Origin of the sequence: Paenibacillus sp. OK060 (assembly GCF_900101205.1) — a bacterium.
Lineage (GTDB): Bacteria > Bacillota > Bacilli > Paenibacillales > Paenibacillaceae > Paenibacillus > Paenibacillus marchantiae.
In genome coordinates this window covers 1-57,671 of the sequence record NZ_FNFR01000013.1, presented here as the reverse complement: position 1 = coordinate 57,671, position 57,671 = coordinate 1, and the positions used below count along the sequence as shown (strand labels likewise).

The window sequence follows — 57,671 nt, the reverse complement described above, 5'->3', positions numbered from 1 at the left end:
GGTGAAATCACTACAGAGTATACTCTACAGCAGATAGAAGCTATTGATAGCGGCTATGCGTCTGACTCAGTTGAGTTTATGTCCATCCGTCAGGGAATGAGCCAGAAAATTATAGGACTCTACCAAGAACAGCTTAACTTTATCGCTCAGACTAACGAGGACTTAACTAAAGACTTGGAGAGTGCTAGAGGGAAAAGGGCTTCTGACGAGGAAATTCAGAAACTACAGGATAACTTAAATAGATCGAAATCTAACCAAGACAAAGCTGGTGGAGAACTCAAGATTGCCAAGAGGAAGCCAAGAGACAGCAACAAGAAGCAGACTACAACGCCGCGATGTCTAGGATAAACAGGTCTTCGTAGAATGCTGAAACTAGACTTACTATCAAAGATGCCGTTAATCAGGTCTCTATGGATAGAAACTCTAGAGAGTACGTCAATGCGTCTGTGGCTAACTCTCAAGAGAGAATTAATAACCTGACTACTCAAATAGAGCAACTAAAAGGCATAGACGCTACTTCTGATCAACAGCAACAATTTAATCCTATGGTTCAGCAACTACAATCCAGTATTGCTCAGGAGAAAGTCAGAATCAGGGATATGAAGCTATCCACTATCGGTCTGTACAAGCAAGACCTTTCGGATTCCTTTGAGGAACTGAGCAAGAAGTACCTGCAAGCCAGAGTAGAGTAGATTAGGGCAGAGCAGACGAAAGTAACCCATACCTCCGTAATCTCCGCATTAACCAGCACGAAAAGCAGGTAGATATCTTCGCTCATAATATAACAGACCTACAGAAACAATTAGCCTCGACCAATGACCTCGAAGCGCAAGAGACTATCCAACGAGAGATTAGGGACTTGCAACGTCAGTCCTTACATGCTCAGTTGGGAATCTTAGATGAAATGAAAAGTGAAGGGGCAACGTTCAACTTACCAGACAATGTAAAAGCTATGTCTTATTACGAGTACATTACTAAGGAATGACACTCACCAAAATTATACTGTTCAAGAGGGAGACACTAACGTCACCGTTACCCCTTCCGAACATTACGGAAGGCTCGTCTGCTGGAAGGATCAAGCAGATAGGTAAAGCTTTTGGGGAAGGTATCCATAAAGGAAACAACTTGCGTCTTCAAAAGCAAGCGAATCCGTTCGGATACCGGGGCAGTTCTCAGTAACAAGCCCAACTCTTACAGGTGGGGTTTATTTTCAAGTAGAGATAGTATGACTCGACAAGGGCTAGCTATCGTTTTATAGGGTCTAAAAATAGAAAAATCATATTAATAATATACAATATTTGTGTTAATAGTATAATTAACGGAAACATCCTGCGGGGTGTATGGCGATGAATCACTGATAATCTTGAGGTTAGTTGATTCGGCAGTAATACTGATAAAGAGTATCATAATGAACCAGAAAACGCTAAAATTACTCAAAAGACAGCGATCATGTGGAAAAGGGGAGTTTTGTGGTCGAAATAAAGGAACAATTAGATAGAATTGAAGGTAAACTTGATGAGTTGCTGAATAGGATAGGGAAATCTCCTTTAGAGAAAAAACATAGTGACAGAACAAGCAAAGAATCGGAAATATCATTAAAGGGACTAAATGAAAGATTAAATAAGTTAATTTGATGAATCGAAACGCCATTCTATATTTCATAGATGACGTTTTTTTATGCTTAGATTTAGTTCTCATAATTGTGTATTATGAGAACTGAAAACGGTACCTTTCCTTGATCACAAGATTGGAGCTGTTATATACGCTTTTATAGACCCCGCCCAGTGCCGATTGAAAAGGTTTCGACCCATAGCGGACGGTTAAGGCTCATTCTACCCGTACCAAATTTTCGTGAGTTTAGTATGTGTACACGGTTGGGCAGAAAGGGGCATAACGTGTATCTTCTACTATATAGGGCAAAAAGAGAGGGTTCCTGAATGGGGCTGAAAGGCATCTCCAAAAGTTTCTAGAAAATTTTTCTTGAAATCCGAAACTATAAATTTGAAGTAGAGAATAATGCAAGACTAGTAATACTTTTACCCTGTTTATTCTAAATGGTTTCAGTGATAATTATATTGAAAACACATTCTGTCATATAAACTTAATTTTAAAACTTATTTTTAAAGGTGGGGAAGTTAAATGAATTTTGAAGAAGCTTAACTATATTCCAAGGAACAGGGACATATTCGACCTATGAAACTACATAATAAAAAGAAGTATTATACAGCTCTTTCTAACCTTGAGGATAGCTGGACAGACAGAATGGATGCTAGTCTTGTAAATACATTTATTCATGAGTCAGTTTGTTTAGTCATAAATTCAATTGTATTGTTCGAGAAAGGTTATATAGATTGTGCTTATTATTCATTGAGACAGTCTTTAGAGACTTCTACTACAATTGTCTATCTGACCGAACTCGATGCTGAGAAGAAAAGAGAAAAGCTGAATAATTGGCGGAATCAAAGTAAGTTCCCTATGTATAGTAAAATGTTAGATTTATTAGACAAAAACATACAATAATTCTCTGATTTGAAAAAAATAGCTAAAAATTTTTGAAAAGATAAAAGAGATTAACCAATATATTAACAAATATGTTCATAAGCAAGGATTCAATACATTCTATATTGCAAGGAATCATACTTCTTTGGTTGAAAGCGATAGTTCTTGTGTTATCAAGGATTTCGAAGGTTGTTTAGTAAGTTGTATCGGAGCAATTGCTGTGCTAAGACTTTCCATTGATCCCTTTCCAGTTCTTTTAATGAATGAAGATATTTATTCCAGAACTATTGACTTAACGACAGAACCTTATACCAATGAATTTGTGAAAGAGTATATTGGAGAAGAAGCATTAGAAGCGTATAAGACTACGGATATATATCAAAACTACTATCAATATATAATGAATGAAGAAAAACGACATATTTCAGTCCTAAATGTGACTAAGAATCTGTATATAGATAAAGAGAAACTTGATGAAATTCTAAATCAAGCGCATTTGTTAACAAAAACAGATTTTATAGCTGTTGCGGTTGCTAATTTTTCGAAGAAGGTAACCAATATCTATTTTCTAAATGGTTGGCCTTATTATACAACTAGCAATCGTTCTATTAGGAGTGACTTGGGTTTTCATAGTGAGACATTTAAGAGTATTAAAAACTCCAACAATCATTTGAATGTCCAATATGAAGAAGCATCCTTAACTTATGTATCTGTTCACTCAAATGGTTTTTTCTTGGAACATAACGAGAAATTTGAACTTAATGAGTATAATTCTTTATCATCTCAGGTAAGTAAACTACTTGAAATTATTCAAAATAGTACAACCAGTTGATGAAACAAATAAAGTTTTATAAAAGAAAAATGGAAAAAGTTGTGAAGGAAGGAGCTCATAACGATATTATTATTGTATAAAAATTAGAAAAGGGGTCTGATGGAATTAAATAGGGAGGGAACGTTTGTTTTTAGTCTGAGAAGCTCCAAATTCGTTTCTAAGGCAATGTAATAAGAGAAGGATGAAACTTTGTTAATATTGTTGTTCAAGGCGTGATATAGCCAATTTTGTGAGTTTCAGAGGATGTATATGAACTAATATTTGACAAACTTAAATAGACCATGATATATTGATATCAAGGTCGATAGAAAATATTTGCAAATCGGGCAATTCAATAGAATGGTGCTGTAACACCAGTGATTCTTATAGTGATTCCTGTAATCCACATTACAGATAATATCAGATATTTTTTTCTTAATCAAGACTTTTTGTTGGATTAGGGCTAAAAGTAGTTGATTAGTTACATAAGACCTATAGATTTGTCCCTTTCAATGAAGGATGAAAATATGTAATTTATTCGAAAGCTGTGAATGAATAACTATTGATACTTAAAAATAAAGGGATTGGTGCAATTAATGAAAAGGAAAGAATTGGTAGAAAACCTGATGTACTTTCAACAGTACATTGGTAAAGAAAGAATCAAGAAGCATCTAAAGTCGGCTGGATATTCAGTTGAAGGGAAATTTGAAGATTTTGAAGAAGTGTATAACACGATTCGTTCAAAAGCCCCTGAATCACAAAAAAGTGATTCCAAACTTATGACTTGTGAAGCTTTAGCCTTTGGAGTCGAAAAAAATAAAATTACTGAGTCTGAGCTTGATGAATTACTTTTCAGAGTGCTTGAGGACAGTTTGCTTAATGCTTATCTCTATGAAATAGAATCTCATGATATCGTTTTATCAGACTTAGGCTCTATTGATGAGGTGTTAAAAAGTTGGTTGGTGCCTCAAAATAAATCAATTGTAGGGAATATTTCTAAAGATGCAAGAGGGCTCGATTTTGTTATCTGCTCCTATCGTCTATATGAAACGGATGGTAAGTTAGAAACTATAAGATTACTTCTTTTGGACAAGGAATTGGTGCCTTTTGGGGGTAAAAATAAAGAAGAGGTCATGGTTGCTTACCCGACATTGATTGACTTTGATTTTCGACGTAACTTAGTTCATATCCGCTTGAAAGATGTAAATAACCTCGAAACAGATGTTGAAGAGGTTGGGACAATGAGTAAAAGGGTGGAGAGGACACAAGATTTTATTTCGTCCTTCACTCCGCAAATTGAGATGAGCTACATTTCGGGATTTGGAAGATACCTGTACAAAATTGAAGAAGACATTCTCTCGGAGAAAAGAAGATTGGCTGAGGAAAAGCTCCAAAGTTTTGATGGACTTATTGAAGACTTTGTTCAAGAGATTGCGGCAGGGTTAGATGGGCCTGTTAAAGGTTCAATTAATGCTAAACAATATATCTCCTATGGGGTTCTAACGACTATAGCATCTACGTTGCCGAATAACGAGCAGGGTGATGTTGTGGGAATTAGATTCAGAAGTACCAGAAAAGAAGGTACAAAAGAATTTACAGAAGTTCGTATTTCAGATAATGGATACAAATGTATTTCTACTCATGATCCCTATTGGCTAAACTTACCGATTCTTCAAGATGAAAAGAAAGTTGAGAGTATGAAGCTAGCTAAGAAACTCTCAAGTGGATATCGCATAGCAAAATTTGAATTTTCATTGGACACTGCTAATGTCCGATTACTTCAAAGAAATGAGCATCCTGACAAAGAGTATCATAAACAACCAACGGATGAGGATTATTCCGAAATGATAGAATATTTAGTTAGTTTCATGGATTAATTAATATTATTTTGAAAGCGTAGCTAATGTAGCTATGCTTTTTATCAATTTCATTTGAAATTCCTCAATTTACCAGCTACAATTGATTTACAAAACAACTGGATAATTGACTAGTAATTACATTCAAAAGTTTATCACTATTCCTACACCGTAGGTATCGTGCTGTAACTTCCATCGACGGTATGACAGCTGACTGGGCACGTATCCCTTGGGATGTATTGGAGAAAATCTCCGTGCGGATCGTTAACGAAGTGGATAACGTGAACCGTATTGTCTATGACGTAACTTCCAAACCACCTGCAACGATTGAGTGGGAATAATGCAACTACTCAATGTCATGTTAGTTTAGTTCGATTGACTGCAAATAATATAATTTTGCATTAATAGTAGGTTCTACACAATGAACAATGGTGATGGAATCAATGGGACAACTCAAACTAACAGTAATACGAGGCACTATTACAAAAGGCTTGGCAGTGTCAAATATGGATTTCGTACTAGAATAACTGGTGGAACAGTAACCAAGCTTGAACATTATCCTCATTGGTCTAACCAGTCTAATCCAACACAAGTGAGTGAGGTAATAGTAAAAACTGGACTTAGTTATAGTATTCATGGTGGTCAAGTTTTGTTAGAAGATAAAAATTGTGAATTCAGTCGCGCTTTATGCCTTACTCAGCTCTGTAACTGCTCCTAATGCTGAATAGTATGACCCATACGCTAATCAGGAGCATTTAGGTATCAATAGGTGTTGTCTATCCTTAAGAAAATTGAAAGCAGGGACTTGGTCATAGCCCCGTCAAGTAGACAATAAAAAAAGAGAAATTTCATTAAGCGGCGACTTTTTCCCGGAATTCAATCGGAATATAGGTCGCCGAGTTTGTTTTGGAAACGTTCCTTGTTGTAAAACAAAATATACTCCGTAATTTGGTTCCTTGCTTGCTCCAGATTCTGAGGTTTCTCCAAATACAACTTCTCCGTCTTCAAATGAGAGAAGAACGACTCAATACAGGCATTGTCATAGCAGTTCCCACGCCGAGAATGGCTTCCTGTTAGCTTCTTCTCTTCAAGCAATTTGGCATAACTCTGTGTTGTATACTGAAACCCTTGGTCCGAATGGAGCAAGGGTTTCAGTTTCTTCGCTGTGTGAATAACTAGTTTTAATTCATTTCTCCCGGAGAATTCCCAGGCTACAATTTCGTTGTTGTACAGATCCATCACAACCGATAGATAAACAAAATTATGTCCAATCCGGACATACGCAATAACCGTCACGAGCCTCTGCACAGGAGCTGTCGCCGAGAATTTCGGAATAGAACTGACGGTTTCCGGCCAGCAAATGGACGTTTCATGAGAATCACGGAACGAATCTGAAGTTCTCTCATTAAGCGGCGTACCTTTTTGTGATTCACCACGAGGCTTTCTTTCCTAACGCGGTTCACATACGTTTATAGCCGAAATAAGGACGAAGCCGGTGAATGCCTAAAATATGTGCTTTTAGATCCGCATCCCGATCTGCTCGTTTCTCTCTGAGGATGATATTCTTCTTCCATTTGTAGTACCCTGCACGAGAAGTTTCAGCGATTTTACACAACCACACCACAGGTGCCCACTTGCTTATTTCTTGAATAGACTGACACCGGGCTTCGAAATCAGCTTCCCTCTCCGTGCAGATTCGAATTGAGCTTTTTTAGATATTCTACCTGCGCTTTCAGATAAGTATTTTCTTCTTCTGCACTGCTAAAATGCTTCTTCGTCCAACGTCCAGGGTAGTCCTCAAAACTCTTTCCATTTTGGATTTTCCGTACCAAAGTAATTATCTGGCTCTCACTCTTAATACCAAACTTCTCCATGATCCGACTGTATGTCCAACATTCTTTCAATCGCAGACGAATAGCCTCTTTTCGTTTCTTCACTATATTGATTAAAGGTTTGCCTTTTTATCGCTGGCATAGCAAAAATCCCCTCCAGTTTTTCAGTGTTGAGTTCGTTTTAACATGACCTCTTTTTTCACTGTCTACCTTGAGGGGATAATACCAACTACAGAAGAGCTAACGACTTGTTTTTGAAATATTCATGTGAAATCTAAATAGAGTTATGATATCTGTGTTATTTTGAATCAATTATTTGAATTTCTTGTGCAGTAATTGTAGGAGGTGTAGTATCCAATTGTTCATTTTCGACCTTGAAGCGAATTTTGGAGCCTACCTTTAAATCTTGGATATTAACATCAGCTTCACTGACATTTTTTAGGTCTAGCCAAAATAGGTCATATTTTTGCGATCTAATGATGTCTTGGGAAGGTTGCTCAGCTATCTTGTTTAAATTAGACGCTATTTCAGGACTATCTAAATCTTCAGTGATTAATAATTGTGTGACAGCATTACCTAATACTATGGCTTCCATTGTAAGTGTAGAATCTGTAGGTTGCTTTACGTTATTCTTACTTAGAGATTCTACATTATTACAGGAACCAGCTAATAAAAAAGAAATGATTAGTACAATAGGTGCCCAGCGCATAATTTCACCTCCTTATTAATATAAGTACAGAAGATAGAAACATAACAAAAGTTTTGATATTTTCAATTTTTCACTAAGTGGAGTACGCAAACTTATATATTCCATATCCAATTTAGAACAAAACCAAAAGTTGAATATGCCTTCTGACTTGTCATAACCAGTAGTGGGATAGACAAGAACATAGGGCTAATTTTTAATAACATTCTGTTCTAAATGGAAGTTAATTTGAAAGCGGATATAGAAGGAGAACGTGGTATATACAGAAAAAAGGCTGAAAAAGAAAAAGCGAAAAGTAACAATTATTAAATTATGTATTTGTGATACAATACTCTCCCCACACAAAAAAACAAGGAGGCTCATGAAAAGGAAGTTCCCTTGTGTAAGCTTTTAACTTCTAATAAATTCAATTCATATTATCCTAACTACAATCTAAGTTTCTTTGTTTGCTTAACTGTTAATTATATTCAGTAAGATATTACATAATATATTACTGAATATAAATTTGTTCCATTTGTTCGTTCCACGAACCTTATATACAGGACGAAGGGTTAGCCCTATAGGATAGTGAAGAATACCTCGCTGCTGTCGCCCGGAACTATGCATTCGAAAGCGATGGGGCTTGCACATACACCCGTCTTACTATCGCATGAAAACCACGTGGAACCCTGACGTGAACGCGATCCTGTTCCTTTGGATCAAGAAATAGAAGGAAGGACCGGAACGATGGCAACATCACGTCCTATTTGTTTGGTGTGGAGTGAATTCTTCCATAATAATAAAAGCTAAACCTATAGCAAATATTATAGTCCCAACAAACATAAGCCATTTTTGTATAGAAGATCTGCCCATAATTCCATCGTCTCCTTATTTGAATATATTGTAATTTTTTTAACAATAAATTGATTTTGTTTAAATTATAACCTACGATTGACACACAGAAGTAAAATGAGGCAATCATATATCCAGAGATGAATTTTCACTTGTTTTTTGATAATAAAATACCTTTATTAAACTTAAGTAAAATGATATGAAAAGTTGTAAATGGAGGTTATCCTTTTGAAAAAAAGTATCATTGTTACAATGCTAGGAACCATGTTGTTGTATGGATGTGGGGTTAATAATCTGTCTTCCAGTCCAGCAGCTAAGGTTGATGAGAAAACATCCGAGAGTGTATCAACATCAGTTAAATTTATTCCCAATACACTATTGTCCGAGACTTCAGATAAGAAAATCGCTGTTTATGGTATTCAGGAGAAAGGAGATTTGTTCTCGTCTCTAGATGTAGCTATAAAAGGAGAAACGAAAACATTTGATTGGAGTAATGTAACGAACCCCTCGTTTTATCCTCAAATTTCTGTCATTGATTTAAATGAAGATGGAGAAGATGAGATTATTATAATTCTGACTAAAGGTACAGGGACTGGAATACATAATTCAGAAGTGCATGTCCTTAAAAGAGACTTCACAGAAATCCTTGTTATGGATCCGAAAGAATTCATTCAAACCAATTTTAAAGTGAGTCTAAAAACTGATAAAGATGTCCGGCAGTACACTATTTCGGTTGATGGACAGAAGTATTCATTTGAATTTAGTGAAATGGACTCAAGCGAATGGTTTAAACAACCGACAGTTCAAAATATAATACGATATGGAATTAAGGATAATGAGCTTATTGCAGAGCTGCCTATTCAGATTTCTGCAGGAAACTATTTAGGAGATGCGATCGTTAGATATTCATTGGTTAATGGAAAGTTAGAAACATCCAAAATACAGATCTCAAAAGAAGGAAGCTCATTATGACCTTCCTTTTTGTTGTAATGGATCATTAAAATCGTTCTTCCTGAATCTGAACTTATGTGATAGCTTTAATGGGAGATGCCTTTTCTAAAGAGAAGTATGAAACTGAAAAACGAAAGGACTTTAACAAACAAGCGACTGAGTTAATCCAGATAGACTATATTCTTAATCAATCAGCTTTGGCTGTTGAAAGGGCACAGGCTAAATTGATGGTAGCATGTAATAAATATTAAAATGAATAGTTAAAAAAGTGAGGTTGAAGTATTTGAACAAGATAAGATTTTATTGCGAAAAACATATTCCTGGAGTCTATACTATTTTCGATGTACAAAATACTGGAAATTTAATAACTATATTTGAAGAAAATAATCTGACATGGGAACAGTCAGATCCAAGATCGATGTTGATAGTTTATGGATTGGAAACAACACCAAGAAGTGGACCAATTGATGGTGAATGGTATATAATTCCCAACGAATTTTGGAGTGATTTTGAATTCACTCTATTAACATTCTCAGAAGATCCAGCTACGCTAGAATCCCTTACTATCAGGTTAAAGGCAAAGGTTAAGTCAACTGTGCAACCAGTAAACTTTTCATCCTCTCGGACGGAGGGGCCGGATAATATCGAACTAAAAAATTTATTATTTAATCAGTATACTCCACCTAAAAATTATAAATTAACAGATGAATTATTCCCTACGGAAATGGCTGAACTTGAATTGCTCGTAAGAGATGTAGAATGTGGAAATTGGAACGAAATTAGACACATGCCTTCAGGTTTTAGACTTATATATGATATGGGCAGTGATCTAACTTGGACAGGAGCTCAGATTATTAATATTGTTCAAAAGGCTAAACTAGAGAATGATTTTCATTTAGTAATTAGCCATTGGGATCTTGATCATGTCCAATCAATACTTGGAATGTTTGATGATGAAATAAAAAATATAGTTTCTTTTACTGCACCTTCTAGAATTCCAAATACAAATACAGTTGATCGTATTTTCGAACGGCTACTGTCAAACGGAGTGACACCATGGATTGTCATGCCACCACTACGTCAGAGTAATTCTAAAAAAATTCATTTAGTTCCACTCTTTAAAGTTGGTTTTTTAACATTATATCGATCTACAGATGGTTATAGAATCAATCAATCTGGAATAGTATTATTAATCCATGGTCCCAATGCTCCCGCACTTCTTACAGGGGATCATTACTATCCTGAAATACTTAGAGATGTAATTATCCCCAACAAGCTTGTTGATTTTGAGATTGTGGTACCTCATCATTGTGGAAGTGCAGGGACATTTGATATAAGTAGTTGGAGTAAATTAGCTATTCGTGGAGCTATTATTTCTACGTTAAGAGGCAGATATAGAAATCTTCCTATAAGTGCTACTCATAATTTCTTTTCTGCTATTTCTAACTTTCACTGTACAGACTGCATGAACACTAGCATAGTACATATTATTTGATTTGATACTAGTTCTTTTATTTATATAGTGTATTGCGAACTTATTAGTCAGGTTTGCTCCTTAAATGGGAATTGATTTAAATATTTGTGTGTCTGTTTAGGTCATGTAAGAAAGTTAGTTTTGACCGGCAATTCAAGAGCAAAGTTACAGAAGAACTTCGTTACTCTTCCCGAAACCGATAATTTAATAGAACCAACAAAAGCAGTCGACATTAAATGAACTGCACCCCAATTGTTAGACACCATCTATCAATTGGAGGTGCAGTTTTTTTGTCAAAATTTAATTTAGACTTGAAAATAGAAGCTATTCATCAATACTTATCAGGAAATGGAGGGATTAAAAGCATTGCGAAATCCTTAGGAATTAATCATGAAGTTCTGCGTATGTGGATCAAGCAATACGAATACCACGGTTTAAAAGCTTTTGAAAAAACCTATACAGCCTACTCCCTAACCTATAAACTAGACGTACTCAACTATATGAACGAAAATGGGACGTCTCCAAATGAAGCAGCTGTCATTTTCAATATCTTTTCTCCAGGGGTTATTCGAAGGTGGCGCAGTCAGTTCAATGAAAATGGGATCGGCGCCCTAAAACCAAAGATAAAGGGGCGTCATCGTATGACTAATAAGAATAAAAAAGGACTTAAAAACCAAGAACATGCTGAGGGATCCGTTGGAGCTCTACAAGCTGAATTAGAACGTTTACGTATGGAAAACGCCTACTTAAAAAAGTTGAATGCCTTAGTTCAAAACAAGGAAAAATCACCAAACAAGACAAAGCACAAGTAGTCTATGAATTAAGGCTTGAATTCCCGGTGGTTGCATTGCTAGCGTTCGCTGAAGTCCCACGTAGTACCTTCTATTACTGGGTGAAACAGTTTGCAAGGCTGATCTAGACTCAGACCTGAAACTCCTCGTTCAATCCATTTATGAGGAACATCAGGGGCGTTATGGATATCGTCGTATCCGTGATGAACTAGTTAATCGTGGACACCGAGTTAACCATAAAAAAGTACTGCGTATCATGAAAGAATTAGGTTTGAAATCAGTGGTGCGTATGAAGAAATATCGTTCCTATAAAGGAACTGTAGGTAAGATTGCACCCAACGTACTGGATCGTAATTTTCTAGCAGAAAAACCAAATGAGAAATGGGTTACTGATATTACAGAATTCAAGTTGTTTGGTGAAAAGATGTATTTATCACCTGTTCTGGACTTGTATAACGGTGAAATTATTACTTACACAGTAGGGTCTCGCCCTACGTATTCATTAGTCTCCGAGATGCTAAATCAAGCTTTTAAACGCTTATCCAACGAGGATGAGCTCCTCCTGCATTCGGATCAAGGCTGGCACTACCAAATGAAGCAGTATCGACAGGCTTTAAAGGAACAAGCGATTACCCAGAGCATGTCACGCAAAGGGAATTGTTATGATACGCAGTAATGGAGAATTTCTTTGGCATTATGAAGTCAGAGTTTTTTTATCTTCATGAATTTGAAAGTGTAGATCACTTCAAGCAAGAACTAGCACGATACATGAATTACTACAATCACAAACGCATCAAGTCAAAATTAAAAGGCATGAGCCCGGTGCAATACCGAGCTCATGCCCAACAAGTTGCTTAAAAATATTTGTCTAACTTTAAGGGGTCACTTCAAAATTGATCGGCTGCTTTTTTAATGGTAGAGAAGGGGTCATCACACTTGATGATAATGTTGACGAATACCCTCCAATGAAAGTTTTTAGACTTATATCTTTGTGTTAAACAAACTTGATGTGTAAATTCTTTGATTTCACAATACCTCACATTCCTTACCTCTTTTTATTATATATCTTCCCAAAAAACCTAAAAACTATTCATGTTATTTAGTATTAATATATTAATTAAATTACTAAGTAATATGAATACTCATATATTGCATTTAGTATTAAATAAATTAAATATAAAAGTATTCAGTTTATTTAATAAAGGTTTCCTAACAAACAGTTTGAACAAAATAATTAGTGTAATATAAAGGCGCTAGTTCATATTGGTTAACCGTAGTAAATATTATGTAAACTAATTAAAGGTAGTTCCTTGTATATTTCTAAAGGAGGTGTCTTTACCTCCAAATTTTAAGTTCTTTTGACTTAATGCAGCTACATATCGTTAGAGAAAACCTCACAAAATGAGCTAAAAGAGAAAAGAAATGATCTTCAAGAGGAACATATGTGCTATAATAAAGAGCGCCAAATCCATATTTTGCGCTCTTTTGATTTCAAAGCAATTTGATTGAAAAACTTGATAGGTTGTATGCAAAATACCCTCTTCATAAGTTTTATATTTATGTAATTATTACTTATAAACAGGTATTTTTATATCATTAAAAATATACTAACTTATATAGATAAATTTTGAATGTAATTAGGATGTTTTTGATTGGAGGGAAAGATAAGGATGAACCGTTATGAGCTCGAGCATTTGTATAGTGAGCAGATTCGAGCTTTTCGAATATATCTAAAGCAAGCTGGCTACACCGCATCTACTCAGAAAGAATATATGAGAGAGTGTCTAACGTATCTAGACTCGTTAGACGGTTCTCCACCCCAAGAGGCAGGGAAATTGCATATTATGGAGTTTCTTAATGATAAACAAGCCACATCTGATATAACTCGGAACAGAACCCTTTCTGCTATTCGGACTTTCTATACGGCATTAATGGATTTTGAGCTCGCTTCTAAAAATCCAGCTGCAGAAGTGAAGAAGTCTAAAACGGAGAAAAATAAGAAGCCCGTTTATCTTGAGGAAGAGGATCTCACAGAGAGTCTTAAATACATTGATGGACGTTATCGAAATAGAAACATAGCTATATTCTTGCTTATGGCTTACTGTGGATTGCGAGTAGGAGAAGTTCACCGGTTGAATTTAAAAGATCTGAAAAAGACTAAAGGAGTAATAGAGGTGTTTGGAAAAGGGAGAAAATGGAATGAAATACCCATTCCAGATGTATTACTGACCTACCTTCTAGAGGTTGAAAAAGAAAGGATTTCGCCTTATAGCGTTAGGGAAGATGCTTTCTTTGTGTCTCAGAAAGGAAGACGATTATCGATCAGACAGATTCAAAAGCTAGTTAATCAAACATTTGAAGCGTTCAAGAAGAATAATCCTAACGTAAGTGATATGAAACTGTCCTGTCACAAGTTAAGACACTCATTTGCTACGATGCTTCTCAAAAACGGAATTGATATACGAGTTGTAAAGGAACTTATGGGCCATTCATCAATAGAGACTACAATGATTTATACTCACGTTAACGATGAACAAAAGAAAATGGCAATGGCAACCATGAATGTTCCTTTAGATTCTATCGGCCAATCAAGTGTTTATTTGCAAGAGACCCCTCATCCTTAGATGATTAGCAACTCAACTCATCAGTAAAATGATGATATGGGCTGAAAGCATCTAAATAAAAACTATTATGCGTTGAAATATCATTTATGAATCAGAAGGCGTGGAGAATGGTTTCTGATTATAGTTTCATGAGAGAGTTTAAAGGGAGAGGCATGATAACGCCTCCCTATAATTCTTTTTTCCTAGTTATCAGCCATATTAGACTGTATCCTCTAGCTCTGTAATTGGGTCAGTATTTGGAGTATAAAGACTTATTTCAATGATAGACTCCACCAATCGTATAATAATAAAGATGGCTAGGATCAAGACAGAAGTGTTTGTATAAAAGTGATTCCCTGTAAAATAGCCAATGATTATTCCTGAAAACAGAAAAACAAATTTAATAATATTATTGCTATCCGTTAATCTATATACATAGACTACTATCCCTATAAAAAATGCTTCTACTGCTGTAAAGTATGCTAAGGCACAGAAGGCCAAACATACTGTGATAAGGGCAGTGTCTATAAAGTACATCTGAAGTTCTACTTTTTTTAGAATTACCAGAGAAATCAAGCTTAACGTAATTAGCAAACATAAAATTATGGCTATAGGCCAATTGGCATCCATAATGAACAACACTCCTTGTTTTGAATTCCTACAATTAGTTTGAACCGTCGTTGTCCGAATTAATCCATTGTTTTATCATCTTCTCCTCTCCATAGACAAAAAAAGCACCACTATAAACCTTAAAGGTTATAGTGGTGCTTCCACATTTCAACGTATTTATTTCATTCAATTTTATCATAATAAACTCGGATGCTCAAAGAGTATTTCCGCTTGTCTGACTGATAGTTGTACTTTATACTAGGAATAATTAAATATCTTGAATCTGGAAGCACCAGACTGCTCTTAAAAGCAGCTTGGTGCTTTTTTTATTTTAATGAAGGAGTGAATTTATGTATTACCGCAGGACAAAAAAATGGCTAATAGCGTTGGTAATTTCAGTTCCTATCTTATCAGGATCATCCTTAGTGTATATTCTTCAGACAGAAAAGCAACAGAATATCGGAGGTTTGCAACTACCCAAGTATCGTGTTGTGGTGATGTCAGATAATCACAATACTACAGTCGATACGCATGCTGAAACAGTTGGAGAAGTATTGACACAGCTAAACATTAGATTAGGTGATCAAGACATTGTAGAACCTGTTGCTACGGAAAAGTTGACCTCTAATACACAAATTAGAGTTACACGGCTTGCGCAAACAGAAAAAGAATCTGAAGAAGAGATTCCCTACACAATAGTTAAATATGATGATCCTGATCTGTTTATTGGTGTGGAAAAAGTAATACAAGAAGGGATATCAGGAAAAGAGTTGGTTAGTCGATCTACAGTGTTAGAAAATGGGCAAGTATCGTCAGAACATGAACTTTCACGAAGAGTAATCACCCCCTACACGCCAGAAGTCATAGCTGTAGGAACTCGAGTTCCGGAACCTAAAGTAGAATATAACCATAATGAAGTATTTGAACATCCAGCTGCATCTGAAGATGATATTATCAATCAATCACAAGAGAGTTCAATAGTTCTCCCAGAAAATAAGAAAAAAATCACCACGATTGAAGAAAGGCCGGTAGAATATAAATTTAGTCTAGAGAATGTTGAATTAACTGCTTTTACAGCAGGAGTTGAATCTACTGGCAAGGATACAGAAGATCCGCAGTATGGTATTACAGCTTCAGGAGCTACAGTGGAAGAAGGACGAACAATTGCAGTTGATCCAAGTGTAATACCAATGGGGTGGTGGGTGTACATTGAAGGTATTGGGTATCGAAAAGCAGAGGATACAGGTAGTGCAGTGAAAGGCAAAATCATTGACATATTTATTGAAGATCTCGACAGTGCGATAGTTTTTGGTCGACAGAAGAACAAAACGGTATACGTAATTGGTCCAGATAAACCATTATAACTTTATTTATTAGGAGGTTGCCGAAAAGGAAAAGCACATTGTGTAATCTCGAAATAGGCAGTTATCTAAATAGTATCATGATGGAACTCCTGTCGCGAGATAAGTGCAGATTAATATAAGTTTTCGCTTGAATAACGATTTTTTTGTATCAGGAACTAGTTTTTCCGACCTAAGACAACAACTTCGTGCCATTGCTGAAAAGGTTAAGAAGATGGTACCAATGTCGATTAGTATATTTATCTGTTTCATTAAGCTAACGGGCAGGATAGTTTAATGATTGGGGCTATGAGCCTGTACTAGATAGAACAATGTATAGTGTACTGTTGAGCTAAGGGAGACCATAACAAAACCACCTTTTTGCAGGTGGCTTTGTTACAAATACTAGTATCAAAATTTAACATAGCCTTGATTTTAAATATTGCACCCACATCCCGTGCAGCTCTGCTTCCGATACTTGAAATGCGCCTTGAAAATCAGTGGCATCGCGTATGAATTTGTTGAGCGCATCTAAACTGTATGAATGGATGAGATATTCTACGAGCAAGTGCGAGAATCCATATCCCCCTATCTTCTCGAAATCCCAGGTATCATTAGTTAATGCTTGAAAGCTAGGGACAGCGTTATTTTGAATCGCTTCGGAGGTGCTATACTGGATATATTCTTGTGACATTTGTTTGGCTTCATGCCCGCCGAGCCCGTGTGTAAGCCATTTCGGTGCCAACGGATTAATATCCTTCACTAACCACATCGTAAACAAGCTTAAAGTGTGCCGTAGTACCGATTGATACGTATGTTCAGGGCCTGGATTGAGTGGGGATACGATTTTAATTTTAGTGTCTTCATAGGTTCCCATAAACCAATTGGGCGCATCCGGCTCGTTTATTGCTTGATGAAAAGTGGACAGATCCGGATAGATCTCAATAGCGATTTTCTGAGAAGGTCGATGACGATAGGTTGTAATAATTCGATCTACATTGCTTTTCAACTCTTCAAATAAGTCATGGTATACCTTGTTCATACCATCATTCTTGGAGGGAGCCTCGCTTTTATCCACAATGGATATCAATTCTTTAATAGACATGATTGTAATGTCACCCCATTCTTTTAATTCTTTTTTTAGTTTGTTTAAAGCACGATAGAGTCTGTTCTTGACTGCGCTTTGAGGCATCCCGATGATTTTGGATATTTCCAATAAAGTGCAATCGACGAAAAAACGCAATGATATGATTTGCTGATCTAATTCATTCAATCGGGCTAATGCAGCACTAATATCAAGACGGATATCGACATCTCTAGCAATATCGAGGGATATCGATTGGGACTGAAAATCGATTACTTCGTGCACCATTTCTTTATTTCGTGATCTCGTACGATACTCGTTTTTCACAATATTTTGCGCGATTTTGAATAGCCAAGTAAATATACTGGAGTTACACTTAAACAAGTGAAAGTTTTCCATTGCTTTTAAAAAAGCTTGTTGGGTTAAGTCATCGGCAGTTGCCGAATTTGTCTTTACTGCAATATAATTTCGAATTCTATCTCGATATTGATTATAAATGGCTTCGAAATGTTGGATGTGCTCCTGCTCCTCCGGAAGAACAGGGATTTTCTTTTTGTCTTGAGCTCGTGACACGAGTAGTACCTCCTCCTGAACTTACAATTCATTAGACACCGAAGGGAGGTAAAAAGCCACATCATTTTAAAATAATTTTACACGACGCCACTCCACTTTTTTTTAATTCCAAAAAACAAAGCGTAAAGGCAATTCAGCTATGTGGTATTAAGTGAGGATCACCAATGGAGAATGAGATTCAGGAGCTTAAAAAACGTATTGGCTTTCTCGAAAAGCAAGTTCAGAGCAAACAACTTCAGTCATCTAGGTTGAGCTTAACTTTTATAACAGTACTCGTGACTTTGCTCATCTTGATTGGAATCATTCTGCGTCCCAGACTGCACTAGTTGTGTACCATGAGCAATTGCCATGATATCTATACCACTTTGTGAAGGATTCTTGATGTTACTTTCACTGCAAAGCATGATGCAATAATAAACGGAAAATCATACCCTGAATTCCCATTTGCTAGCGACTCCATAGTTGTAAATTCGGGTGGGACAGCAGCAACATTCAAGCTCCCTACTCAATCTCTTAATTATTTAGTAAATAATATTAGAGGCTACTTGAGTTATGGTGCAGAAAAAGGGAATGCTACTGATTCAGCAGTCGGGATTTATGGATATTATAAACATAAAGTGCGTTCACTTAATGTAGCTCCTACAGTATCAATTCCTGGTGGACCTTCGTTATTGATATCTTCTGAAAGTACTTATGAAACAGAAAAACCAACACCGTATTTATCATTTAAATCTTTAATATGTTATTATGAGGCCATGAATTATTCTATGGCCTCTTCTTTATTTTGATGATGTAAGGAGCAATATTATGGATAAAAAAGAAAAGAAGTATATTATTTCTATTGTTATACTTGTTGCAGTTGTATTGGGTGTTATATGGTATTTTAGAGTGGGTTATTTATTAAAAAAACCAGAGATGCCCGAAGCAAATATTGAAATTCAAACAAAAATGGTTGATAGGGGCACTATTAATCTACGAAATGCTGAATACACGGAAGGACAAATAAAGGTCGGGTATGAATTGAATGGATTCAGTTTGAAAGAGTATAATGTTTCTTGTAAGCTATATAATGACGGAAATTTAATTTCATCTTCTGGCTCGACAGATGGAGGTTTAATAGAATTAGACGAACAGCATTATTACTTTGTCGGTTTTGAGAATATAGATCAAGTTAATCTGCCTGACTCTATAAATCTAACTCTGGAAATTACTGTGATACCAAATGATTCTGGACAAAAACCTTTAACAGCATCATTCAATGTGGGCCTTGATAAAGAAATGTAAATAGAATCAAATATCATAATAGTTTTTCGTTTAATAAGGGGCGAGATTGTTGAGCAGAACGACTATTGAGTTGCCACAAAATTGGCGACTCAATAGTCGCTCTGCTCTATTTTCATCATTCCCCAATCCTTCTACACTAGTTGTTCTTCGTAGTGAAACCATTCAACTAGCGGGAAATATTAATTTAATAAAACAAAGAAGGCAGTTGATCTATATGATCAACTGCCTTAGTACAACAAACGTGCAAGGGGGAGAGGGGCGTGTGACAAGAACATTGTCCGATTTTCATTTAGATGTACATCTAAATAACGAATGCATTTGGACTTTCAATCAATGAGGTCGTATACACCTCAATCAGTTGCAATGTTGGTCTTGAGTAACCACACTGATGAATTGCTAAAAAAGTTCAAGCATATGTAAAAAAATTATTCTAAAACCATTAATCTCAATGTGTGAATTTCTCACACATTGAGATTAATGGTTTTTTTTTTGTTGTAAAAAAATGTGAAAGCCCAATAGAACAATGTTCTTGTCCTCAGTCATCAATGAGGATAAATTTGTTTCAAAAAAACTTTAGGATCAGAAAACAGAATGATTTTCCGAGGAATAAAAAGGTCTGGGTTTATAACCTGAGCTTTGCAAAATAATGCAAAATTCGATCATGACTCATTTAAGTAGGGAGATATAAATGATTCATTTTTTTTATATTGTACTGAGTGCGGTTAATTTTGGAGAGATACTAATCCTTCGGTAGAGTGCAGGTCTCGCATTGAATATGACCAGGTCCAGAAAATTGGGATAAATACTTTGTTGGGCTATTTACTTAACAGTTTGATTTTGCTACTATCGAAATAATTGAATACTCAAAAATGCGAAGCACGCATCGTCCTATAAGGGCGGTGCGTGCTTTTCTTTATTCAAAATTTCATTTAGATTAAGGCAATTCGATATTAGATGATATAAGAGGCTACTAGGCTTAGTAGCTAACAAAATAAATAAAAGTCAGGAGATGGAAAATATGAATGGATGGATAATGAGAGTTCCACAAACCCCGCAATTGAATGATAGTAGGTATGAGAGAAAAACGCCTATTATTAAAAATTCTAAGGAATCTAGTACAGCTCTTGAGAACTTTAGTACTGTATTAAGCAAAATGCTCGATAACAAGACTTGCAGATAAGAACAAATTTATTAGAGTTTAACAAAGAAGCATCTAGGCAGTGTATTACGTACCAAAAACATTTTATTAATTAAAGGGAACCACGTCCCAACCTCTTAATCAAGAGCTACCAATTGGCCTAATTTAAGATTTTATTCGGATTTCAGAATTAATACATACTATTCAGTTTCTGTGGAGTAAAAAATCGAGAATTTTGTCGATAAGGATAAAGAAGTATATTTATTCTAGCTCTGGAGGAACAATTATGAAGGCTTTTCTGTTCAAAACGAAACAAGTAAAACTCATTCTTATAATGGCTATTGTACCGCTTACTATTTTAGGTTTCTTAAATCAGAAATACTATAACTCTACTCAAGAAGCACTTATTTTCGAGCAAATTCAAACAATGCAAGCTGAGGCATTAAACATTAGTTTCTCTATTCAAATGTCACATAAAGGGGAGAGGTCAATAGAGGATTTAATTAATGAGAATGTAATGCCGTCTTCGCTACGAGAGGTAACCGTATTTGATCCATCCTCCTTTCTTAAACAACAGGAGAAACTAGAGAAAGTTGGTGATTCAGGACAGCTTGATCAAGGAATCCTTTTCGGAACATATCATTATAACATCGAACCAGATTATAATTATGTAAGAGAAGCATATGAGACCAACAAGGAACTTTCAATTCAAACAGAAATTGATGGCAAACCCATACTTAAAGCTTACTTTCCGCTTCGATTCAATTATGGTTATGCCGTGATAATTGGCCTAGTGTCCGACCTTAGCAAGATTAACAGTTATATGGCATCCTCTCTTCTTAAAATGCAGTTGTTAGTCGGACTTACTACTGTATTCATATTGATTGGATTAGCAATCATATCGAGATATTACACAAGTAACAAAACTATGGCGATACAATGGGAGCAGGCAGCATTTTTTGATAACATGGATCAACTCCTCACCTCCATTAAGGAACAACGACATGATTTTAATAACCAAATGTCGACTATTCAATCACTTGTTGCTACTGAGGAGTATGAGGAACTTAGAAAGTTTACAGATGAGATGATTGGAGAAGCAACCATTATTAATGATATTATTAAGATTACTTCACCTGTACTTGCTGGGTTGATTCAAGCTAAAACTAAACTTGCTATAGATCAAAAAATCACTTTTTATTTTGAGATTAGCAACATGCAAATAGATATTTTGAAGAGTACAGATCTTGTGAAAATAATAAGTAACCTAATAGATAATGCATTTGACGCTGTACAAGTTCTACCTGAGCCAGAAAGAATAGTAGAGTTGACTGGTTATTTAGAGAATGATCGATTGATCTTCAAAGTATTCAGTAGTGGAGTTCCCATTCCAGAGGGGGGAATTGATAAACTCTTCGAAAAAGGATTTAGTACCAAAAAGGATACGGGGGATCATTCCGGTCTGGGCTTATATATTGTTCAGAAAATCGTTAATCGATATTATGGACGGATTACTGTTGATCCAAAGGCCAATGGAAACATGTTTACCATATCGATACCTATACATTAAAATTATGTGCTCTGTTACAAATGTTTACCGTCTCTTCCGATTATGATAGAATGAAGCAGAAATGAATACATCTAACGCGAAGCACGCGCAAGTCCTAAAGGACTGCCGTGCTTTTTTTGCGTGTAAATCTATTATGGAGGGATAACAAACAGAAATGATTGCTCTTGATGCACTATTTGTAAATCAATATGTGGAGCTTGAAGACAACAAAGGTAATATGTTGGTTGCTCAAATCAAAGCTATTGATTCAAAGTTTTTTCGAATTGGTTCAATTGTAGTTAAACATCGGATATCCATACCTAGACTCGTAAAGCAGGAGGTTTATATTTATTTTGCAGGAGCATCGGGAGATAAATTCCAATTTAAGACTTGTGTTCTTTCCCAAGCCAGAGGTACACCAGTAGAGCTAGAGCTTTCCATTCCAGAGGATGTTTCCATAGTAACAGCTCAAAAGAGAGAATTTTTCCGAGTGCCTGCAAATGTGAATTTTGAACTTGATGTTGGAATAAGTAGTCATCCAAGAAGAAGTTATATAACAAAGGATATAAGTGGTGGTGGAATTTCTTTCATAAAAGATGGGCATCTTTTTGAATACGAATCGACAGGTCTAAATGGATTATTGTTTATTGAGACAAGAGATTTAACACATAAAATTCCGTTTAAAGGTAGATTCGTATATCAGATGTTGATTGAAAAAGGACTTCAAATTGCTTTAGAATTTACTGATATACGTGAATCACATAGGGACATAATTATTAAGTATTGTATGAAAGTCCAACTGCAGCGTAGATTTTAGGGTGAACACACGTATTTAATACTAGCAACAACATGAAAGAATAATGACGCTAAGTATTAATGACGTATAGATTCTAAAGAAAGAACAATTACATTTAATTCAATGCCCCATCAAAATCTATGAGATAGTAGATATTGGTGGGGTGCTTGTTTCTTGATTAAAGTAGAGGAGGTCTAAGGTATAATCTCCAAAAGGGCTAAAAGGATGTAAGTGATGGGATTTGTACGAAATATTGAGATTGAAGGTAGATTATCTATTCCTAAAGAAATCCGAGATAGAAGACAGATTTATTGCGGAAGTGAAATCATCATCAAACCAGAAGTGGGTAAGTTGATTCTTAGTGTTTCGGATTCATTAAATTGTATATTTTGTTGTGATAACACTGACTTGGAGCTTGTTTATTTTAAAGGGAACATTGTTTGCAAACAATGCCTAAACATGGTGCTTGCTAATGCTACGGCATTAAAGAAAATTGATGAAACCTTGGATATGGAAAATAGAAATTCGAATATGATTAAAATGAAAAAGTTAATTGAACTAGATCCTGAGATTAAACAGTCTCAAATTGCTGAAATTATAGGTGTTTCCCGATCTAGAGTTTCTCAAATGAAAAAAGTTGGAAAACTAGTTTATAACAAAAAAAATTTTTTGTCATAATTAAATCGTTTGGATACAAATCAATATGACTAGTTATTACATAAAAACCTCACTTTTTAGGGGGAGTAGAATAAGGAACATATAATTTGTTCTTAAATCCTTATTAAGAGAAATTAGTAATGCATTTATCGTTACTCTATAGACAGACTTTACCTCAGAGAATATAATAGAATTAATTAAATAAGAGAAGCGAGGAAGTACCTCGCACTTAGTTATTACTAAGTGTGTGCGTGCTTCCTCTTTTTGTGTTCTAAATTAATACAGGGGGTTAGTAATGAATACATTGGATGTGGTAATCAATTTGCTTGAAACAGGAAAATCATTATATTTATTAGAAAATCAAACAAATGCAATGACAGATAAACGGGAAGCGATACATAAAATTGCTCAGATAGTAAATGAAATCCTTGGTTATGATCGTACAACTGTTGTAACGGATTATATTGATGGTAAGTTGAATCTGAAAAATACAATTCTTAAACTCGTTGTTAACGATAATGAAATATCAACCTCTTATCCATCTGAATTGATAGTAGATAAAAATGGACATTCGTATTCAAATTCAAATCTAGTCACACTACCTATTAAAAATCCAGTTCAGTCATTTGTTCATGCGAAATGTATAGAGGCTGTTCGGAAAGCATCGGAACAACATGGTAGTTTTCTTTCAAGAAGTGATTACACGAATTTTGCCCAAAACAATGAAGGTTATCCTTGTGCAGAAACCATTATTAAATACCTGGGACAAGGCTCAACAAAGTGGAAAATAGCTATTTCTAACGTTCTACAGTTAAGGATGGCAAAGTAAAATTCTATCGAAAATAAATTCATTGATTGGGAGAGAAGAGAATGGCTCATTATCTTAAAGTGAACAAAGGAACGGAACAGTGGAGTGTTATCCACCATCAGTTTACATATCAGGAAAAGTGGTTTAAATATAACGATGAAATTAGTAGTTTTTTAGGCTGGGATGTTAAGACGGAATTTGGTCTATATATGAATATAGATGTTTTAACATTAGAAAGGGAACATCTAAAAAAATATAGACCCGAGTGGATAGAGCAATTTAAAAAAAACTCCACACCAGCTGAGGCTAAAATGAAATCACATGTTAATAAATCTTGGACCAATTTATGTAAAGAACTGGGTTTAGAAGTTGCAAGATTCATTGACGTCAGGATCTCAACAGCCCTTCTTAATGAGCGTATTAACGTCCATGAACTAGAGGATTATTATATAGAAATACATAGTGAGAAGGTCTTTTTGCCAAATAATTATAAATGGGGAGAAGAAGTTGATGCCCTTTCCTTCTTAAAATTACAATCTGATCATATTGAAACAAAGAAACTACAGAGCGCGTGAATGTCTGTAAAGATTCAGGTCAAAGCACCTGCTAGGTGTGATGAAATTAGAATCCATATAAAGTACTTTACTAATCGAGTGCAATCCAAGCCGCACACCTAACTTCACTTGCAGGTGCCTAAGTAAAGTATTGTTTGTTTACACGCCAGACGCTCAAAGGATATAATAAAAGTAATTGAATAACGACATGAGGAAGTACCTCCTACAACTGCTCTAGGCTGTTGCATGAGGTGCTTTTTCTATTTATAAGGAGTGAAATGGATCGTGAGGAAAATCATCCGCAGCATTGCATTACTGGTGGTTGTATTTTTTGCTAATGGATGTAGTCAGTCAACAAGTGTCCTACCTACCCTACATGATTTAACTGAAAATTCGTTTATTGCTTATGATGAAACAATACTATCAGGTAAACAAGTCGATAAAGTGTTGGATCGTTATACCGAGTTCGTATCTATAATTGTTGTGAAAGACGGAAAAGATTACGTTTTTGGAGGAGACTCGATTCTAACTGACTCAGATCTTAAAAGAAGAATTATTAATGACACATTCGATAAAGAAACTCTTATAAATGTTAACGCCACCTATAAAAGCCTTGTACTGCGTGATCTTAACAACGACATTGTAGGTATTAAACTAATAGAGAATATCCCTTAAGAACTGTACCAGAGATTTTAAAACCTCTGAATGTTTATTGATACCAGTGCAACTATTATGTACTTGGTTTTATGCAAAAGCTGTTGTATAATCTAAAGTAATTGAATATCCGGAAGAGGAAGCACCTTAATAGGACCACATGGTCTTGTTGAGGTGCTTTTTTTGTTTTTCGGTACAAACTAACGAGGGAGTGTTAATTATGGGAGTTGAGAAGAAAAGGAACTCATTTAAGAAAGGTATAGTGGTATTTACCTTTGTTGGACTACTAGTAGTTCTTCTTATGGTTCTTTTATCAGGTTTCAAATCAAAAGAGGAATTCCCCACTTTTCAGGATGTAGACGGTAAAATAGAAGTCATGTCAGGAGATTATAAACTCGATAAACAAGCTTACATAGGAGACCCACAAGCGCCGATTAAGGTCATTGAATTTGTAGATTACAAATGTCCTTATTGTAAGGCCTGGAATAATGAAAATTTCGATAATTTTAAAGAAAAGTTTATTGATACAGGCAAAGTCCAACTATATGTAATTAATTTTCCATTCTTAGGTCCGGATAGTATTAAGGCAGCTATGGTAGGAGAAATTCTTTGGATACAAAACCAAGAGGCGTTTTGGGAATATCATCATGCTGTTTATAAGAATCAAGGCGAAGAAAAAAAAGTTTGGGCGAATGAAAAGTTCCTACTTAAATTAATCGATGATTATGTACCGCATGGTAATTCTAAATCGGTTGAAGAGAGCTTAAACAATCTAGAGGGGTTATATGAAGTAAAAGAAGATTTTAAAGTTACATCCATAAACGGTGTTGCAAGTGTTCCGACATTTGTCGTAGAGGGAGCTAAATACGTTAATCCTAGTTTAGAAGAGTTATCTGAGATCATAGAATCAAATATGTAGATAGTAATTTAATCTCAATTTATCTGATCACTGAATTTTGTATGTTTCTCTCACAACCAAAAGGGAAAATTTGTTGCTCAACTTTATCTTACATGCTAGAGAAATCAAACAGCAGGAGTTTACTTTATAATTTGAAATCAAGTTCTCTTTCTTAGTAGAGGGCTTTTTTGATTAGTGAAGATTTAAGAAGAGGGGGGGACGGCACAACGAACTGGAATAAGGATCAAAGACAGAAGATTTTAGAGGAATATGCTGAAGAACATCATATTAACAGTGTTAAAAACCATCCATCCGATCAGAGCACCAGACTATGCATAACAGAGATTTCCACAACCAAACGACCGGCCAAATGATTGATCGAGACCAACGCCTAGAGCAAACAAATCACAATCGAGTCATTAAGAATGAACTGACTGGGATAGGACTCGCAGCAGCCATTGGATTAGGTGTGGGTTTCACACTGGGCTTTGTATCTTCACTTGCTCAAAATGTGTAGCATGACGACAGTAGGACTTATTACGCTTGGAGTGTCATTGACATACCAGTTTTTGAAGCCCAAATTTATGGGGGATGAAACTAAACAAGTTCTGAAGAGTGTAGAAAAATCTGCCAAGTACTCCTTAGCTATCCTGTTCATTTCTATAGTTGCCCAAGGGAGATGGGGCGGACATGCTGGATTCATTGTGTCTATTTCCATCGGAAGCATGACGGTTCTCTGGAAACTGATCCAGAATGAAGCATTATATATTTGTTTTTCGATTTTAACCTATAATCCATGTTTCGGAAGGCAAAGAATGCGGACATAATCGAGCCTTTAATCAGCTTAACGAAAAACGATATGAAGACGATCCCATTTAAAACAACCAACTCGAATATCAACACAATCAGCAATTATAGAGACTATTTGGCTGATATTTTGATTCTCAGATCTCGTGATCTGTTTATTATTTATTCGGAATTGTAATCAGAATGGTCATTCTTTCAATTAGCTCAGCTATCGATTCTTTAGTCGATGTTGAGCTAATTGTTTTGTATGCTTGAATTGGGCCTAACGATCGTACATACCTTTTTTGGAATGTAAGTAGGTAAAATTCAGAGCTTTGGGAATATATTGATATATATTGGGATATAAATAGAAATATCAATATATCAAAATCGGGGAGTGTTCATTATGGAATTACGTAAAGACAGTTGGGACGTTGAAGCAGATTTGTTTTTAGCACAGACTGTACTACAGCATATCGAATCTGGAAGCACACAATTAAGAGCCTTTGAAGAAGCTAGTGAAAAATTAAAAAGATCAAAAGCAGCATGTGGCTTCCGCTGGAATGGATCCTTACGTAAGAAGTATGAGGATGCTATTCGAAAAGCTAAAGAAATTCGAAATCAAAACAAAAGTGATGGGAGTATAGTAACTATTAATAAGACTACCCATGAACTGAGAGAAGAGAACACGGTTCATTCGCTTCAGGAACCGATTCAATTAGACCAAGAGTTTGTACTTACTTTTAATGAAATTATGGACAATCTGAATTCACATATTTCGTTGCTAAGACAGATGACTTTACAATTGGCAGGGCGCCTAGAAACAGCTAATATTCAAAATAAGAAGTTGGAAAACGAGTATGCAAACTTACAAAACGAAATAATCAATGCTGTAGACATGAATGTATTTATGAGACTAGCCGATAAAATATCAAATAATAAAATGGAACAAATAACAGGGTAAACAAAAAGCAGCCACGTGCTGCTTTTTTATTTTCCGCTAGTCTCCGAATCAACAAATTAACTAAAAGATCAGTAGCAATTTGGTCTTATATTTCATTTGGGAGAATATTACAGATATGAAGTATAAGAAAAGTGAACACGCAGCAACCTAACTTGATAGCATTTTTGTACTGATGGAAACGGTTGATTACACTGACACGAAGATTATAGTTAAATAACCTGATGAAAGATCGGGTGATTAAGCAAACGGGATAGAGCCTAAGAGGGCATTATTAGCCGCAATCTGATCGACGAATCCCTTGCACAAATCACCCAAGTATACGAGCATGTACGGCTAAAATGAGAGTTAAGAATATGCTCGGAGGTTTCAATGATCCCGCGAAGGTCAAAGTTGAAGTACTTTGAGCTAAATCTGTTTCCTAGAATTTGAGTATATTTCTTGTCCGCTGGATTCCTCGACTTCATAATTGATTATACGACAAAGAGGCTCTCCTCCTATGGAAGAGAGCCTAGAGTTCTAAATATAGATTTAATCAATTTAATCTATATTTTCAATACCCCACTCACCATCTTTGTTTTTAGTGAAGAAGTAGGTGATACCTTGATTCTCAATAGAACCTTCTGAAGATTTTCTTGCAAAGCGAACCCCTACTCTAATTTGTTCTGGCTGATCGAGTTTTTCTAAAAGATCCAAATCATAAAACATAAATTGATCATCTACATTTCTGTAATAAAAGCTATCCTTGATAGACTCCAAAGACTCTTTATTCAGATTTTCCTTAAACTTTTCGTTGTTGTTTTCCACAACTGATTCAAGATTGTTGCTAACCTTTGAAATAATGTTTTCTTCAAAGAAGCTACCTTTATATTTGTCGAAGTCAATAAAGACGCCTTTCTTAAAATCGGCCGCTGTGATGTCCTTAATCGCTTCTTTGTCTGCAGAATCAATCAAACTTTCTGTGTGTGTATCAGTGGACTGGGGTGCACTGGTTGAAGGTGTCTGACTTGTTGTGTTGCTAGGTTCTTCGCTATTAGAAAGATTATCAGTTTCATCCGATTTTCCGCATGCTGAAAGGAGTAAGGCTCCAATCAGACATAGAGATAAAATGCCACGGGAGAGATTTTTCATAAGTGTGGTTCCTCCTTGTAAGTTTTGGTATATATGTAAGAACGCATAATAAAGTAAAAAGTTGCACTTTATATTGCGTTACGCAACGCTATATTATATAATAGATTTATGAAGAGCCACTCCTTAATGTTAGGGTGCATTAAGAAAAGTGGATACCCTCTCTTTAATAACTCTATATTAAGGAGAATGATAATAATGGCACAAGCATCTTTTGTACAGAATACAACGGTTGGTGGAGTAAGTGGCGTATATTACATATCGGCTGATGTTCGAGATGTTTCAGTTCAGAGTATCTCTGGTAATCTTGCTAATTCTAGTTTTTCAGGCGTTAATGGAACTTTCTTTAATACACCAAGTGAACTGCTTGGTATCGCTGTAGGTCCAAATGGAGTTGCTGTAAAGGCTGGTGGCCAACGAACTCCTAAAAGCTTCAAGAGAGGAACGCTTTTCTGTTATAATGCAGAGGCTCAAGCCTCGCAAATCACTTGCTCTGAACATGTAGTTACAGAGGTTACAGAATATCCAGGTCAACGAAGCTGGATTAATTGGGCTATTGGAGGCTTGAGTCTTCATGTTCGTCGTAATCTCGGTAAGGCTGAATACTATTCTAAAGTGACAGCTGAAGAGAGTCCTGCAGGTATCGGCTCATTTGGTTCGGGTATCAAACGTGCTCGTACATTTATTGGATATAAACCATCCAATCAGCGAGTAATTATGGGATACATTAGTAACGCAGAAGCATATGAAGTCCGGGGTGTATTGTTAGCTTTGGGATGTACGGAAGGTGTTATGCTTGATTCTGGTTCATCTTCTCAAATCAAAGGTAAAACATCAGCAAGTAACACGCCTATTAACGTGGGAGCTACCGTGGGTGTTTACAACATGGTTGCGGCAACCCCTTCTTCTTGGGCTTAGGTGCCTTTGTACTCAAGGACGGGAGATTCCCGTCCTTTTTTTCTTTCATGTTACTAATTCCCAAAGACTAAGCGTAAATTATTCAAGTACTAGTATGTTGGAAATGCTGGAGCTAACCTTTCATTAACATACATGTAATAAAAGAAAAGCATAAATCCATTGCAGCTTGTTCCTCTCGAATAGGAGTCTATTTTTACTCGATTTTCTAGTCATACATATAAACAGAAGAGTTCATGACTAACATGGAAATATTGCAAACAAATTAGTAGAAACAAATGGAAACCAGTACTTTATCAAATCGGAGGCAAAGGCAGTACGTTCTCAAAATTAACAAATTACATTGTGTATATACATAATAGCCGTCAGTAATACGATATATAGTAGTGCCGACTAATACATAGGAATAGAAAGGGTTTTGAATTTGAAGAGACTTTTCGCAATTACTTTATTGGGAGTAGGGTTACTTATAGGTTTTAATGTAGCTACTTATGGAGAGGTTTACGCTGGAACAACACAAGAAGTTTCGTTAACTTTTTCTAATGGAGGAACCTACTATGGTGAAGTCCAAGATGGGAAGCCACATGGAAAGGGGACTGCTACATGGGGAGAGTATAAAACGTATACCGGTGAGTGGAAAAATGGAAAGAGATCTGGGAAGGGAAAGTTAATCACATCAGACCCTGCTACAAATCAAGTCATGTACGAGGGAACTTGGGCTAATGATAAACAGAATGGGCAAGGTACATTGAGAGAATATTCTAAATTCAATGAATACAGTGAAGAGTATGATAGAGCTACAATACAGCAGGGGAGTTTTACAAATGGTAAGCCTGTATTTGGCTATACAGTGGTAAGGGACTATACCTTAGATAACGAAGTGGTGTTTAGGTACATGACCGATGATGTGATCGCCGCTTTCGCATTAGCAGACACAAATGATTTGAATGTTCCTTTAAAACCAGAAAATATGTCCTTATTTGCCTTTGTGAATTTCAAAAAAGGGTCTGGCTTTCTAATGCAATATACCGATGATTCACAAAACATGTATCAATATGGGAGGTATAAAAAGGGCCCTAATGGAACTAATTTATTTAATGGGACGATCGAGCTGTTTAACCGGCAATATGATGAGATTTCAATAGCGAGTGTGCAGAAAGCTAAAATTGCTAAGTATAAGGTAGTACCTACTTCAGAAAAACTCGACAAATATAGAGAGAGAATTATCAAGAAAAAGCTGTATCTACTTGATCCTTACATGTCTAATTTCATGAAATTATATAATCAGTTATAATTTCTATGTCTATAAGTATGATACGGGTTACAAAATAAAACAGATCTAAAATTAGACCTATAGTAGACTGGTTGGTCAAAGACTGGTCCTAAATGAACAATAGTCATCACATTAGTTCGTGAAAAATAAATAAACGACAACCATCACTGGTTGTCGTTTATTTAATTAGATCTGACAAGTTATATTATTAGTCTAGCTAGTGAAAATGTTAAACAGCCAAGATTGTTTCAACGTTACTACTCTATGTTCTTAAGTAATTAACAGGCAGAGAACGAAAAAGGCTGTAACTATGTCCATATAAATCCCGTCTAATAAGGTTGAGGTGATTGATAATGGGACCCGTTAAATATTGGAGCAAGCTTTTGATAATACTATCCGTTCTGATTATTTGTGTTAGTTGCAGTACAATGAGTAAGGGGGAAATAACATCACAGCCCCAGGAAAAGGATACAAGAAAAGTTCCCAAGGAAGTAGCGAAGTCTTGCCCAGGCACGATCGAGTGGATTGATTTTCTAATGATCAACAATATTACATACTACAACGATGAGACTACATTGATACCTGCAGAGCAAATCGGAGGCAAGGTAGGGGAAGTAACCTATATGCTAAACGAGCATGCATGTACGGATCACGTAACTAAGAATGGTGATGCGGCATTTCTTCCAATTGGAACTGTTGTTTATGAACTAAAAGGTTATAAAGCGCATTATCGTGTTGTGGCGAATAATAAGATTTACGAAGTAAAAGAAAACCCCGATGCTAAGACTATGGGGGATCTTTTGGACATTGAAGGAAAAGTGGAGAAGGTCAGCCTTGAAAGCGGGAACGATGGCAGTACAATCGGTGACTTCCCCCAAGAAGCAGCGTCCGAATTTATGAACGAGCTTCTACCGTTACAATATGTTGGTTTTGATGAGGTATATAAGAAAGCCAAACATGACACAGGAATATTTTTGCGTGTGCACCTTCAAGATGGAACATCTTTTCGAATGGTTTACTATCCGAAAGCGAATGCTTTCACAGCAGGTGCTTTTGGAACTGAAAAGTTAAAATCGTTAATCGTGTCGCAGAGAAAAGAAATTAAAGCTGCTGCGGGATTGTAATGGATGGGATGGTTGAATGCGTTAAGGAATAACTAGGAAGTTAACTTTGTTGGGAAATTGGAGGGGAAGCTAAAACGAGATGGGTAACAGAAGCCGCCATCTCATTTATTAAATATCTTTCCCTCCCAAAACTTCTATCTTTCTGATAGGTTTTATGTATAAATTCAAATCAGTCCACGATTTACATCTTATTTATTTCTTTTTCCATTTGATGCTCATTCGCAATCATAGCTTCGCTGTCTACAGTAGCTACACCGCGATATACATACTTGGAATTATGCCAGAAGTCATAAGCAAATGTAGGCCACGGGTCATTAGGGGCGGGATAACTTTCTTCATTTACATCAGCCATAAAGATATTGGATGTCTCGTTTATTGGTATAAGCGTTGAGAAGAGTCATTTCGAAGTTGTCTATGTCTTGTTCGATTGGTTATTAGTTCTTCACAAGCATAGACATTAGATCAAACTTTTCTTATAGAGGAAAACAAAACAACCGATATAAGAAAATGAGCACACAATAGAATCTTTAAGGGTGATATTACTACTATGTCTGGACAAAAAAACAATCTACAAGAAAAAATGGTTCTGGATTACACTTTTAATTCTTGCAATCTTTGAGCAAATCCTAAACCTTCTCTCTCCAAAAGAAGAAGTAACAGCTAATGATGCAAAGCAATCGATTTCAGAACAAGCTGAGACTGCAACAACAATTGAAGAGACTTCCAAACAGGAAGCTACTCCCGAAAGTACAAAGAAGAGTTTAAATAGCCCGAATACAGGTGAAAAAGATGTTCTAGAAAATGAAATTAATACAGCAGTATTCCATATATGCTACAGACGTAGAAGTTACAGACGCCATAGACATAACCGAGCATATAGATGTAGTTGTATATATGAGTGAAGAGGTTAAGGAAGGCTTAGCTGTGCAGCATGTAATTTCACAGACGTATAATTTCTTACAACAAGATAAAGTCAATGAAGCAAAAACAGTTACCGTGGGAGTAATGAGTGGAAATCTCAGAATCGCTCAAATAACAGTTGACATGGATAAGTTTAAAGCTGGTGAACATATTATCAACTCAGTTCTGGATGGATCTAAAAATGATAAGATGGATGATGAAGTTAGAGATTATGTTAAAGTTATGGAACTTTGGTAATTCAAATTTTTTTGAGATTTAGATTATATGAGCAAGGCTGAAGCTTGTTTATGATAACAGGGCTCTTATGTACATATCTATACTCAGATTCGTTTGAATAAATTAAAGAAACTACTTGTCTAAGGGTAGAATTTGATGATGAGAAGGCAACTGTTTTGTGTGACAGTTGTCGCACGAAACTTGCCACTGGTCAGACCGCTGTTAAACAGGTCAGAGAGAGCGTAGTTAGTGTGGCAGAGAAATCTAGTTTTTAAGATCAATCAATGTAAAAAAAGCCCCCTTTACGGGGTCTTTCTTGTATCAACTACGTTTAGTGATAATACATGTGTGATGATTATTTTTCCTGAGTTAGTTTTGCAAAAGCTGCTTTATCAAAATCGTCAGCTTGAATAAGCCACTCACCATTTTTATTAATAAGTGTCAGCCTTCCTTCTAAAGGAACAGTCTCATTCTTCCCATCTTGCTTCTTTAACACAAGATCCATTGTGTAATCCAGATCAACGTAATCTTCAAGTTCCTGATAGACTGTAAACTTCATATTTTCCGGCTTTAATGATGCTTGTTGAGTTATCGCAGCTCGTAAAGCTAGTGCGATATTGCTCGCATTAACCGGTTTTTCTTCAAGATTTTCCGCGAAGAATGGTATCAGCTCTTTATTTCGTTCAACAAATATCTCTTCAGGATTTTCGGGTACATCATTGATTGTATATTCCTTTGTCTTATATGTTTCAGCTACTTTGATTACTTCTTCATTTACTTGCTCTTTTTCGGCAGTCTGTGAACTTTCATTTGGCGTTTGTGTTTCTATTTCATTAGATGTATTATCTTGAGTACATCCTGTTACTAAGATGGTCGACAATAAAGTTAATCCGATAATCCACGATAATTTCCTCATAATGTTAATATACCCCCTCTAGTTAAGGATAACCTCACCATATATTACGTATTAAATCCAAATTTGTATCAAAATATTATATTTATTTTAGACATAAGTTGTATTTTTAGTTGTCCAAAGCTCTTTATCTAATATAAGCGCGATCAACCTGAATTGAACGCTCTTAAAACTATATTTGAGGGAGAGATATAAATGGCAGATAATCCATGTCCTGTATTAAGTGGTGGTCATCGTATGGTGATGAAAGGTACAGCGTCCCGAGTAGATGACGATGCGACTGGTCAAAGGTTGCCAGGTTTTTATAATGCTAACTTTTATCAATGTTTCCGGATGTAGTGAGTATTTGATTGCAACAGGATCTCCACATTTCGGAACTGGTCACTACATTGCCGTAGAATGTGCTTTTTTGATCCATTCATCACTCTCATCAAACTCTTTAAATTTTTGCTTTAATTTATCACTATTTAATTGGATTTATTTTTTACTCGTCTTTCGTCTTTAATAGATAAGAATCAAGAGACTGATCAAAACAAGGGTGATGATGATCATAAATAAAGCTTCACTCCTTAAGCACTTGGCTTGATACATATTATTTGTATATAAAGAGAAGTACAAATTTTAATACCTTGGAAATTAGGGGTTTAGAGTAAGAAAGAGGAAATAACTGCTTAAACGTAGAAACTGACTGGAATACTATTCCGATGTCTGAGAGTAAGAACTAGTGAACTGATCGTTGGATTGAATTAGCTAGTAATAGTAAGTTTATTATTACTGTAATGAGAATAATCGAGTCATCCAAAAATTAGCTTTAATTTAATAAAGTGGTGGGAACAATTATTATTTATTTTCCCGGGATTGATGGTTCAGGAAAGACTACTTACGCTCAAAAAGTAGCAACAGCTCTTTTTGGAAAAAGGTTATAATTCTGAATACTGTAAACCTGATTACGTTGTTAATGAGATTGTGAAGAAATATTGTTAGAATGAATTTGGTGATCCCTTTTCATACATTCCCAACATAGATGGGTAATGTGTATATCTATGGTATTTTAATTGATTGGTTGGAAACATTGAATAAAAAGCTTCAGAATCATTCTAATAAGATACTTGTACTAGATCGATATGTTTATGATATTCTTTGCACAGCGTCTGCATTATGATGCTAATATTGACCCTATGATAAGTTTGATTCCCCATTTTCCCCACCCTACAATAAGTTATTTCATTGATATTAGACCGTTAGAAGCGTATCAAAGGCTGACAGAGAGACCATTTCCACCGATTCATCATTTAGAGAATTTAGAAAATCTAGAATTTTTAAATCAAATGCTATTCAGAAGTTTTCTCAAGAATCAATAGGACTAGGACTCATATTCCAGCTCGTTTACCAGTAGAAGAGATCCTAAAACTACTAATATTTGAACATAATGATGGGTTGTTAATAGCACAGAATGGATTGATTGGGCAAAAAGAATCCAAGCCATTGCACAGACAGGACTGGCTTATACAAAAGATGTATATTGAACTGGAGGAAGAGGTTGTACATAAAAATACTCTTTTTAATAGAGAGAGAATCTGGTTCTTTTCCAGTGTCATTCCAGGTTTACGAAGATAGGGGTAGAGTTCAAGTAGATTTTTTTTAAAAACATGTTATTGATTTCTCCGTGTGATTTTTTCCTTATACTTCGATCATTATAGAACAGTCTTTCTTTTTCGAAAAACAAGATACGTAACTTGGTAAGGGATTAAAACTAATATGTTAGAAGAGAAAGTGAATATTCCCACACAATTAAAACTTCAACCTGGGGGGAACATTTGTGAATGGGCATACAAAAAAAGAAAGATCCATGATGGATCTTTCTTTTTTTCATATTGTCTTAATTTATGCCAATCTCATTCTTCAACTAAAGTTTGGTAAAAACTTCCTAAGACAGTTTCGCCATCTTTATCATAGAGGTTTACCGATCCTGTATTGTTTTCCGCAGCTAATGCTTCCTCTGGGGAACTATAGTCAGGGAAAAGTTCTTTTGAACGAACATATCCTTCTATGCCTTCATCATTTTTCGCTGCAATAAGATCGGGCTCATAGCCAATTAGTGCTGCTAAGTTACCAGCACCATAAGTTTCACCATTTTTGTTTACTTGATATTCTGGTTTTGATTTTAAACTATTTATGGTGATAATAGGTGATTTATAAGCATACTTTGTTGTATATCCATTTCCTGTATACATCTTCACAAGGCCATAACTATAATAGCTTCCTTTGGTACCAGTACCAGTAGAAGTAGTAAAAACTAGCTGTTTGGCAGGAGAAAACTCAGTCGTTCCGTAAGCTCTTAGTTGATCCGTGGAATCATATGCCCTTGCTTGAGCACCCATGTAACCTGCCGGAATCTCCTCGGACGAATATTTACTAGCAATTGTAGTGTATGCATAAAACTTAGTGGAACCGGCATCGCTAGACTGAGAATAGTACACATATGTATACCCATTAACGGTAGCTTCCTGTTTGTCTGAGTTTGCCGCACTTGCAGAAGAAAGGTTAAATGAACCCACTATACATACTGCCAATAGCACCCTAGAAAATCCAGAGAATAATTTTTTCAAAAGAATCTCTCCATTCATTAGTATGATGTTAAAAAGATGATTGTAATGAATACAAATAGAAATAAAGTACGTCAATTGTGCGGATTCTCTAGGATGTATGTTTTATTTAATTGTTAGTGCTCTTAAAGTTAGTGCTTCTAAACTGACCTATAACCGTTTTACCGTCTTTTTCATAGAGTGGTATCACTTGGCCGCCTTGTTCTAGTGCTAACTGTCGTTTAACCGCTTCTTCAGGTGTTGCAGGGTCTGCACCAACAAGATCTGATGAAAGTACATAACCTGTCTTACCATCAGTCCCTTTCGTCAAGATCAAGTCAGGTACCACTAATGGATCTAAAGATTTTCCATAAGTTTGACCAGATTCATTAACTGGATATAACTCCTGGGCTTCTTGGGCAGCATGAGGTTCATTTGATTCGTTGGATTTATCTCCGAAAACTGAAGCAGAGATAACCACGATTACTGCAGCTGCAGTAAGTGTAGCAACAAGAAGTCGTTTTAAATTCAATCTGCCCCCCTCCTTTCTTTGCAGTTAATTTAATAATATGTTACACAATTTACATAATTATCTTACTCCTATTATAAAAATTTGTAAATAATACTTCTAGACTATTATATTTTGAATTTAATGGATAAAGAATCTGAACTGACACAGTCGATATAGATTTTTTCGCTAACTAATTCGGAACATGTGTTATCGTACTCGCCAATCATCAGGACCATATTGAGATCAGCAATTGAGTGGAAGAGGGACAATTAAGAAAACACAAAACGACGGATGGTACCAAATCTTGAGATGGTGGACTGAAAAGTGTTAGTTTGAAAAATAACATAAAATCTGCCGGATGTTATCGTGTATCTGCTGAGCATCCCATTTATTCCACTAGATAATCATCTCATGTGGTGGGGGATTTTCTTTTTAAATTTACCGATTCTATATTCCACCATTGCCCAACCTATAGAGAAGAACCACAAGAAGTACTTAAACTGGAAGGGGGAGAAGGGGAGAATTATCTCAGCGCTTTTAAATGGTGGTGCCCTCGCTTCACATTATTGTGAGATCACCCCCTGGTATATGTAGCATTATTTGTTTGATGTTTTTGCAAGTCAGACAAAGAGTATCTGGTTGTCCATTCCATGGCCAGTTTTGGATACATTCTGATGAGTTTACCTGTCATGATCTGTCTGATAGGTGCATACTCGATGTTCAAACAATTCCACATGAACGAAGACCAACGGAAAGGAAGAAGCCGATTGTCTATGCTTTAACGAGAGTGGGTGTTATGGCGTCTGAGATTTTGCTTAAACTAAAATTCAATGATGAATTCTGGTTCCAACCGATTGAGATTCAGCCTGGACGGGGTCCAGATATGGGACCGATTTACCAAGATCTGATTTCGGCTGAATTCTACAGTGAACTCACGTACACTGATCGACTAATTAGCTGGCACGAACGCCACTCCTTCGGCTTCAGAATGGGCAGATGCATCACTCCACTGCTACATTCGAAGTGATTCGGGATGCCGGACAAATAAGTACGTTTTAGTTGGAGACTGTACGGATTGGAACAGATTGGGTCAGTAAGGTAAAGAATCGGTTTCAAAAGATCCAGAACGCATTTGATCATGTGTCGGAATATCAACGTCCTGCCCGTATTTTTGTTGTAGCGGATGGAGATTCGAGAATACCGTTTTTGGAAGAAGTGGCTAAGCAATACATGCCGGGTGTCAAAGTTCGTTTTACGACAGATGAGAGATTGATCTCTGGTCTAGGGAAGGAAACGTTCTTGAATTGGGAGGAGGAGAATCAAATGTTAAAAGCGCAAACTATTAGCTTTATGCAGCCCGATGCAGCAGGTAATGACAGCTTCCGCTTATTTATCATCACAGATGCAGACGCCGGATGATGATGAGTTTGAGGAGTAAGCGATGGAAAACTATTTTTGAGAGAACTGAGGAGGAATGCCCTAGTTCTTTTTGCATTAGCGGTTGAGATGTGGATCTTAATTCAGAAGTGCAAATCTTAGGAAACGGATATAGTAGCTAAGTACTTAGATATGTAAATTAAAGACTCTGTCCTTATAATTATTGCTGAGGAAGTCATATTGTCATAATAATCGAACGTAGTATGACAGGAGCAAATTTTAGATGTGGCTAGATATGTATGAAAAATATTCAGACTTTCTAAAGATGAACAGATAAAAAGCTTCTCTACGATGAGAGAAGAGTAGTTTCCTGTTTTACTACCAATATTTCAAATAACATTACGGATATTAGGCAAACTTCAAAACTGTAATTGATGTTAGAATTTAAACGGATGTAATTCACTATGGGAACTACGTCAGCTCTAAAAGTATTTCATTTCCGACAAAAATTAGAGAGAAATGATAAACTGATTTTAATATGTACTGGCATATTGTAGGGGGCGGATGTATCCTACCAATAAGTGCTTGGGCTGTATCTGTTTATATTTAATTTATATTTTATGATTGGGAGGACAACATAGTGGATTTGGTAAACAGATTTTTAAATGGCTTGAAAGCAGCATTATCAACAGAAGAACTTGAGGCACTAAATACAGCGTGGGGTGCTACAAAAGAAGATATTGATACATTAAGGGCGGAATATCCAAATTGTCCAGAATCACTAATCGGATTACTTGAAAGTATGGATGGTACATATTGGAGGAATTATGGAGAAAAAGAAATCACGGTCTGTATTTTAGGCTCAGATGTTGAAGAAGGCAGATATCCTTATTATTTACTCTCCACTCAACAGATGCTCGAAAGTTCAAAAGAAGAGGAAGATGTCTCATACCTTTTAGAATACGAAGATGACGAGGATGCCGTTGACTCTAAGATAAATCCAGAGGGACTTTTTCCAGGGAAGTATATTCATTTTTCAGACTGTATGAATAATGGTGGAACATCTAGACTATATATTGATTTTAACCCTTCTGATGAAGGTGTATGCGGTCAAATCGTTCGCTTTTTACACGACCCTGACGAATATGAAGTGATTGCAAACAGCTTTGACGAGTATTTACAGGGGCTTCTTGACGGTGGTTTTGTTTTTCTAAACGAAGAAGAGTAACCTCGATAGTATTAGACTGTTATAATTCAATTGGTGTTAGTAGAATAAAAGAGACAGATTTTTCACAGCCTCTTTTATTCTAGCTGTTAGCAACAATTCTTACATATTTGCTTTTGCTGTGAAGAAGTAGTGTATGATGGTGAGTTGCGAAACGTTTAAAATTAAAACGGTGGATGATCACTGGAACATCTGTTGTCCCAGTCCTGATCTTATAAAAGTTATAATATAATTGAGTCTCAGATGGTCAATGGTTACCAACTGAGACATTAAAATATTCAATATTAATCGATGGAGCCTAAATTCCACTTCTCATTTTTATCTTTAACAAAGTAATAGTATGAATTAGGCGTTGTGACCTCATTATCAGAAACAACTTTCCCCTTAATCTCTGCAACAATCCTTCCTTCGGTGTCTTCTTCAATAGTTCCAATTTCATCAAATACGTAATCTTTTCCAAACAAATACATAAATGCATCCGCTGTCATCTCATCTTTAAAAACACTTCGAAATTCTTGTTCTTTTTTATTAGCCAATGAATTTAATGTAGTTTGCAGTAGTGTTTTAATATCTTTGTTGAAAAGAGGATTATCTATAGATTCCAAATCAACGAAAACACCTGTCTTTATGCTAGTATTATTCTCTTTTTGAGGTTCGGTTTGCTCTGTGGTAGTAGCATTGTTTTTCACAGCGTCAGAGTCTGATTTATTGCCACAAGAAGATAAGATGCCCATTGATAGAACACCAACCATAGTGTGAATAATTATTTTCTTCATTTTTTTGAAGTCCTCCTCAAGTGTATATATACAATAAACGTCATTGCATTAAATTTAGTTACCAAAATTTGAAAAAAGTCTATCGCGAAGGATAGACTTTTTTTGATAAACTAATTTGTTAATGTAGTATGGAATAAATTAAGAATCGTACCGCAAAGCAACCATTTGATGGATACTACGAGTATCCCCTGAGTAAGATTTCTCAGTACATTTGATTTGGGAAGAACCGCTACCGTCCAAAAAGATACCATTAACAAGTGTACCAGAACCAACATTATCTTTGATCGCTTTTCTAAAAGCTTCTGCAGAGCATTTTGTTGGTGTCACAACAAGCCAGATGTTTTTCGTATTGTTGTAAACAAGTCCGGATCTTTCCACAGAGCCGGTACGGTTAGGCATGTTCTCATTATCTGCTTTAGATGCCCAAGTACTGTCGCTGTTTAGGTTCATACTAATTCCACCTTGTGCCCAGAAGGCTGTACGTTTGACTACAGCTAAATCGGCGGCAGACTTAACTACTTGTACAGAGAACTCATTTTCACTCAAATCCCATACCAGCGTACCACGAGCTTTATCCCCGTAATTGGTGTACCCGCTACCATACGCGGACTTTGACCCTTTAATCGGTACATCGTTATTTACTGCGATTTGCAAGAGATCCCCAGTACTCATGTTAAAAAATCCACCATTGATACCAAAAAAACCTGAACCTGGAACGGTTGTTGCACCGACGTGACGAATAACAATATTAGACGGTGAAGTTTTAATGGTGTGAAGAACGACACCGTTTGATGCAGTATAAGATGTGAATGTGTATGCCATCTGAATCTCTCCCCTTTAGTACATAATTTTTTGATCTGATCAGTGAGAAATTGGCCATTTTGTTGTTCTCATATATAAAGGTGTTTTTAAACAATGGATTACAACCAATTCACAGTTTTTTATTCTACCCCTTAACTATAAGGTTGAGATAATATGATCATTCTGTTCAAACTGCTCTAATACCGTTGTGGTGCAATGATGCTTCGAAAGCATTTTGGAGGAATTTAACGCGTAACTCCTACTTGATCACCAGGAGTAAGAAAGGGCGGGATTGAGATTTGTGGGAATCAAGTACAAGAGGAGCACAATATGTACATTGATGAAGCAGGTAATGAAGGTGACGATCTAGAGATGATTAAAGTAATATGTGAGAAGAACTACTTGCATCCTGACGGATCTTTGAGGAACTCCAAAAAGACAAGGATAACTACATACACTTTTATAATGACGAACGGTTACAGGCACAACAAAGCGGCCTCAGTCCCAATGAATTCAGGACGAAGGCCGCTAAATTATTTTAATTTTTTGTAAAGTCTACTTGATGGGGAGCATCTCACACATCCCCTTTTGTATTTACTAAGATTGAAATAGAGTAGGTGTGTTGTGCTTATATATATACACAAAATGGCACCGAGTTAGCTAAGTATATTGTTGGAGACAGACATTAGCGAACTAAAGAGGGATCAGCTGATTTTAAGTTGAGAAACGAATTGCGTCAGGATATCTACTTGGTCTAGACTTAGGCTCTGATAGGAATAATCTTCACCAATTTGATCATACGAATAGAGATGACAAAGCGTATACGCTTCAATATGATTTTGTTCAATTAAACATAAGAAAAAATTAGGTGTTTTATTTATTTCTTTATAGAAATATTGTGAATTGGGGCTCGCAGACTTAAGCTCAGAAATATGTCTGAATACGTTAGTCGGTAGGAATGATTTTAACGGATTCAAGTTGTTTGCTGAAAAATTAGTTTTGTAAATTGACATGTAATACCCCCTGTTAATCATTTTCCGAAGCTGTAATACTGTCTCTCTATTATACCAAACAAACGTTCCCCTGTTAAGGGAAAATCAACCTTTTTGCGTATGTTTTTTGGCGAAAAAAAGCAGTAGAAAAGATAATATTTATATGAATAATGCAATAGAGAGTACGATGAAATTGTGAGTTTTTAGAGCTGTTTTTGAATCAAATCGTAAGAAGCCCCATACATTCATTAGAGAGGCATTTTAATATTCCAGAAAAGCTTCGTGTCCTACCAATTCGTACAAATTCTTAAAATGGATACCGATTTATGAGCTCCAGTAGGACTTCGCTAAAAGGGAAAAAACGCAACGCATGCGATATTTCGTTGCGGTACGCAATATTATATTATATATTTAAGGCAACGAACGAGTCTATTCATAAAAAGTAAGGGCACTTTTTATGAATAGGGTATCCCCTTAATCAAGCGTCTTAAATACTTTTAATTTGATAAGGAGAGAACTAATTATAGCAAACCTACCATATACAGTGGAATTTAAACAAGTTACAGGTGGCGGTACCAAATTTGCAATTATCAAGACCGAATTGTCCAGGGTAAAACCAGAAATCATTAACACCCAAATGCAGCAAAAACCACATATTGGGGTAAACGGAGGTTTCTTCACAGCAGATAATGGCTACGATAAACCTCCAACTGCTCTAAAGTCCATTAGTTATTGGAAGGGTGATAGTATTTCATATTCCTACAATGGTACCGATTGAAATCATATATGTGGTCCTCCATTATTTTTTAGCAGCCGGTCGTACTCCGTATGGAGTGCGTGAATTTCCATGAACAGGGGAACACTGGACATATGCCTACCGAGAGTACATCGTCACTGCAACGGTTCATAATTCGATATACCCTTTCGTGAAAAGATGCCCAAAACCATGTCGTTCCTATTCTACAATCTATACCGAAGAACCCATCTCGAAGAAAATGCGGTGTCTCCTTTTCTCAGTACGTACTTTGTACGCACAAAACCAATTTTTGTCGGAAAACTTCCTAATATTTGCGCCCGATCTTCTCGAAGGGTTTCATGCCTGGTAAACCAAACGTTGCAGCAATATTGTCATAAGCTGTGACTCATCATGCGATTCACGACAATTTTCACGAATTGCTCTATCGGAGAGCTTTTTCCTGTAGACGGTACAGAAACGAAATGAGAGTGATCGAAGCGCTATATTTCTGTGATCAATATACATTTGGTGGCTTTGACCGATCCATCAGTAGGAACGATTAAAAATCTAGGTGTTTGGAAAAAGATTTGAATGCGCTTTGATCTTAGTTATAAAATTGTTTGAAGTGTTATAATAGTAAAAAAGGAGGAATTTGTGTAACATGTCTATTTTTACACCGAAAGAAATTGAGTTTCTTAATTTGCTAATCGATAAGAATCCAAATAATCCACCAAATATTCTTGAGCTTCAAAATAAACTCATGAAACTTGCTTGCCCCGAACCTACTAAAGCGAATACGAAGCTATCTTGGATCTATGATTCTAAGAATGCATTAGTTCCTCTGAAAAATTTTATTAAACTACCTGTTCAAGACTTGACTAAGGAGTTAAAAGTCTTTTTTCCTCAAGAAGAAATAGAATACATAAGAATTGCAAATATTTTAGCTAAGAATGGATATCATAAAGTACATCAATTACTAGAGTTAACGGTGTTTAGTTTTAATTGCATTAGACGAGTTGGCCCAAGAACACAGGAGAAAATACTCAACGCTTTACTAAAGCATAGCGAAGAAGTGGACAAGTCACAATCATAGATAGAAAAGTTTAGGAACTCCTCTGGGTATGTACGTAGGATTTTAGGTACTTTATTGACAAAAGTTTGTCTCAGGGTATTTCCTATACTTTACAGTTGTTGCTTCCAAAGCGACAAGCGATCCTGCCACTTTGGAGGCAACAACATTGGTTCGTAAGCTTTCACATCCTGAGAATCTCGTATAACTGAATTTACATACAAAATTGTGGTACCGTACGGGAAAGAACCACAACTCCTGCAGTCGACACTACAAAAGGTGAAGAGTCTGAAGATGGTAAAGAAACTAAATTGAGAACAATACGAACTTCTGGGATATCTCCGGAAAATTTGCTGAAGAAGTAATCAAAATCTTGATAACTTTTGGCAACTTGAAAGGTAATGCAGACGGCACATTTTGTTAAAAAGATTACTCGTGGAGATTTTGCAACCACGGCTAAGCGTGAATTGGGGAGTTTGTAGAACAGAAGGATGAACTTTACTCGTTAGTGGTACTTAACTAGAGCGAGTAGCATGAGGGAGAGATTCATAATGGGAGACTAAGCAAATAAAATGTTGCGTAACGTAACGTTATATATTATAATATAAATAAGTCATAGATATGTTAGGTCGGATCAAGTAAAGGGGATTTACTCGATCCGGTTTAAATCCCTCATATTTATGCGAAAATTTTTTTTTTTAAAATCAGCTATGAAAATGTAAAGTTGTAAAACGCTATTTTTCTTTATTAATACAAAAAAGAAAGTAGGTAATATACATGGATGCAAGAGTACTGCAAACACAAGTATGGCTTAATAACACATATGGCGATCGCCTAGGTTTTACACGAGTAACTGCAGACGGTTTGACGGGTTGGAGCACGATCTATTCATTGATTCGCGCATTACAACTTGAACTTGGGATTCCTGGAGCAGAAACATCAGATACTTTCGGTCCAAAAACCGAAAGCCTCTTTCAACCAATAAGTAAACAAAGTACAGGGGCTCCTACAAACAACCTCAATTTTATTCTACAAGGAGCTTTGTTTTGTAAGGGTTACAATCCAGGTGGATTTACGGGAAATTTCTTTGATGGTACTGAAAAAACCGTGAAGGAACTACAGAGTGATGTCGGCTTAGCCGTACAAGATGGTATCGTAAACGCAGCTTTGATGAAGGCACTGCTTAATATGAGTTCATATAAATTATCACTCATCCGAGGAGGAAGTGCTTCAATTCGGAGAGCACAGCAAAACTTGAATCGCGATTACAATAGATACTTTGGTTTAATGCCTACGGATGGTATCTATTCTAGAGAGACTAATAAAGCATTGATTTATGCTTTGCAGGCTGAAGAAGGATTGGCAGTTGGTGTTGCGAATGGTAACTTCGGACCAAGTACAATCAGTTTGTGCCCTACCTTAAGTGAGTCTAATAGCCCTCGCGGGTTTGTGCGTATCTTACAGTATGCTTTAGTGTGTAATGGGTCAGAGTATGATACAGGTGATTTTGATGGTGTTTATGATTCAAGCGTTACGAACGCTGTAAAGAGGTTTCAAACGTTCATGATGCTCCCAGTTACCGGGGTAGCCAATATGTCTACTATAAAACAGTTAATGACTAGTAACGGGGACACCAACAGAAGTGCTACTGCGTGTGACGCCTCTACAATTTTGACAGCGGCACATGTAAATACTTTAGTGAGCAATGGCTATAAGGTAGTGGGGCGGTATTTGACTGGTAATGTATCCACAGGCAATGGTGGAGTGCGTTCTAAAGCAATGACAGCGCAAGAATTACAAATTATATTTAATAGGGGATTACGAGTTTTTCCCATCTATCAAGATGGTGGACATCGGGCAACACATTTTGTCACGGGACAAGGTAAAACGGATGCACATAAAGCCCATCTGGCCGCTCGGTCCTTGGGGTTCGGCTCAGGTACTACAATATATTTTGCGGTCGATTATGATGCATACGATTATGAAGTTACAGAGAAATTAATCCCTTATTTCCGTGAGATTAGAGAAGTGTTTGAGACACTTGCTGATTTAGGTGGGATGCCAGCATACAAGGTTGGTATTTATGGCGCTAGAAATACATGCATACGCACAGCGAACGATCTGAAGGCTAAAACGGATTACAGTTTTGTTTCAGATATGTCTACAGGATTTAGTGGTAACTTAGGATTCCCAATGCCTGATAACTGGGCATTTGATCAGTTCTTCGAAACCTCCATTGGTTCAGGGGATGGAAAGCTAGCTATTGATAAAAATGCTTATTCCGGTAGAGATACAGGTGTCTCCTCCGTAACACCGCCTGCTGATTTGAAAAGAGAAGCTCTCTTTACAGCTTGGCTTGATATGATTTCTTCATTCCCTATTCTAAAAGATACACCATCTTTGTACTCTACCAATTTTGTATTTAATACGACGCAGCGAGTATTCTCATCAACAATGGTGGATATCGACGTTACGACTCAAACGGAATACGAGTTTACAGGAAATAATATGCACAAGATTAATATCACAAACGGCAAATTGGGTGTTTCTGCTGAGAATATCTTGGGGAGTACAGAAACAAAACTATCAGTAGAAGAAGTCAAAGACTTTAAAAACTTCTTGAATAATGTTTCATTATCAGTGGAGAATGGTATTCTTGCAATTAGTACAACTCCACAAGGTAATAAGCTTGTCATGGAGATTAAAGTTTTCAAAAATGAGATCCCGCTTTTTGATGGAACGAAGGCGACGCTTGAAGTAACTGTAGTATATACGTTTAAACATGTTTCTACCGATCAAAATCCGAATTACGATACACTCGCGTATATTGTGGGTGGTGCTGCAATAGTTGCTGCGATCATAGCTGCCGCCATTATGGCTCCTGCCATTGGAGTGGGTGGTATAGCTTATGGAACAGCAACGGCTATCATTGCCTTTCTTGCAGGGATCTTCAGTAATGGAGACGATGGTAACGCATAATGGACTTGACTAAAATAAAGAAGCGGACGATGTTGATTTCATCGTCTGCTTCTTTATTTACTACTGATATAATGCTATCTAGATTTTTCTGATATAGGGAGAAGATATTTCTCAAGAAAATATTTAAATTCTCTAGTAGTCTCTTCAGTATCTAGAGCTCTTTTAGGAATGATAACAGCTTGTAAATCAGATACATATAGAAAATAGTGGTCTGCATCTTGTCTTATGATTTTAAAGTCATTCCATTTGAATGAGGAATTTGCAGTCTCAGTACTCCTTACAATTCCTTCGTCATTAAGAAAAAGAAGGTTATTGCCCACAAGCATACTCAAATTTTGCTTCTTTAAGGTTCTGATTAACGAATAAATTGATAATTTAGTGAAAACAAACGGGAAAGTAATAATAAAAAATAAAATGATTCCTAAACTTATAGGGGATACAGAAGCTCTCAAAACCGTAACAAAAAGTAAAACAGTAAAAAGAAATAACATAATCCATCTGTATTTTCGATGTTGACTCGATTTCAGAACGACATTCTTTTGCAAATCAACAAGATCTTCAAATTCTAGGTTGAATTTAAGCTTCATCAAATTGGCCTCCATTTAGTATTTATCATATTATAACGTATATAGTTGAGAAATGGAAAAATATTGGTTGCTTCAAAATCGACATTGAAATCTTTATAGTGGAAATTATTCAACCAATAAACCATTCCAGTCTATGCAGGGTTACTAAGACTTATGACTGAACAGTAAAAATTGATTATGACTAAGGAGGCGTTGTGGATTGATAGATATTTCCAAATGTAGTACTATTGAAATAGTAGCAGAAGCACTGAACAAGTGAGGGGCCGAGGAGAGATTCCTTGGCCCCTTTCTTATTAATAACCATTATTTGAGAAGATAACATGGAACTGTTTAGACTATATGGGGGTGGGCTTGTAGTGGATGACAAGAGATATGATATTAAAGTGTCAGTTTGGTTGGCAGTGGTTATTATGGCATACGAAAGATATATGAGTACGCATTCACCTACAAAAGATATGATGTATTTTAAACAATCTTTAATTCGACAAAAAGCCCAAACGATTAGTTCTGTAAAAGTTGATCAGGCAGCCATTTCTCAATGGTATAACGGAAATCACAATCAAAGCACATACAACTATATGTGTGAAGAGGGCGCAACAAGAAGGCTATCCTTTCATGGAGAATTTAATTTTGAAAAAGAACGCCCAGATAATTTGTACTTACAAGATAGGGTTCAAGTATCAAATGAATATAAAAGTATTCAAGAATTAGTGGGCTTTGTTGAAGGCCCATATACTGCATTATATGGTTCACAAAAATTGTCCAAAGATATTGATTGTATTTCTATTTTAGAGTATTTGGAACAATATGCAGGAGAGCCTTACGAGAAGCTTGAGAGAGCGGATTTATCTAATAAAACGAAGCTAATAGAGATTCAACGTGCAGGTACTGCTGCAGTTCAGCATTTAGATAAGATGGCGGAATTATGTGAAAGCAAGTTCCAACTCAATAAAACAGGGCAATCAAAATGGTTGGATGGAAGCAATCAAAAAGTTAGGGGCTATTTGTGGAGGCAGCTTCATGTCAAGGGTAATGAAGGACCGACGACTTTATCTTTATTTGCTGAATTGACTGACCATAGAGCTAGATTTAGATTCTCAGTAGAGTTAAATGAAGAAAAGAGCAAACCGGAGCATTATACAAAGCATCACAATATATTGAATAAGGATATCCGAGGAGCATCTGAAAAATTAGTGTACATACACGGGGGGAATAGTTCAAAGTCAATCATGCAGGAACTAAATCTTTCGACAGCTGAATTAAAGGAACTCATTAAAAAAGGAACATACAAGAAAATTCAGTTAGCTCGTGTCATATATCGAGAGGATTTTAACACCAATGAAGAGTTGATTGAAGAAATGTTAAAGTCGATAGAAGCGCTATTACCGTATTATGATTTGGTATATAACAATAAGAAAACTACCTCAGTTACAAAGGGTGAGAATATTGAAAGCTTAAAAGAAGAAAGGAATAACATTATGAACTATGGGAATAAAAATAAGATCCTGTTTGGTCCTCCAGGGACAGGGAAAACATACCATACTGTACTCTATGCGGTTGCCATCATTGAAGATAAGCCCATGTCCCATGTTTATCAAGAGGACTATGACGCGGTCTTCGAAAGATATTGTGAATATAAGACGAATGGGAAAATTAGCTTCACCACATTCCACCAGTCCTATAGCTATGAAGAATTTATTGAAGGCATTAAACCTCGACTTGCTATGGATGCGGAAGGGGCGTTAGATGGGCTTGAATATAAAATTGAAGCAGGAGTGTTCAAGCGATTCTGCGATGATGCACAACAATTTAATGTTCAAACTGTGTCAGCCGACATACGTTCCAACCCAACCGTTTGGAAAGTATCTTTAAAGGGCAGTGGTCAAAATGAGGTGAAAGAGGACTGCTTTACAAATAATCGGATACGAATCGGTTGGGACTGGAAAGATAAGGTGTTGTCTGAGGAGTCTGATTTTAAAACAATGAAAGAAAAAAGTATACTCTTGTATTTTCAACATGAAATGAAAATAGGAGATATCGTTTTAACTCTTCTGGACAAAGAACATATTGATGGAATAGGTATTGTCACTGGAGACGCCGAATGGCTTGATGATGGTGATAAGTATCCTAGAAGTAGAACCGTCCAATGGATTGCAACCGGAATTAAAGAGAACATTGTGGCTATGAATCAAGGAATCCGACTAACAAGTTCTACTGTTTACCGGCTTAAAATTAATATTGCTTCAGTGCTACAAATGATTAGCCGACATACTGCGAATAAAGATGTTCATATTGAAGAAAACAAGGATAAGTATGTTTTTATAATTGATGAAATCAACAGAGGCAATGTTTCTAAAATATTCGGGGAATTGATTACATTAATTGAGTCAACAAAACGATTAGGAGAAAAAGAAGCGATTACAGCGACCTTACCTTATTCGGGTATTCCGTTTGGTGTACCTAGTAACATATACATTCTAGGAACAATGAACACAGCTGATAGATCTATTGCTTTAATGGATACAGCACTTAGGAGAAGATTTGAATTTATAGAAATGATGCCAAAAGCAGAAGTGCTATCCTGTATAAATCTGGGGAGAATAGATTTGAAGAGAATGCTAACCGCCATTAACCTACGCATAGAATCATTATATGACAGAGAACACACAATAGGGCACGCTTATTTCACCCCACTTTTTCAAGAGCCCTCTCTCAGCAAATTGGGAGATATCTTCATGAATACAATTATACCTTTAATGCAGGAATACTTTTACGATGATTACAGTAAAATTCAATTGGTACTTGGTGACAACGCTAAAGATGATCCATATAAATTTATTAAAGATGAGACATTGAAATTAAATGATTTATTTAAAGGCACTGTTGATATTGACTTGCCTGAGACTAAGTACAGTATCCAAAAGGTTGCATTTTCAAAAGAGGAAAGCTACATTCAAATTTATGAATGAAAAGTGGAGAACGCATGGGGAAAATTTTAGAGATCAAAGAACATGATGTTATTACCTGTAACAAAGAATACATTCATGATAGTAAGTATAAATATTTGGATGATAAATCCTTTTCAGACTTAGAGAATTTGGTGTTAACCTTCAATAATAAAGATGCAGATGCAATTGATTTCTTCAGTATCACTACGCTACGAAATGTTGGTAAGGTTATACGTGCAAAAAACTATGTGGGTATAGTTCAATTGAAGAGTGGCACACAAATTCAAATATTGCCTAAAATTGAAGTTAGGCAAGGATATGATACTAAAATAATTTTTTTACGAATGTTGAAAAGTATGAAAGATTTCCCTAGTAAAATTTTTAATGAAACCAACTTAAGCGTTGATAAAATGGATTTATATGAGATATTCATCAAGCTTTATATACTTGAATTACGAAGTCTATTGAAGAAGGGGTTACAAGGTGCTTATCACGCCATAGAAGATAACAATCAGTATTACAAAGGGAAACTTCTCATAAATGAACATATCAAACAAAATGTGATTCATAAAGAGCGGTTTTACGTACAATACGATGAATTCAGCATAAATAGAGCTGAAAATCGATTGATCAAAGCAACATTGTTGATATTGTTGAAGAAAGCGAAAAGTTTAGAAAACATTAAAGAAATGAAGCAGATGTTATCAGGTTTTGAGAGGGTTGAAGCGTCAAACCAATATGAAAAGGATTTCAGCCAAGTAGTAGTGAATCGAAATTCGTATGAATATACTGCGTTAATGAAATGGTCCAAGGTTTTTCTTTCTAACAAGAGCCTCACAACCTTCTCAGGGGTGACTCACGGACGAGCACTGCTCTTTCCTATGGAGAAAGTATTTGAATCTTTTGTAGGGAATAGACTTAGAAGGGCTGTACAGGATAGAGATTGGAATATATCCTTACAGGATCATAGATATTATCTGTTTGAAAATCAGTTTGCAATGAAACCTGATATTGTGCTGGAAAAGAAGGATGGAAGCAGAACAATCATATTAGATACTAAGTGGAAACGACTTAATGCTCAAAGCAAATCTAACTATGGCATAGCCCAAAGCGACATGTATCAGATGTATGCTTATGCTAAAAAGTACTCAGCACATGAAGTGTGGTTATTATACCCAATTCAGGAAGAGCTGATGCAGAATCTTGCTTTTAAAAGTAATGATCAGGTTTGGGTTAAATTATTTTTCATTGATCTGTGTCACATTGAAGAAAATATGAATACACTTATCAGTTTGATTGAAAGCTAATTGGGCGATTTGCTTTACCTTGTGTCTAATCAGGTTAAATTACAAAGTAGGCTTATACATCAAAGAATCGGCTACATATGAGCCGATCTTTGCTGGAGTTTAATTCTTTCGTTCACTAACATTTGGTGAAGCATCAGGATCATTTAAAATGACAGCTTCTTCTTTTGAGACCTGATTTAATGTTTTAGCAACCATGACGATAGATTTGTTTAACTGTACAAGTCGTTTATCCAAAGTGTCTAATCGACTATTGAAGTTACCTAAAACTGATCGAAGCAAAATGATTGCGACTAGACTTGGAAAACCCACAGTGCCGATTAACTGACCAATCGTTTCGAGTGAAAAATTTTCCATCATCACCTTCTCCTTTAGCATTTTAATAGCAAAGCTTCTGTACTAACGGGAGCCTTGCGTAACCATAAAATTGTTTACTGATTGCTACAGCACAATAACATGCTCAATTCCTGGTGAAAACTAATATAAAGACTTTTTAATCAGTCCATGGGCCAGCGATTCGAAAGAAGAGGGATATGCACGTTATAAGATAAATCCCCGTTATCTTATAACGTGCTTTCTTTCTACTTATATTATATAATATAACGTAACGTAACGCAATATTATAGGTTGTTATTTTTGGATTCTAAGAGATAGGTTAAGATTTAGAATTCGTTTTTTCAAGCAATTCTAATGTAAAATATTTTTGTGTATAGCTTAGAAAATTAAAACTTCACGTAGTTTATAATTAATAAGGAATAATATTGAAATTACAAGTATAATTCAATTTACTTAAAGCGAAAATAATATAAAAGTATAGTTATTATATATTGTGATACGTAACGAATCACTATATAATAACCTAAGGTGAATAGGAGGGTAAATATGAAATATAACATTAACTTATTTGGCTACAATGTGGATTGTGATCTTAAAGTTGAGAATGAGGGTTTGAGAATTGAGATTCCAGAAGATAACCAGAATTCTTTAAAACAATACCTAATCCGTGTTTTGCCTAAATATGGAAGAGAGGCCTCTAACGATTCTTCTCTAGAAGAATTAGTGAAACTCTCCATAGATGCTGAAAAGACATTAGAAGGCCGGATGGTTGAACCAAAATTGAAGTTACCTTATGAATTCCAACCAGAAATTAAAGAAAAATTAATTGAAGCTGCCGCATTACAAGAGATGTCTGCTACCCAACTGTTGATACGTATTATTGAAAAAAAATATCAAGAAATTATTGGATAGGAGGAGCAATCAATGGCATACGGCAACAAAGTAAAATTCCATTATGATGTACCAGTGTATATAAAAAAACAACTTGCTGAAGCTGCGAAAAAAATGAACATGACGGCAACAGATTTGCTGTCCAGGACAATTGAAGAGGAATATGAACGTGTTACTAAGGAGAAAGAAAGCAATTCTAAGTAATATCAAGTCGGGAAGCAAATTGAATAAAGAAATTCATCTGTTTTAGGGGGAGGCTTTGGTATGAAAAGTCTCTTCCTATTTGATCAAAAGAAAAAAGGTGACAAACGGTATACTTTTCTAATGTATTTTGTTCAATTAAGTAAACATCCACGTTAGGCTTCTCTTCTATTACTTTCCAATGAAAAAAGGAAGAAGGACTCCCCTCGATTAACTCCAATATTTGTTGGTATACGCTTTCGGATAAGCAAGTTTCTAGCAGCTTATAGTTGTTTTTCAAAAACTGGTTCTCTTCAATTAACATAAAACTTTGCCCCCTTTTTTGTAGTACCGTTTATGTACTAGGCTTACTCATTATACCAAACATGTGTTCTCATGTTAAGGGTTATATTTCCTGAGTAGTATAATTTTTACGTATGGAGTAAAGGAAATGTTTCGGATTCAAAGGTTACAGTATTGATATTAATTTAAATATGTTCCTAAATAAGTAATAATATGATTTCGTTTAACAATTAAAAACTTAGTTGAATCGAAAAAAGTAATAATATTCCTTTTGAACTGATCTTTTCAATATTATACAACATAACGTTACAATACGCTATATATATCCTTGGATAAGTTTAGCAAATTGTTTGAGGTACAGATTGTTCAGGCTGAATATGAATAGTAACTTTATATTATGTAAAAGGAAAAGAACCTGATTGAACTGTGTACACTGGGGACGTTAAAATACAAGCGGAGTAAAAAGTGATTAGCATTGTAACGTACGTACTTCCATATTATTCAACCTAATCCACAGTAATAGCCTTAACTAACTATCTTCATATTATAAAAGTACAAATAAAGAGGTGAAGAAAAGGGGGACATTCTATTCCACGACTCCATACATACCGACTGTCACAATATATAGAGATAGAGGGGCGAGGGAATATTTCAATCCACGCACTCCATACGGAGTGCGACTTGTCTATAAGGAGTGATCGGCAGGATGCTATCAAATTTCAATCCACGCACTCCATACGGAGTGCGACTTATACGCGAGCTGCATCAACGTGCCCGGATTGTTATTTCAATCCACGCACTCCATACGGAGTGCGACCACACGCAGGTGATGGAGGCGGAGCAGTTCTTCGATTTCAATCCACGCACTCCATACGGAGTGCGACGTGATCAGTTTCGATCCGTTCGAGGATATGTGATTTCAATCCACGCACTCCATACGGAGTGCGACATGAAATACATGAGATGGTTGTCGTTATGGATATGATTTCAATCCACGCACTCCATACGGAGTGCGACTCCAAACATCGACTCCGTAATGTATCATAATAGATTTCAATCCACGCACTCCATACGGAGTGCGACAGTAAAAAATAGCGTTATCTCTTCGCTTTTTGTGATGAGTTTACGTTACTCCGACACTTTCTCTTAAGTAACTTGCTCATTTTATCGTTCTAGATGATGTCTATTTTGCCAAAAGGTAAAAAAGAGAGGTTTTCGACAAATTTCGAGGTGCGAATCCCCTAGAGAATTCCTGTGTGCTTGGCATCCGCACCTGCCCAAATATGAAGTGTCTGTTAGTTTTTAAGCTTTGCTATCTATTATTGCTCTTGTTGAATGTATTCCTCGATTAGCTGCTTATGTGGTCCATTTTCGCTGTTTGTCACACCAAAATGACTTACTTTTTCTTCGGATGCATTATTGCCAAACACCCACTCATCTAAATCATGAAGAATTTGATGAATATAGACTACTGCCTGTGGGTCTTTCTTTTGATTTACGATTTCTGCTAGTAACGATATGTTATTGAAGTCTTTAGAAATTTCGGAATCATTAGCAGCTTCAGAAAGCCTCAAATATAGATTAGGATTTATCCACCGTTTGCCTAGCAAAGCATCCCATGCGTTTTTGCCCTCAACACCGTCTTTTAAAAGCCATTTATATCCATCTCCATCTTCAATTCCAACACTGTTTATTCTACTGTGTAAGTAGGGGAGCAGTGACTCTACATCTTCTTCAGTAGTAATAGCCTCTAAAAGAGCTTGGTTCTTATCAATAAAAGCATCGAAGTTTGCTGGTACCTCACCTGTACCAGTAAAAATTATAGTAATATCTTCGGTACTCGTTATCGGCTTCTTTACACTATAATTTTTATTGATGGATTCTGATGAAGGTTCTTCAGGTAATGGAGACTCAATATTCTCAATACTTGAATCGTTTTTAAAAAGAGCGTATACGCCAATGATGACAACTAAACACGAAATCAATCCTACGAGTAATTTCTTTTTTGATGAAAACATGTAGTTCCTCCTGTACTTAAGAATGAACTCATTGTAACATTTTTACATTATAGAGGATAGAAAGAGGGGATAAGAATTAATTATGTATTTATATTGCGTAACGTTACGTAATATGATATAGTGTATTTAGAGTTAATTAGTAGCTTTCGAACAGTAAGGGCTATGCTGTTCGAAAGTTAGCCCTACTAATTAACTTCACTAGAATTTCTATTTAATTCTATCTGTATAAAATACAAGGAGGAGAATAAATTATGTGGGTATATGTATATGAAGGTAATGAAGGTTATCTTAATGTGAATGAAACCATTTCTGTAGATGATGGACAATTGTTTTTCCAGAACGATACGAACAAGGAAACGATGTACACATGGAACCGATTAGCTAACTCATGGGCTACAGTTTCTTGTCCCGTTCTTGCTTCTAATGAATCCAAAGTCCAACTTCATCCGGGTGGGTTTTATCATCGTCTAATTCGTCTTGACTCTATGAACTGTAATGTTTGGAATAAATGTAATGCTAGTGGAGCCGGTTCAGGTTCTTATTACACGCTTCGTCAGTCTATCAACATTTATAACTCGAGTGGAAGTCTTTACACTACTATCAATTCCTCTACCAGTGAGATTGTCTTTGCATATGGTTATGGATTTACAAAAGCTAACAGTCCTTCTGAAATCTCAGGCACCGGAGTAGGCATCCGTGTGTATGGATATCGTAATAAATCTACAGGGGCTGTGACAAAGTTTAATGGCGAATATTTTGCTTCTGAACTTTATAAGAGTTCGCCCACATCTTATCTGATCAATACACTCTAGATCGTTCATTATGGAATATGTTGACTTTAGGCAATAAAATTCAGGTTAAGCAATTTTTCAGCGTAGTAAGGAAAATAGCCGTTCCCACTATAAAGTGTGGGGGCGGTTAATGTTTCCATATAGAGAACAACATGCAAATTTTAAGAGTGAATTTGATGAAGGTCATATAACGTTTACTTTAAGTGTGAGTAAGAAGAATTATGTAGAAGCACACCATCTAATTCCTATGAAATTACAGAATGAGTACATAAACTCGATCGACACAGAAAGTAATATACTTTCCCTATGTCCTAATTGTCATAGGATGGTCCATCATGCAAGGTCAAAGGACAAACGTGAGATACTGAGAGTATTTTATGAGAAAAGAAGAAGTCAGCTAGACACACTTGGTATAAAATTCAGTTTGTCTGATCTATATGGATTCTATGGTATTATTTAGTGTCGCGGGATCAGTAGCATACGTATGCAGAATTGTCATTATTAACCCTTTTTTATCTATCATCAAAGATACTTTCCTAGATTTGAACGTATAAACAATTCAATTAAAAGTAAATAAGGTAAGAGGGAGAACCTAAATATATGCCATTGAGCATACTGTGAGGTTCTCTTTTTGCCCCGGTAGTGTGAATAGCACGAGGGGGCCGCAGTGAAAAGGCCCAAGCGACTGTTTAGCAAAAACACAGGTCTGTGCGAAGCCGTAAGGCGA

General features: G+C 36.0%; 52 protein-coding genes, 3 pseudogenes and 1 CRISPR repeat array (1 of these 56 running past the window's edge). Of the genes and pseudogenes, 40 read left to right on the top strand and 15 right to left on the bottom strand.

Features of this window, described 5'->3' with window-relative positions; translation table 11 throughout:
- The 6 genes and pseudogenes from BLS14_RS30170 to BLS14_RS30145 all read left to right on the top strand — a co-directional run.
- Positions 1 to 348: the 3' portion of a hypothetical protein gene (locus BLS14_RS30170; RefSeq protein WP_090955513.1), read on the top strand. 66 nt of this gene lie to the left of the window's left edge; only the last 348 of its 414 coding nucleotides appear in the window; its start codon lies beyond the left edge, outside the window; the stop codon is at positions 346 to 348.
- Positions 349 to 446: 98 nt separating this feature from the next.
- Positions 447 to 692, top strand: coding sequence for a hypothetical protein (locus BLS14_RS30165; RefSeq protein ID WP_143021608.1), 246 nt, complete (start codon positions 447 to 449; stop codon positions 690 to 692).
- A 777-nt stretch (positions 693 to 1,469) separates the two neighbouring features.
- Positions 1,470 to 1,634 carry a hypothetical protein gene (locus tag BLS14_RS32865; protein WP_176854856.1) on the top strand — a complete coding sequence of 55 codons (165 nt, stop codon included), beginning with the start codon at positions 1,470 to 1,472 and terminating at the stop codon, positions 1,632 to 1,634.
- Positions 1,635 to 2,644: 1,010 nt separating this feature from the next.
- Positions 2,645 to 3,331, top strand: coding sequence for a hypothetical protein (locus BLS14_RS30155; RefSeq protein WP_090955507.1), 687 nt, complete (start codon positions 2,645 to 2,647; stop codon positions 3,329 to 3,331).
- A 575-nt stretch (positions 3,332 to 3,906) separates the two neighbouring features.
- Positions 3,907 to 5,187 (top strand): hypothetical protein, encoded by a 1,281-nt coding sequence (locus BLS14_RS30150; protein ID WP_090955505.1) that lies wholly within the window; start codon positions 3,907 to 3,909, stop codon positions 5,185 to 5,187.
- A 138-nt stretch (positions 5,188 to 5,325) separates the two neighbouring features.
- Positions 5,326 to 5,507, top strand: a pseudogene (locus BLS14_RS30145) (GMP synthase (glutamine-hydrolyzing)); the annotation flags it as partial.
- A gap of 510 nt (positions 5,508 to 6,017) precedes the next feature.
- Here the strand turns inward: BLS14_RS30145 and BLS14_RS30140 are convergent.
- Both BLS14_RS30140 and BLS14_RS30135 read right to left on the bottom strand, forming a co-directional pair.
- Positions 6,018 to 7,140 (bottom strand): annotated as a pseudogene (locus tag BLS14_RS30140) (IS3 family transposase).
- A gap of 156 nt (positions 7,141 to 7,296) precedes the next feature.
- Positions 7,297 to 7,707 (bottom strand): hypothetical protein, encoded by a 411-nt coding sequence (locus BLS14_RS30135; RefSeq protein ID WP_090955503.1) that lies wholly within the window; start codon positions 7,705 to 7,707, stop codon positions 7,297 to 7,299.
- A 1,056-nt stretch (positions 7,708 to 8,763) separates the two neighbouring features.
- Between BLS14_RS30135 and BLS14_RS30130 the strand changes: the two genes are divergently transcribed.
- The 4 genes and pseudogenes from BLS14_RS30130 to BLS14_RS30115 all read left to right on the top strand — a co-directional run bounded on the left by BLS14_RS30130 (position 8,764) and on the right by BLS14_RS30115 (position 14,375).
- Positions 8,764 to 9,507, top strand: coding sequence for a hypothetical protein (locus BLS14_RS30130; protein WP_090955500.1), 744 nt, complete (start codon positions 8,764 to 8,766; stop codon positions 9,505 to 9,507).
- A 262-nt stretch (positions 9,508 to 9,769) separates the two neighbouring features.
- A complete protein-coding gene (locus BLS14_RS30125; protein WP_090955498.1) occupies positions 9,770 to 10,981 on the top strand; it encodes a ComEC/Rec2 family competence protein in 1,212 nt (403 codons plus the stop codon).
- 269 nt (positions 10,982 to 11,250) lie between these two features.
- Positions 11,251 to 12,609: pseudogene (locus BLS14_RS30120) on the top strand (IS3 family transposase).
- A gap of 812 nt (positions 12,610 to 13,421) precedes the next feature.
- Complete coding sequence (locus BLS14_RS30115) at positions 13,422 to 14,375, top strand: tyrosine-type recombinase/integrase (protein ID WP_090955496.1); 954 nt, start codon at positions 13,422 to 13,424, stop codon at positions 14,373 to 14,375.
- Between the two features lie 198 nt (positions 14,376 to 14,573).
- Here the strand turns inward: BLS14_RS30115 and BLS14_RS30110 are convergent, their stop codons facing one another.
- Positions 14,574 to 14,984 carry a hypothetical protein gene (locus tag BLS14_RS30110; protein WP_090955495.1) on the bottom strand — a complete coding sequence of 137 codons (411 nt, stop codon included), beginning with the start codon at positions 14,982 to 14,984 and terminating at the stop codon, positions 14,574 to 14,576.
- 329 nt (positions 14,985 to 15,313) lie between these two features.
- Between BLS14_RS30110 and BLS14_RS30105 the strand changes: the two genes are divergently transcribed.
- Positions 15,314 to 16,327, top strand: coding sequence for a G5 domain-containing protein (locus BLS14_RS30105; RefSeq protein WP_090955493.1), 1,014 nt, complete (start codon positions 15,314 to 15,316; stop codon positions 16,325 to 16,327).
- 394 nt (positions 16,328 to 16,721) lie between these two features.
- Here the strand turns inward: BLS14_RS30105 and BLS14_RS30100 are convergent, their stop codons facing one another.
- Positions 16,722 to 17,960 (bottom strand): RNA polymerase sigma factor, encoded by a 1,239-nt coding sequence (locus tag BLS14_RS30100; RefSeq protein WP_090955491.1) that lies wholly within the window; start codon positions 17,958 to 17,960, stop codon positions 16,722 to 16,724.
- Between the two features lie 545 nt (positions 17,961 to 18,505).
- Between BLS14_RS30100 and BLS14_RS32385 the strand changes: the two genes are divergently transcribed.
- From BLS14_RS32385 to BLS14_RS30045, 11 genes are all read left to right on the top strand, one after another.
- The gene (locus BLS14_RS32385) at positions 18,506 to 18,748 is read left to right on the top strand and encodes a hypothetical protein (protein ID WP_143021607.1); all 243 of its coding nucleotides are present in this window, start codon (positions 18,506 to 18,508) and stop codon (positions 18,746 to 18,748) included.
- A gap of 19 nt (positions 18,749 to 18,767) precedes the next feature.
- On the top strand, positions 18,768 to 19,244 hold the full coding sequence (locus BLS14_RS30095; RefSeq protein ID WP_090955489.1) for a hypothetical protein: 477 nt from the start codon (positions 18,768 to 18,770) through the stop codon (positions 19,242 to 19,244).
- 1,424 nt (positions 19,245 to 20,668) lie between these two features.
- Positions 20,669 to 21,952, top strand: a complete 1,284-nt coding sequence (locus tag BLS14_RS30090) for a sensor histidine kinase (protein ID WP_090955487.1) — start codon at positions 20,669 to 20,671, stop codon at positions 21,950 to 21,952.
- Positions 21,953 to 22,106: 154 nt separating this feature from the next.
- A complete protein-coding gene (locus tag BLS14_RS30085) occupies positions 22,107 to 22,748 on the top strand; it encodes a flagellar brake protein (RefSeq protein ID WP_090955486.1) in 642 nt (213 codons plus the stop codon).
- A 213-nt stretch (positions 22,749 to 22,961) separates the two neighbouring features.
- Positions 22,962 to 23,405, top strand: coding sequence for a hypothetical protein (locus BLS14_RS30080; RefSeq protein WP_090955484.1), 444 nt, complete (start codon positions 22,962 to 22,964; stop codon positions 23,403 to 23,405).
- A gap of 274 nt (positions 23,406 to 23,679) precedes the next feature.
- A complete protein-coding gene (locus BLS14_RS30075) occupies positions 23,680 to 24,213 on the top strand; it encodes a hypothetical protein (RefSeq protein WP_090955482.1) in 534 nt (177 codons plus the stop codon).
- 41 nt (positions 24,214 to 24,254) lie between these two features.
- Entirely contained in the window at positions 24,255 to 24,767 is a 513-nt protein-coding gene (locus BLS14_RS30070) for a hypothetical protein (protein WP_090955478.1), read from the top strand.
- Between the two features lie 264 nt (positions 24,768 to 25,031).
- On the top strand, positions 25,032 to 25,421 hold the full coding sequence (locus BLS14_RS30065) for a hypothetical protein (RefSeq protein WP_090955476.1): 390 nt from the start codon (positions 25,032 to 25,034) through the stop codon (positions 25,419 to 25,421).
- 199 nt (positions 25,422 to 25,620) lie between these two features.
- Entirely contained in the window at positions 25,621 to 26,319 is a 699-nt protein-coding gene (locus BLS14_RS30060; protein WP_176854854.1) for a DsbA family protein, read from the top strand.
- 310 nt (positions 26,320 to 26,629) lie between these two features.
- Complete coding sequence (locus BLS14_RS32380) at positions 26,630 to 26,815, top strand: hypothetical protein (RefSeq protein ID WP_143021606.1); 186 nt, start codon at positions 26,630 to 26,632, stop codon at positions 26,813 to 26,815.
- Between the two features lie 675 nt (positions 26,816 to 27,490).
- Positions 27,491 to 28,048 carry a hypothetical protein gene (locus tag BLS14_RS30045; protein ID WP_090955468.1) on the top strand — a complete coding sequence of 186 codons (558 nt, stop codon included), beginning with the start codon at positions 27,491 to 27,493 and terminating at the stop codon, positions 28,046 to 28,048.
- Positions 28,049 to 28,585: 537 nt separating this feature from the next.
- Here BLS14_RS30045 and BLS14_RS30040 read toward each other — a convergent pair.
- The gene (locus tag BLS14_RS30040) at positions 28,586 to 29,176 is read right to left on the bottom strand and encodes a hypothetical protein (RefSeq protein ID WP_090955466.1); all 591 of its coding nucleotides are present in this window, start codon (positions 29,174 to 29,176) and stop codon (positions 28,586 to 28,588) included.
- A gap of 195 nt (positions 29,177 to 29,371) precedes the next feature.
- Here BLS14_RS30040 and BLS14_RS30035 point away from each other — a divergent pair, with 195 nt between their 5' ends.
- From BLS14_RS30035 to BLS14_RS30025, 3 genes are all read left to right on the top strand, one after another.
- Complete coding sequence (locus BLS14_RS30035; protein WP_176854852.1) at positions 29,372 to 30,091, top strand: phosphodiester glycosidase family protein; 720 nt, start codon at positions 29,372 to 29,374, stop codon at positions 30,089 to 30,091.
- Between the two features lie 415 nt (positions 30,092 to 30,506).
- Positions 30,507 to 31,382, top strand: coding sequence for an MORN repeat-containing protein (locus BLS14_RS30030; RefSeq protein ID WP_143021605.1), 876 nt, complete (start codon positions 30,507 to 30,509; stop codon positions 31,380 to 31,382).
- Between the two features lie 515 nt (positions 31,383 to 31,897).
- The gene (locus BLS14_RS30025; RefSeq protein WP_256336753.1) at positions 31,898 to 32,485 is read left to right on the top strand and encodes a hypothetical protein; all 588 of its coding nucleotides are present in this window, start codon (positions 31,898 to 31,900) and stop codon (positions 32,483 to 32,485) included.
- Between the two features lie 181 nt (positions 32,486 to 32,666).
- On the opposite strand, the gene BLS14_RS32860 is transcribed toward BLS14_RS30025, so the two are convergent.
- Complete coding sequence (locus BLS14_RS32860; protein ID WP_176854850.1) at positions 32,667 to 32,837, bottom strand: hypothetical protein; 171 nt, start codon at positions 32,835 to 32,837, stop codon at positions 32,667 to 32,669.
- A gap of 449 nt (positions 32,838 to 33,286) precedes the next feature.
- On the opposite strand from BLS14_RS32860, the gene BLS14_RS30020 reads away from it, so the two are divergent.
- Positions 33,287 to 33,643 carry a hypothetical protein gene (locus BLS14_RS30020; RefSeq protein WP_090955459.1) on the top strand — a complete coding sequence of 119 codons (357 nt, stop codon included), beginning with the start codon at positions 33,287 to 33,289 and terminating at the stop codon, positions 33,641 to 33,643.
- A gap of 334 nt (positions 33,644 to 33,977) precedes the next feature.
- Here BLS14_RS30020 and BLS14_RS30015 read toward each other — a convergent pair whose 3' ends face one another.
- Positions 33,978 to 34,538 (bottom strand): hypothetical protein, encoded by a 561-nt coding sequence (locus tag BLS14_RS30015; protein ID WP_090955456.1) that lies wholly within the window; start codon positions 34,536 to 34,538, stop codon positions 33,978 to 33,980.
- A gap of 1,454 nt (positions 34,539 to 35,992) precedes the next feature.
- On the opposite strand from BLS14_RS30015, the gene BLS14_RS30010 reads away from it, so the two are divergent.
- Positions 35,993 to 36,061, top strand: a complete 69-nt coding sequence (locus BLS14_RS30010) for an NUDIX hydrolase N-terminal domain-containing protein (protein WP_090955562.1) — start codon at positions 35,993 to 35,995, stop codon at positions 36,059 to 36,061.
- Between the two features lie 369 nt (positions 36,062 to 36,430).
- On the opposite strand, the gene BLS14_RS30005 is transcribed toward BLS14_RS30010, so the two are convergent.
- A complete protein-coding gene (locus tag BLS14_RS30005; protein WP_143021604.1) occupies positions 36,431 to 37,144 on the bottom strand; it encodes an ATP-dependent Lon protease in 714 nt (237 codons plus the stop codon).
- Positions 37,145 to 37,250: 106 nt separating this feature from the next.
- Positions 37,251 to 37,652: a hypothetical protein gene (locus tag BLS14_RS30000; protein WP_090955452.1), complete on the bottom strand. Its 402-nt coding sequence runs from the start codon at positions 37,650 to 37,652 to the stop codon at positions 37,251 to 37,253.
- Positions 37,653 to 38,427: 775 nt separating this feature from the next.
- On the opposite strand from BLS14_RS30000, the gene BLS14_RS32375 reads away from it, so the two are divergent.
- The 3 genes from BLS14_RS32375 to BLS14_RS29985 all read left to right on the top strand — a co-directional run bounded on the left by BLS14_RS32375 (position 38,428) and on the right by BLS14_RS29985 (position 40,236).
- Positions 38,428 to 38,658: a hypothetical protein gene (locus BLS14_RS32375; RefSeq protein ID WP_143021603.1), complete on the top strand. Its 231-nt coding sequence runs from the start codon at positions 38,428 to 38,430 to the stop codon at positions 38,656 to 38,658.
- A gap of 113 nt (positions 38,659 to 38,771) precedes the next feature.
- Positions 38,772 to 39,050, top strand: coding sequence for a polysaccharide deacetylase family protein (locus tag BLS14_RS29990; RefSeq protein WP_143021602.1), 279 nt, complete (start codon positions 38,772 to 38,774; stop codon positions 39,048 to 39,050).
- A 598-nt stretch (positions 39,051 to 39,648) separates the two neighbouring features.
- Complete coding sequence (locus BLS14_RS29985) at positions 39,649 to 40,236, top strand: SMI1/KNR4 family protein (RefSeq protein ID WP_090955447.1); 588 nt, start codon at positions 39,649 to 39,651, stop codon at positions 40,234 to 40,236.
- A gap of 281 nt (positions 40,237 to 40,517) precedes the next feature.
- On the opposite strand, the gene BLS14_RS29980 is transcribed toward BLS14_RS29985, so the two are convergent.
- Both BLS14_RS29980 and BLS14_RS29975 read right to left on the bottom strand, forming a co-directional pair.
- Positions 40,518 to 41,009, bottom strand: coding sequence for a hypothetical protein (locus BLS14_RS29980; protein ID WP_090955445.1), 492 nt, complete (start codon positions 41,007 to 41,009; stop codon positions 40,518 to 40,520).
- A gap of 138 nt (positions 41,010 to 41,147) precedes the next feature.
- A complete protein-coding gene (locus tag BLS14_RS29975; RefSeq protein WP_090955443.1) occupies positions 41,148 to 41,831 on the bottom strand; it encodes a hypothetical protein in 684 nt (227 codons plus the stop codon).
- A gap of 395 nt (positions 41,832 to 42,226) precedes the next feature.
- Here BLS14_RS29975 and BLS14_RS33645 point away from each other — a divergent pair, with 395 nt between their 5' ends.
- The 4 genes from BLS14_RS33645 to BLS14_RS29950 all read left to right on the top strand — a co-directional run bounded on the left by BLS14_RS33645 (position 42,227) and on the right by BLS14_RS29950 (position 47,586).
- Entirely contained in the window at positions 42,227 to 42,352 is a 126-nt protein-coding gene (locus tag BLS14_RS33645) for an IS3 family transposase (protein WP_090955560.1), read from the top strand.
- A gap of 994 nt (positions 42,353 to 43,346) precedes the next feature.
- The gene (locus BLS14_RS32855; protein WP_090955439.1) at positions 43,347 to 43,580 is read left to right on the top strand and encodes a hypothetical protein; all 234 of its coding nucleotides are present in this window, start codon (positions 43,347 to 43,349) and stop codon (positions 43,578 to 43,580) included.
- Between the two features lie 619 nt (positions 43,581 to 44,199).
- Positions 44,200 to 44,631: a hypothetical protein gene (locus tag BLS14_RS29955; protein ID WP_090955437.1), complete on the top strand. Its 432-nt coding sequence runs from the start codon at positions 44,200 to 44,202 to the stop codon at positions 44,629 to 44,631.
- A gap of 753 nt (positions 44,632 to 45,384) precedes the next feature.
- Positions 45,385 to 47,586, top strand: coding sequence for a glycoside hydrolase domain-containing protein (locus BLS14_RS29950; RefSeq protein WP_090955435.1), 2,202 nt, complete (start codon positions 45,385 to 45,387; stop codon positions 47,584 to 47,586).
- Positions 47,587 to 47,660: 74 nt separating this feature from the next.
- Here the strand turns inward: BLS14_RS29950 and BLS14_RS29945 are convergent, their stop codons facing one another.
- Complete coding sequence (locus BLS14_RS29945) at positions 47,661 to 48,173, bottom strand: YcxB family protein (RefSeq protein ID WP_176854848.1); 513 nt, start codon at positions 48,171 to 48,173, stop codon at positions 47,661 to 47,663.
- Between the two features lie 356 nt (positions 48,174 to 48,529).
- On the opposite strand from BLS14_RS29945, the gene BLS14_RS33390 reads away from it, so the two are divergent.
- On the top strand, positions 48,530 to 51,142 hold the full coding sequence (locus BLS14_RS33390; RefSeq protein ID WP_256336750.1) for an AAA family ATPase: 2,613 nt from the start codon (positions 48,530 to 48,532) through the stop codon (positions 51,140 to 51,142).
- On the top strand, positions 51,139 to 52,428 hold the full coding sequence (locus tag BLS14_RS29935) for an McrC family protein (RefSeq protein ID WP_256336749.1): 1,290 nt from the start codon (positions 51,139 to 51,141) through the stop codon (positions 52,426 to 52,428). The genes BLS14_RS33390 and BLS14_RS29935 overlap by 4 nt, the downstream gene beginning before the upstream one ends.
- 99 nt (positions 52,429 to 52,527) lie before the next feature.
- On the opposite strand, the gene BLS14_RS29930 is transcribed toward BLS14_RS29935, so the two are convergent.
- Positions 52,528 to 52,782 (bottom strand): hypothetical protein, encoded by a 255-nt coding sequence (locus BLS14_RS29930; RefSeq protein WP_090955431.1) that lies wholly within the window; start codon positions 52,780 to 52,782, stop codon positions 52,528 to 52,530.
- A gap of 525 nt (positions 52,783 to 53,307) precedes the next feature.
- Between BLS14_RS29930 and BLS14_RS29925 the strand changes: the two genes are divergently transcribed.
- Entirely contained in the window at positions 53,308 to 53,673 is a 366-nt protein-coding gene (locus BLS14_RS29925) for a hypothetical protein (protein WP_090955429.1), read from the top strand.
- Between the two features lie 12 nt (positions 53,674 to 53,685).
- Positions 53,686 to 53,856, top strand: a complete 171-nt coding sequence (locus BLS14_RS32850; protein ID WP_176854845.1) for a hypothetical protein — start codon at positions 53,686 to 53,688, stop codon at positions 53,854 to 53,856.
- Here the strand turns inward: BLS14_RS32850 and BLS14_RS29920 are convergent.
- Positions 53,849 to 54,157 carry a hypothetical protein gene (locus BLS14_RS29920; RefSeq protein WP_090955428.1) on the bottom strand — a complete coding sequence of 103 codons (309 nt, stop codon included), beginning with the start codon at positions 54,155 to 54,157 and terminating at the stop codon, positions 53,849 to 53,851. The two genes, BLS14_RS32850 and BLS14_RS29920, sit on opposite strands and share 8 nt — an antisense overlap.
- Before the next feature lie 626 nt (positions 54,158 to 54,783).
- A CRISPR array of direct repeats spans positions 54,784 to 55,218; the repeat unit is 33 nt; unit sequence ATTTCAATCCACGCACTCCATACGGAGTGCGAC.
- Positions 55,219 to 55,454: 236 nt separating this feature from the next.
- Positions 55,455 to 56,153: an RNA-binding protein gene (locus BLS14_RS29915; RefSeq protein WP_090955426.1), complete on the bottom strand. Its 699-nt coding sequence runs from the start codon at positions 56,151 to 56,153 to the stop codon at positions 55,455 to 55,457.
- A gap of 251 nt (positions 56,154 to 56,404) precedes the next feature.
- Here BLS14_RS29915 and BLS14_RS29910 point away from each other — a divergent pair, with 251 nt between their 5' ends.
- Both BLS14_RS29910 and BLS14_RS29905 read left to right on the top strand, forming a co-directional pair.
- A complete protein-coding gene (locus BLS14_RS29910) occupies positions 56,405 to 56,965 on the top strand; it encodes a hypothetical protein (protein ID WP_090955424.1) in 561 nt (186 codons plus the stop codon).
- Positions 56,966 to 57,074: 109 nt separating this feature from the next.
- Positions 57,075 to 57,404 carry an HNH endonuclease gene (locus BLS14_RS29905; protein WP_090955422.1) on the top strand — a complete coding sequence of 110 codons (330 nt, stop codon included), beginning with the start codon at positions 57,075 to 57,077 and terminating at the stop codon, positions 57,402 to 57,404.
- The last annotated feature ends 267 nt before the right edge of the window (positions 57,405 to 57,671 follow it).

Excerpts from the sequence above, each read along its gene's own strand:
- BLS14_RS30150 (WP_090955505.1), top strand. The coding sequence starts at position 3,907 with ATGAAAAGGAAAGAATTGGTAGAAAACCTGATGTACTTTCAACAGTAC.
- BLS14_RS30135 (WP_090955503.1), bottom strand. The coding sequence starts at position 7,707 with ATGCGCTGGGCACCTATTGTACTAATCATTTCTTTTTTATTAGCTGGT.
- BLS14_RS30115 (WP_090955496.1), top strand. The coding sequence starts at position 13,422 with ATGAACCGTTATGAGCTCGAGCATTTGTATAGTGAGCAGATTCGAGCT.
- BLS14_RS30110 (WP_090955495.1), bottom strand. The coding sequence starts at position 14,984 with ATGGATGCCAATTGGCCTATAGCCATAATTTTATGTTTGCTAATTACG.
- BLS14_RS30105 (WP_090955493.1), top strand. The coding sequence starts at position 15,314 with ATGTATTACCGCAGGACAAAAAAATGGCTAATAGCGTTGGTAATTTCA.
- BLS14_RS30095 (WP_090955489.1), top strand. The coding sequence starts at position 18,768 with ATGGATAAAAAAGAAAAGAAGTATATTATTTCTATTGTTATACTTGTT.
- BLS14_RS30090 (WP_090955487.1), top strand. The coding sequence starts at position 20,669 with ATGAAGGCTTTTCTGTTCAAAACGAAACAAGTAAAACTCATTCTTATA.
- BLS14_RS30085 (WP_090955486.1), top strand. The coding sequence starts at position 22,107 with ATGATTGCTCTTGATGCACTATTTGTAAATCAATATGTGGAGCTTGAA.
- BLS14_RS30080 (WP_090955484.1), top strand. The coding sequence starts at position 22,962 with ATGGGATTTGTACGAAATATTGAGATTGAAGGTAGATTATCTATTCCT.
- BLS14_RS30075 (WP_090955482.1), top strand. The coding sequence starts at position 23,680 with ATGAATACATTGGATGTGGTAATCAATTTGCTTGAAACAGGAAAATCA.
- BLS14_RS30070 (WP_090955478.1), top strand. The coding sequence starts at position 24,255 with ATGGCTCATTATCTTAAAGTGAACAAAGGAACGGAACAGTGGAGTGTT.
- BLS14_RS30060 (WP_176854854.1), top strand. The coding sequence starts at position 25,621 with ATGGGAGTTGAGAAGAAAAGGAACTCATTTAAGAAAGGTATAGTGGTA.
- BLS14_RS32380 (WP_143021606.1), top strand. The coding sequence starts at position 26,630 with ATGCATAACAGAGATTTCCACAACCAAACGACCGGCCAAATGATTGAT.
- BLS14_RS30045 (WP_090955468.1), top strand. The coding sequence starts at position 27,491 with ATGGAATTACGTAAAGACAGTTGGGACGTTGAAGCAGATTTGTTTTTA.
- BLS14_RS30040 (WP_090955466.1), bottom strand. The coding sequence starts at position 29,176 with ATGAAAAATCTCTCCCGTGGCATTTTATCTCTATGTCTGATTGGAGCC.
- BLS14_RS30035 (WP_176854852.1), top strand. The coding sequence starts at position 29,372 with ATGGCACAAGCATCTTTTGTACAGAATACAACGGTTGGTGGAGTAAGT.
- BLS14_RS30025 (WP_256336753.1), top strand. The coding sequence starts at position 31,898 with ATGATCAACAATATTACATACTACAACGATGAGACTACATTGATACCT.
- BLS14_RS32860 (WP_176854850.1), bottom strand. The coding sequence starts at position 32,837 with ATGGCTGATGTAAATGAAGAAAGTTATCCCGCCCCTAATGACCCGTGG.
- BLS14_RS30020 (WP_090955459.1), top strand. The coding sequence starts at position 33,287 with ATGAAATTAATACAGCAGTATTCCATATATGCTACAGACGTAGAAGTT.
- BLS14_RS30015 (WP_090955456.1), bottom strand. The coding sequence starts at position 34,538 with ATGAGGAAATTATCGTGGATTATCGGATTAACTTTATTGTCGACCATC.
- BLS14_RS32375 (WP_143021603.1), top strand. The coding sequence starts at position 38,428 with ATGGCGTCTGAGATTTTGCTTAAACTAAAATTCAATGATGAATTCTGG.
- BLS14_RS29980 (WP_090955445.1), bottom strand. The coding sequence starts at position 41,009 with ATGAAGAAAATAATTATTCACACTATGGTTGGTGTTCTATCAATGGGC.
- BLS14_RS29975 (WP_090955443.1), bottom strand. The coding sequence starts at position 41,831 with ATGGCATACACATTCACATCTTATACTGCATCAAACGGTGTCGTTCTT.
- BLS14_RS29955 (WP_090955437.1), top strand. The coding sequence starts at position 44,200 with ATGTCTATTTTTACACCGAAAGAAATTGAGTTTCTTAATTTGCTAATC.
- BLS14_RS29950 (WP_090955435.1), top strand. The coding sequence starts at position 45,385 with ATGGATGCAAGAGTACTGCAAACACAAGTATGGCTTAATAACACATAT.
- BLS14_RS29945 (WP_176854848.1), bottom strand. The coding sequence starts at position 48,173 with ATGAAGCTTAAATTCAACCTAGAATTTGAAGATCTTGTTGATTTGCAA.
- BLS14_RS29935 (WP_256336749.1), top strand. The coding sequence starts at position 51,139 with ATGAAAAGTGGAGAACGCATGGGGAAAATTTTAGAGATCAAAGAACAT.
- BLS14_RS29930 (WP_090955431.1), bottom strand. The coding sequence starts at position 52,782 with ATGGAAAATTTTTCACTCGAAACGATTGGTCAGTTAATCGGCACTGTG.
- BLS14_RS29925 (WP_090955429.1), top strand. The coding sequence starts at position 53,308 with ATGAAATATAACATTAACTTATTTGGCTACAATGTGGATTGTGATCTT.
- BLS14_RS32850 (WP_176854845.1), top strand. The coding sequence starts at position 53,686 with ATGGCATACGGCAACAAAGTAAAATTCCATTATGATGTACCAGTGTAT.
- BLS14_RS29920 (WP_090955428.1), bottom strand. The coding sequence starts at position 54,157 with ATGTTAATTGAAGAGAACCAGTTTTTGAAAAACAACTATAAGCTGCTA.
- BLS14_RS29915 (WP_090955426.1), bottom strand. The coding sequence starts at position 56,153 with ATGTTTTCATCAAAAAAGAAATTACTCGTAGGATTGATTTCGTGTTTA.
- BLS14_RS29910 (WP_090955424.1), top strand. The coding sequence starts at position 56,405 with ATGTGGGTATATGTATATGAAGGTAATGAAGGTTATCTTAATGTGAAT.
- BLS14_RS29905 (WP_090955422.1), top strand. The coding sequence starts at position 57,075 with ATGTTTCCATATAGAGAACAACATGCAAATTTTAAGAGTGAATTTGAT.